General features: G+C 56.8%; 68 protein-coding genes, 1 other RNA gene and 1 pseudogene (2 of these 70 running past the window's edge). 45 read left to right on the forward strand and 25 right to left on the reverse strand.

The annotated features are described in order from the left end of the window. The 4 genes from G7Y41_RS06915 to G7Y41_RS06930 all read right to left on the reverse strand — a co-directional run. Window positions 1-148: the 5' end (the start) of an ImmA/IrrE family metallo-endopeptidase gene (locus G7Y41_RS06915; RefSeq protein ID WP_165315985.1), read on the reverse strand. Its footprint begins 269 nt before the window's first position; only the first 148 of its 417 coding nucleotides appear in the window; it begins with the start codon at window positions 146-148; its stop codon lies off the left edge, out of view. Window positions 149-211: 63 nt separating this feature from the next. Next, window positions 212-703 (reverse strand): hypothetical protein, encoded by a 492-nt coding sequence (locus G7Y41_RS06920; protein WP_165315984.1) that lies wholly within the window; start codon window positions 701-703, stop codon window positions 212-214. Between the two features lie 34 nt (window positions 704-737). Beyond that, window positions 738-1,655, reverse strand: coding sequence for a hypothetical protein (locus tag G7Y41_RS06925; protein ID WP_165315983.1), 918 nt, complete (start codon window positions 1,653-1,655; stop codon window positions 738-740). Window positions 1,656-1,658: 3 nt separating this feature from the next. Beyond that, complete coding sequence (locus G7Y41_RS06930) at window positions 1,659-2,714, reverse strand: helix-turn-helix domain-containing protein (protein WP_165315982.1); 1,056 nt, start codon at window positions 2,712-2,714, stop codon at window positions 1,659-1,661. 169 nt (window positions 2,715-2,883) lie between these two features. Between G7Y41_RS06930 and G7Y41_RS06935 the strand changes: the two genes are divergently transcribed. From G7Y41_RS06935 to G7Y41_RS07030, 20 genes are all read left to right on the forward strand, one after another. Next, complete coding sequence (locus G7Y41_RS06935) at window positions 2,884-3,120, forward strand: helix-turn-helix domain-containing protein (protein WP_165315981.1); 237 nt, start codon at window positions 2,884-2,886, stop codon at window positions 3,118-3,120. Window positions 3,121-3,186: 66 nt separating this feature from the next. Beyond that, the gene (locus tag G7Y41_RS06940) at window positions 3,187-3,981 is read left to right on the forward strand and encodes a phage antirepressor (RefSeq protein WP_196819481.1); all 795 of its coding nucleotides are present in this window, start codon (window positions 3,187-3,189) and stop codon (window positions 3,979-3,981) included. Next, a complete protein-coding gene (locus G7Y41_RS06945) occupies window positions 3,971-4,246 on the forward strand; it encodes a hypothetical protein (protein WP_196819482.1) in 276 nt (91 codons plus the stop codon). Before G7Y41_RS06940 ends, G7Y41_RS06945 begins: the two co-directional genes overlap by 11 nt. Before the next feature lie 82 nt (window positions 4,247-4,328). Further along, complete coding sequence (locus G7Y41_RS10260) at window positions 4,329-4,541, forward strand: helix-turn-helix domain-containing protein (protein WP_165316456.1); 213 nt, start codon at window positions 4,329-4,331, stop codon at window positions 4,539-4,541. A 205-nt stretch (window positions 4,542-4,746) separates the two neighbouring features. Further along, a complete protein-coding gene (locus tag G7Y41_RS06955) occupies window positions 4,747-4,968 on the forward strand; it encodes a hypothetical protein (RefSeq protein WP_165316460.1) in 222 nt (73 codons plus the stop codon). A gap of 469 nt (window positions 4,969-5,437) precedes the next feature. Beyond that, complete coding sequence (locus G7Y41_RS06960) at window positions 5,438-6,154, forward strand: pentapeptide repeat-containing protein (RefSeq protein ID WP_165316457.1); 717 nt, start codon at window positions 5,438-5,440, stop codon at window positions 6,152-6,154. Next, complete coding sequence (locus G7Y41_RS06965) at window positions 6,151-6,312, forward strand: hypothetical protein (protein ID WP_165316458.1); 162 nt, start codon at window positions 6,151-6,153, stop codon at window positions 6,310-6,312. Before G7Y41_RS06960 ends, G7Y41_RS06965 begins: the two co-directional genes overlap by 4 nt. After that, window positions 6,309-6,581, forward strand: coding sequence for a hypothetical protein (locus tag G7Y41_RS06970; protein WP_196819483.1), 273 nt, complete (start codon window positions 6,309-6,311; stop codon window positions 6,579-6,581). The genes G7Y41_RS06965 and G7Y41_RS06970 overlap by 4 nt, the downstream gene beginning before the upstream one ends. Further along, window positions 6,578-6,778, forward strand: coding sequence for a hypothetical protein (locus G7Y41_RS06975; protein ID WP_196819484.1), 201 nt, complete (start codon window positions 6,578-6,580; stop codon window positions 6,776-6,778). The genes G7Y41_RS06970 and G7Y41_RS06975 overlap by 4 nt, the downstream gene beginning before the upstream one ends. 93 nt (window positions 6,779-6,871) lie before the next feature. After that, window positions 6,872-7,207 carry a WhiB family transcriptional regulator gene (locus G7Y41_RS10265; protein WP_165316463.1) on the forward strand — a complete coding sequence of 112 codons (336 nt, stop codon included), beginning with the start codon at window positions 6,872-6,874 and terminating at the stop codon, window positions 7,205-7,207. Beyond that, window positions 7,200-7,724 carry a hypothetical protein gene (locus G7Y41_RS06985; RefSeq protein ID WP_165316462.1) on the forward strand — a complete coding sequence of 175 codons (525 nt, stop codon included), beginning with the start codon at window positions 7,200-7,202 and terminating at the stop codon, window positions 7,722-7,724. The genes G7Y41_RS10265 and G7Y41_RS06985 overlap by 8 nt, the downstream gene beginning before the upstream one ends. Then, entirely contained in the window at window positions 7,721-8,608 is an 888-nt protein-coding gene (locus tag G7Y41_RS06990; RefSeq protein ID WP_196819486.1) for a hypothetical protein, read from the forward strand. The genes G7Y41_RS06985 and G7Y41_RS06990 overlap by 4 nt, the downstream gene beginning before the upstream one ends. Next, window positions 8,605-9,078 (forward strand): RusA family crossover junction endodeoxyribonuclease, encoded by a 474-nt coding sequence (locus G7Y41_RS06995; RefSeq protein WP_165316446.1) that lies wholly within the window; start codon window positions 8,605-8,607, stop codon window positions 9,076-9,078. Before G7Y41_RS06990 ends, G7Y41_RS06995 begins: the two co-directional genes overlap by 4 nt. A gap of 153 nt (window positions 9,079-9,231) precedes the next feature. Beyond that, window positions 9,232-10,065, forward strand: coding sequence for a hypothetical protein (locus G7Y41_RS07000; RefSeq protein WP_165316447.1), 834 nt, complete (start codon window positions 9,232-9,234; stop codon window positions 10,063-10,065). After that, entirely contained in the window at window positions 10,062-10,532 is a 471-nt protein-coding gene (locus G7Y41_RS07005) for a hypothetical protein (protein ID WP_165316448.1), read from the forward strand. The genes G7Y41_RS07000 and G7Y41_RS07005 overlap by 4 nt, the downstream gene beginning before the upstream one ends. A gap of 130 nt (window positions 10,533-10,662) precedes the next feature. Then, window positions 10,663-11,151: a single-stranded DNA-binding protein gene (locus G7Y41_RS07010; protein WP_165316449.1), complete on the forward strand. Its 489-nt coding sequence runs from the start codon at window positions 10,663-10,665 to the stop codon at window positions 11,149-11,151. 60 nt (window positions 11,152-11,211) lie between these two features. Further along, a complete protein-coding gene (locus G7Y41_RS10270; protein WP_165316450.1) occupies window positions 11,212-11,589 on the forward strand; it encodes a DUF4326 domain-containing protein in 378 nt (125 codons plus the stop codon). Beyond that, on the forward strand, window positions 11,586-11,747 hold the full coding sequence (locus tag G7Y41_RS07020) for a hypothetical protein (RefSeq protein WP_165316451.1): 162 nt from the start codon (window positions 11,586-11,588) through the stop codon (window positions 11,745-11,747). The genes G7Y41_RS10270 and G7Y41_RS07020 overlap by 4 nt, the downstream gene beginning before the upstream one ends. Continuing rightward, window positions 11,744-11,944 (forward strand): hypothetical protein, encoded by a 201-nt coding sequence (locus G7Y41_RS07025; protein ID WP_165316452.1) that lies wholly within the window; start codon window positions 11,744-11,746, stop codon window positions 11,942-11,944. The genes G7Y41_RS07020 and G7Y41_RS07025 overlap by 4 nt, the downstream gene beginning before the upstream one ends. Beyond that, a complete protein-coding gene (locus G7Y41_RS07030) occupies window positions 11,934-12,116 on the forward strand; it encodes a hypothetical protein (protein ID WP_165316453.1) in 183 nt (60 codons plus the stop codon). The genes G7Y41_RS07025 and G7Y41_RS07030 overlap by 11 nt, the downstream gene beginning before the upstream one ends. A 285-nt stretch (window positions 12,117-12,401) precedes the next feature. Here G7Y41_RS07030 and G7Y41_RS07035 read toward each other — a convergent pair. Further along, a pseudogene (locus G7Y41_RS07035) lies at window positions 12,402-13,698 on the reverse strand (IS3 family transposase). 208 nt (window positions 13,699-13,906) lie between these two features. Between G7Y41_RS07035 and G7Y41_RS07040 the strand changes: the two are divergent. From G7Y41_RS07040 to G7Y41_RS07155, 24 genes are all read left to right on the forward strand, one after another. Further along, window positions 13,907-14,305, forward strand: coding sequence for a hypothetical protein (locus G7Y41_RS07040; RefSeq protein WP_165315831.1), 399 nt, complete (start codon window positions 13,907-13,909; stop codon window positions 14,303-14,305). A 115-nt stretch (window positions 14,306-14,420) separates the two neighbouring features. Beyond that, on the forward strand, window positions 14,421-14,747 hold the full coding sequence (locus tag G7Y41_RS10275) for an HNH endonuclease (protein WP_165315832.1): 327 nt from the start codon (window positions 14,421-14,423) through the stop codon (window positions 14,745-14,747). Window positions 14,748-14,890: 143 nt separating this feature from the next. Continuing rightward, window positions 14,891-15,145, forward strand: coding sequence for a hypothetical protein (locus tag G7Y41_RS07050; protein WP_165315833.1), 255 nt, complete (start codon window positions 14,891-14,893; stop codon window positions 15,143-15,145). Window positions 15,146-15,281: 136 nt separating this feature from the next. Further along, window positions 15,282-16,592 carry a terminase gene (locus G7Y41_RS07055; protein WP_231367266.1) on the forward strand — a complete coding sequence of 437 codons (1,311 nt, stop codon included), beginning with the start codon at window positions 15,282-15,284 and terminating at the stop codon, window positions 16,590-16,592. After that, window positions 16,589-18,202 carry a phage portal protein gene (locus G7Y41_RS07060; protein ID WP_165315834.1) on the forward strand — a complete coding sequence of 538 codons (1,614 nt, stop codon included), beginning with the start codon at window positions 16,589-16,591 and terminating at the stop codon, window positions 18,200-18,202. The genes G7Y41_RS07055 and G7Y41_RS07060 overlap by 4 nt, the downstream gene beginning before the upstream one ends. A 4-nt stretch (window positions 18,203-18,206) precedes the next feature. Next, a complete protein-coding gene (locus tag G7Y41_RS07065) occupies window positions 18,207-19,424 on the forward strand; it encodes a VG15 protein (protein WP_165315835.1) in 1,218 nt (405 codons plus the stop codon). Between the two features lie 4 nt (window positions 19,425-19,428). Next, window positions 19,429-19,686, forward strand: coding sequence for a hypothetical protein (locus tag G7Y41_RS07070; RefSeq protein WP_165315836.1), 258 nt, complete (start codon window positions 19,429-19,431; stop codon window positions 19,684-19,686). A 125-nt stretch (window positions 19,687-19,811) separates the two neighbouring features. Continuing rightward, the gene (locus G7Y41_RS07075) at window positions 19,812-20,288 is read left to right on the forward strand and encodes a hypothetical protein (protein WP_165315837.1); all 477 of its coding nucleotides are present in this window, start codon (window positions 19,812-19,814) and stop codon (window positions 20,286-20,288) included. Between the two features lie 28 nt (window positions 20,289-20,316). Next, window positions 20,317-21,234 (forward strand): phage major capsid protein, encoded by a 918-nt coding sequence (locus G7Y41_RS07080; RefSeq protein ID WP_165315838.1) that lies wholly within the window; start codon window positions 20,317-20,319, stop codon window positions 21,232-21,234. 266 nt (window positions 21,235-21,500) lie between these two features. Then, window positions 21,501-21,938 carry a Gp19/Gp15/Gp42 family protein gene (locus tag G7Y41_RS07085; protein ID WP_165315839.1) on the forward strand — a complete coding sequence of 146 codons (438 nt, stop codon included), beginning with the start codon at window positions 21,501-21,503 and terminating at the stop codon, window positions 21,936-21,938. Beyond that, complete coding sequence (locus G7Y41_RS07090; protein WP_165315840.1) at window positions 21,935-22,273, forward strand: hypothetical protein; 339 nt, start codon at window positions 21,935-21,937, stop codon at window positions 22,271-22,273. The genes G7Y41_RS07085 and G7Y41_RS07090 overlap by 4 nt, the downstream gene beginning before the upstream one ends. An 11-nt stretch (window positions 22,274-22,284) precedes the next feature. Then, entirely contained in the window at window positions 22,285-22,509 is a 225-nt protein-coding gene (locus G7Y41_RS07095; RefSeq protein WP_165315841.1) for a hypothetical protein, read from the forward strand. Continuing rightward, window positions 22,506-22,859, forward strand: a complete 354-nt coding sequence (gene gp17 / locus G7Y41_RS07100) for a tail completion protein gp17 (protein ID WP_165315842.1) — start codon at window positions 22,506-22,508, stop codon at window positions 22,857-22,859. Before G7Y41_RS07095 ends, gp17 begins: the two co-directional genes overlap by 4 nt. Before the next feature lie 105 nt (window positions 22,860-22,964). Next, entirely contained in the window at window positions 22,965-23,543 is a 579-nt protein-coding gene (locus tag G7Y41_RS07105) for a phage tail tube protein (protein WP_165315843.1), read from the forward strand. Between the two features lie 127 nt (window positions 23,544-23,670). Continuing rightward, on the forward strand, window positions 23,671-23,940 hold the full coding sequence (locus G7Y41_RS07110; RefSeq protein WP_165315844.1) for a hypothetical protein: 270 nt from the start codon (window positions 23,671-23,673) through the stop codon (window positions 23,938-23,940). Continuing rightward, window positions 23,940-24,335 (forward strand): DUF5361 domain-containing protein, encoded by a 396-nt coding sequence (locus tag G7Y41_RS07115; protein ID WP_165315845.1) that lies wholly within the window; start codon window positions 23,940-23,942, stop codon window positions 24,333-24,335. Before G7Y41_RS07110 ends, G7Y41_RS07115 begins: the two co-directional genes overlap by 1 nt. A 57-nt stretch (window positions 24,336-24,392) precedes the next feature. Beyond that, entirely contained in the window at window positions 24,393-27,611 is a 3,219-nt protein-coding gene (locus G7Y41_RS07120; RefSeq protein ID WP_165315846.1) for a tape measure protein, read from the forward strand. A 398-nt stretch (window positions 27,612-28,009) separates the two neighbouring features. After that, window positions 28,010-28,417, forward strand: coding sequence for a phage distal tail protein (locus tag G7Y41_RS07125; protein ID WP_196819487.1), 408 nt, complete (start codon window positions 28,010-28,012; stop codon window positions 28,415-28,417). A 15-nt stretch (window positions 28,418-28,432) separates the two neighbouring features. Next, on the forward strand, window positions 28,433-30,388 hold the full coding sequence (locus tag G7Y41_RS07130) for a phage tail spike protein (protein WP_165315848.1): 1,956 nt from the start codon (window positions 28,433-28,435) through the stop codon (window positions 30,386-30,388). A gap of 17 nt (window positions 30,389-30,405) precedes the next feature. Beyond that, window positions 30,406-30,639, forward strand: a complete 234-nt coding sequence (locus G7Y41_RS07135) for a hypothetical protein (protein ID WP_165315849.1) — start codon at window positions 30,406-30,408, stop codon at window positions 30,637-30,639. Between the two features lie 4 nt (window positions 30,640-30,643). Then, entirely contained in the window at window positions 30,644-32,011 is a 1,368-nt protein-coding gene (locus G7Y41_RS07140) for a hypothetical protein (RefSeq protein ID WP_165315850.1), read from the forward strand. A gap of 81 nt (window positions 32,012-32,092) precedes the next feature. Continuing rightward, window positions 32,093-33,040 (forward strand): N-acetylmuramoyl-L-alanine amidase, encoded by a 948-nt coding sequence (locus G7Y41_RS07145; RefSeq protein ID WP_165315851.1) that lies wholly within the window; start codon window positions 32,093-32,095, stop codon window positions 33,038-33,040. Window positions 33,041-33,050: 10 nt separating this feature from the next. After that, a complete protein-coding gene (locus G7Y41_RS07150) occupies window positions 33,051-33,386 on the forward strand; it encodes a hypothetical protein (RefSeq protein WP_165315852.1) in 336 nt (111 codons plus the stop codon). Continuing rightward, the gene (locus tag G7Y41_RS07155; RefSeq protein WP_165315853.1) at window positions 33,383-33,868 is read left to right on the forward strand and encodes a hypothetical protein; all 486 of its coding nucleotides are present in this window, start codon (window positions 33,383-33,385) and stop codon (window positions 33,866-33,868) included. The genes G7Y41_RS07150 and G7Y41_RS07155 overlap by 4 nt, the downstream gene beginning before the upstream one ends. Window positions 33,869-33,939: 71 nt before the next feature. On the opposite strand, the gene G7Y41_RS07160 is transcribed toward G7Y41_RS07155, so the two are convergent. The 17 genes from G7Y41_RS07160 to G7Y41_RS07240 form a co-directional block, all read right to left on the reverse strand. Further along, complete coding sequence (locus tag G7Y41_RS07160; protein ID WP_165315854.1) at window positions 33,940-34,350, reverse strand: hypothetical protein; 411 nt, start codon at window positions 34,348-34,350, stop codon at window positions 33,940-33,942. A gap of 106 nt (window positions 34,351-34,456) precedes the next feature. Beyond that, window positions 34,457-34,621 (reverse strand): hypothetical protein, encoded by a 165-nt coding sequence (locus G7Y41_RS07165; RefSeq protein ID WP_165315855.1) that lies wholly within the window; start codon window positions 34,619-34,621, stop codon window positions 34,457-34,459. 11 nt (window positions 34,622-34,632) lie between these two features. Continuing rightward, on the reverse strand, window positions 34,633-35,802 hold the full coding sequence (locus G7Y41_RS07170) for a tyrosine-type recombinase/integrase (protein WP_165315856.1): 1,170 nt from the start codon (window positions 35,800-35,802) through the stop codon (window positions 34,633-34,635). 174 nt (window positions 35,803-35,976) lie between these two features. Beyond that, window positions 35,977-36,354: a transfer-messenger RNA gene (gene ssrA / locus G7Y41_RS07175) on the reverse strand. Window positions 36,355-36,481: 127 nt separating this feature from the next. After that, complete coding sequence (gene smpB, locus G7Y41_RS07180; protein ID WP_165216105.1) at window positions 36,482-37,009, reverse strand: SsrA-binding protein SmpB; 528 nt, start codon at window positions 37,007-37,009, stop codon at window positions 36,482-36,484. Between the two features lie 233 nt (window positions 37,010-37,242). Next, window positions 37,243-38,544 (reverse strand): M23 family metallopeptidase, encoded by a 1,302-nt coding sequence (locus G7Y41_RS07185; RefSeq protein ID WP_231367267.1) that lies wholly within the window; start codon window positions 38,542-38,544, stop codon window positions 37,243-37,245. A gap of 14 nt (window positions 38,545-38,558) precedes the next feature. After that, complete coding sequence (gene ftsX / locus G7Y41_RS07190; RefSeq protein ID WP_165216108.1) at window positions 38,559-39,473, reverse strand: permease-like cell division protein FtsX; 915 nt, start codon at window positions 39,471-39,473, stop codon at window positions 38,559-38,561. 4 nt (window positions 39,474-39,477) lie between these two features. Beyond that, complete coding sequence (gene ftsE, locus G7Y41_RS07195) at window positions 39,478-40,167, reverse strand: cell division ATP-binding protein FtsE (protein ID WP_165216111.1); 690 nt, start codon at window positions 40,165-40,167, stop codon at window positions 39,478-39,480. A 220-nt stretch (window positions 40,168-40,387) separates the two neighbouring features. Beyond that, entirely contained in the window at window positions 40,388-41,509 is a 1,122-nt protein-coding gene (gene prfB / locus G7Y41_RS07200) for a peptide chain release factor 2 (protein ID WP_165216114.1), read from the reverse strand. 110 nt (window positions 41,510-41,619) lie between these two features. Further along, entirely contained in the window at window positions 41,620-42,981 is a 1,362-nt protein-coding gene (gene gdhA / locus G7Y41_RS07205; protein WP_165315857.1) for an NADP-specific glutamate dehydrogenase, read from the reverse strand. Between the two features lie 317 nt (window positions 42,982-43,298). After that, window positions 43,299-43,901, reverse strand: a complete 603-nt coding sequence (locus tag G7Y41_RS07210) for a hypothetical protein (protein ID WP_165315858.1) — start codon at window positions 43,899-43,901, stop codon at window positions 43,299-43,301. Beyond that, complete coding sequence (locus tag G7Y41_RS07215) at window positions 43,894-44,376, reverse strand: hypothetical protein (RefSeq protein ID WP_165315859.1); 483 nt, start codon at window positions 44,374-44,376, stop codon at window positions 43,894-43,896. The genes G7Y41_RS07210 and G7Y41_RS07215 overlap by 8 nt, the downstream gene beginning before the upstream one ends. Window positions 44,377-44,503: 127 nt before the next feature. Then, on the reverse strand, window positions 44,504-44,950 hold the full coding sequence (locus G7Y41_RS07220; RefSeq protein WP_165315860.1) for a TadE family protein: 447 nt from the start codon (window positions 44,948-44,950) through the stop codon (window positions 44,504-44,506). A 1-nt stretch (window position 44,951) separates the two neighbouring features. Then, a complete protein-coding gene (locus G7Y41_RS07225) occupies window positions 44,952-45,140 on the reverse strand; it encodes a hypothetical protein (RefSeq protein ID WP_165315913.1) in 189 nt (62 codons plus the stop codon). 116 nt (window positions 45,141-45,256) lie between these two features. After that, the gene (locus G7Y41_RS07230) at window positions 45,257-46,231 is read right to left on the reverse strand and encodes a type II secretion system F family protein (protein WP_165315861.1); all 975 of its coding nucleotides are present in this window, start codon (window positions 46,229-46,231) and stop codon (window positions 45,257-45,259) included. Continuing rightward, the gene (locus tag G7Y41_RS07235) at window positions 46,228-47,088 is read right to left on the reverse strand and encodes a type II secretion system F family protein (RefSeq protein ID WP_165315862.1); all 861 of its coding nucleotides are present in this window, start codon (window positions 47,086-47,088) and stop codon (window positions 46,228-46,230) included. The genes G7Y41_RS07230 and G7Y41_RS07235 overlap by 4 nt, the downstream gene beginning before the upstream one ends. A 34-nt stretch (window positions 47,089-47,122) precedes the next feature. Beyond that, window positions 47,123-48,388, reverse strand: a complete 1,266-nt coding sequence (locus G7Y41_RS07240; RefSeq protein ID WP_165315863.1) for a TadA family conjugal transfer-associated ATPase — start codon at window positions 48,386-48,388, stop codon at window positions 47,123-47,125. 143 nt (window positions 48,389-48,531) lie between these two features. Between G7Y41_RS07240 and G7Y41_RS07245 the strand changes: the two genes are divergently transcribed. After that, window positions 48,532-49,644 carry a phosphotransferase gene (locus G7Y41_RS07245; protein WP_165315864.1) on the forward strand — a complete coding sequence of 371 codons (1,113 nt, stop codon included), beginning with the start codon at window positions 48,532-48,534 and terminating at the stop codon, window positions 49,642-49,644. Here G7Y41_RS07245 and G7Y41_RS07250 read toward each other — a convergent pair. The 3 genes in view from G7Y41_RS07250 to G7Y41_RS07260 are tightly spaced (at most 9 nt apart) and all read right to left on the reverse strand, a layout consistent with a single transcriptional unit that may run on beyond the window. Beyond that, the gene (locus G7Y41_RS07250) at window positions 49,641-49,811 is read right to left on the reverse strand and encodes a hypothetical protein (protein ID WP_165315865.1); all 171 of its coding nucleotides are present in this window, start codon (window positions 49,809-49,811) and stop codon (window positions 49,641-49,643) included. The genes G7Y41_RS07245 and G7Y41_RS07250 overlap by 4 nt on opposite strands. Next, window positions 49,798-53,283, reverse strand: a complete 3,486-nt coding sequence (locus G7Y41_RS07255) for an ATP-dependent helicase (RefSeq protein WP_165315866.1) — start codon at window positions 53,281-53,283, stop codon at window positions 49,798-49,800. The genes G7Y41_RS07250 and G7Y41_RS07255 overlap by 14 nt, the downstream gene beginning before the upstream one ends. Window positions 53,284-53,292: 9 nt before the next feature. Next, a protein-coding gene (locus G7Y41_RS07260; RefSeq protein ID WP_165315867.1) for a PD-(D/E)XK nuclease family protein crosses the window boundary here: on the reverse strand, window positions 53,293-54,511 show its end. It continues 1,979 nt past the right edge of the window; only the last 1,219 of its 3,198 coding nucleotides appear in the window; its start codon lies beyond the right edge, outside the window; it ends in the stop codon at window positions 53,293-53,295.

The following is a 54,511-nucleotide window of genomic DNA, read 5'->3' on the forward strand; positions in this document are numbered from 1 at the left end:
GCGTGCACCGACGCTCAGCTTGAAGCTGGCGTGGGGTCATGTAGATGCGCTGACCATCGGTGACCCCAAGCACCCCCATAGGGAGATTGTTCGTCCACACGAGAGCAAGGTCTGTGCGCTCGCGGAGCGCCCGCCACGGATGCCACATGCAGTAAAGGGTATAGGGGGCCATAGGCAACTGCGGCAGCGATTTATACGAGTACCGCACCACCTATCCGATTGCCATCTCTCTATAGGCAGCTTGCAAGGTTCGCAAGACAACAACCAGAACGAGAACGTAATGGCACGATACACCTACACACAAGCCAACGAATAAACGAGACATCACCGTTCCAGAGCTGCCTGGAACGAGCACACCTAAGACAACACTCAGGATCCCAATAAGGACGGAATAGAGAACGTTCTTATACAAACGATCAATGAGAGTGAGCACGTAGGACTCGCGTTTGAATTTCTGCTCAGCCGTAATGCGCAGCTCGAAAACGAAAACCGCAAGAGCGAATGACAGGCCAGCAAGGATCGAGATCACCGTAAGGAGCTCACCCGGAACCGACGTCAACCAGATGCCACTCGCAACGGCACTTAGGAGCGGTATCCCATAGAGGCAAGCGGCGTTGCCGATTGAGGTTTTACCCTCATTCGTTTGTAATGTAGCGGCCACATGGTCTTTGACGATGCCTCTGACATCGAATTTCGAGCTCAAACTAGTCACCCCCTATAGGAACACCAGTTCGATTCTATCGGTCACCATCCTGGCTAAGGAAGTCCTTCAGCCAACCTCTTGCACGCCGGACAAACTCCTCGTCGGAGATTGGCGGGTCACCTGCCTTTGACAGTACTTCACGTATCGTTGGCGTTCTTTCCTCACCGACTGTCATGGTCTTCTCGCGACCATCACGATAGAAGGTGGCTTGGAGTTGATCTTCTTGACCATCTGGAGGGTCTTTGAGTTCGAGCATTTCTCGGACTTTTTTCTTGGAAAGATTATCGCGGGTCTTGTGGGCGAAAAACTTGATTTTACGACCTTTAGGTTGCAAGGTGTGGCGTTGCTCGTATTCTATTCCGCGCCCCTCTGAGAATTCTTCTAGGTCTCGCGCCGGAGAGGTTCTGATGATAGTGGCTTTGGTGAGCTCTGCACCTCGGAACCAGTCATCCGAGAAAAGTACATATGGAGCTTCGAAAGTCAGCTTCGAGGGGAGACACTTCAAGGCTTTCCGTATCAACATTTTGAGGTCAATGAAGAGGTGTCCTTGATGAGAAGACTCGATGAAGAAGTATGTGGTCGTGGGTGACCCTTCATTTTGAGCGACGACGATTCGTAGCCGCCCGCGCTTGATGTAGTTACCGTCTTCATCATCGACAGATTCCCCAGTTGCTTCATTATGGAGATCTCCCGGTTCACCGCGGTAGCCGATGTGCGCTTTGAGGATGAGAATATTACCGTCAATCCACTGCGGGTCACAGAGCTCCCACGACCGGTCCTGCGTGGCGGGTTTAAGTTCTTCAGCTTGGGCGGTCCTCCATGCTGATTCGATGAGGTTGATGAACCTTAATCCGTCATTGAGTTGATTAACGTTGATCCATGTTCTTTCAGCTTCCCTTTGCCCGCGTGGATGGAGTCGACCACGTGCTATGAGCATGGTGTGTTGTGGCATGGTCTACACCTCCAGATTTTCGATGTCTTGGTTTTCTTCGCCCACTGTGTCGTGGGCGTGTGTTTGGTCGTACTGCGGGCGGTTGGTGACGCGGCGGGCGGCGAGCTTGGTGAAGTCCGGCAACGACTCCTCCTCAACGGCATCACCGGGGATGAGGTCGAAGGCTTGATTCGCTAGACGTCTTCCAAGCCGTCTGATTGCATCACCAGCATCAGCCGCTCCCCTGCTAAGTTCAGAATCTATTTCTGCACGCGTAAAACCCGATGGTGTTGGTTCAGTCGCATACCGCGGATCCTCCATTTGCATGCGGTCAACCTCATTTTTGAAGCTGGTTTCAAGTGTGCGGAGGATCGATTGATACTGGCGCCCGTTCAACAGGTCAAAGTCATTCACTTGGCTCCCAAGCAACCAAGCAATCGCGAACATCTTAGATCGCACGTCTAATGATTGGATTGGCTCGAAGGAGAAGCTGGAAGCAGCGGACATCGCTTGAGCAACTTTTCTGGCTGCTGCTACTGTCTCAGCAACCCCTGCGGTAATAGGACATCCCGCTTCGCTAGCGATATCTCCTGGGAACTTTCGGGGTTCGTATCCTAAGAGGAGTCTTGGGAATGCATCTGGCTCCCACTGCAAAGCAAGCTCAACCGCATGCTGATCACTAACGTTTTTAGGAAGTAATCCTGACAGTATTTGATCCACTACCGATTCAGGGACACCCGCAGCTTCTGCGAGTTTTGCTGCGTCTGAAATTCCCAGTTCCAGCATGCGCTGACGCACTACGCGAGTGACATGCTTAGGGCCGCCAGGACTCGTAGCTTCTTTGGGTTTGTCACCTTTAGATAGGATGCCTTCAGAGGATCCTGTTTCCCAGCCGAGCGCATCATCAAGCGCGGCGAGCGTTGCTGATGCATACGCTGTTCTGCTCGCGTTCTCAATGTTCTGGATCGTCTTGGGCGTAACCCCTATAGCGGCTGCGAGTGCTTTTTGAGTGTGGAACCCACATTTTGTCCTCGCATCGCGCACGTATGCGGCTAGTTGCTCTGCGTTCGACATCTGCATGGTTCGGACTGTACGACAAGACACGCCGTAATCGCAAGGGAAAACGGAAACATTTTGATCCTATTTTCCGGCATCTTTCAGCAGAATTGCAACGATGTAATTAAGCTATCCGTTTCCGTTCCCCTCAAACAGTGTGCATATCGGAAAACTTTCCGCTACAGTCGTTCCCATGAACGGAAACGAAGCGGAACGTGAGCGCATTGGAGTAACACTCCGAACCATCCGCGAACTACGCGGATTCACCGTCGAAGAACTAGCCCACGAACTCGGGATTAGTCGACCTTACCTCTCAAACATCGAGGCTGGACGTAAGAACCTCACCCCCAAGCTGACCACTAAGGCATGCTCAGTTCTTTTGATCCAGCAGAAGGCACTGATCCGTGAGGGTTATCTACCAACTCGATAGGAACATCAGCAGAAAACAGCAGTCCCAGCTGATCGCCTCAGCTGGGACTAGAAGAAAGGAACACCCATGAACGAGTTGATGCCCTTCAACTACAAGGGTAGCAGCGTCCGAGTTCTCACGGGAGCTGATGGACAACCGTGGTTCGTCGCAGCCGATGTGGCACGCATCCTGGAAATCGGGAACCCGTCGCAGGCTATGACTCGTCTGGACGATGACGAGCGTACCCTCATTTCAAATGAGGGTCACGACCTCAACGTTGTCTCTGAGGCCGGTCTTTACTCCCTCATCCTGGGAAGCCGCAAGCCTGAGGCTAAGGCATTCAAGCGTTGGGTAACGCACGAGGTTCTCCCCACGATTCGTAAAACCGGCTCCTACGGCAACCCCCTCGTCGAACTCACCGGACCTGAACTCATGGCCCGAGCACTCATCGAAGCCCAAGCCACACTTGCCGCCGCACAGCAACGCGCCATCACAGCAGAAACCAAGGTCGTGGAGCTTGCGCCCAAAGCCCGCCAGTTCGACAACTTCCTCAACGCTGAGGGCGACTACTCAGTTACTCAGGCCGCGCAAGCGTTAAACCGTGCTGGGGCCAAGACCGGGAGAAACCGCCTGCACGCCACCCTCGAAGCGTTGAAATGGATTTACAAGCCCAAAGGCCACCGCCACTGGCGGGTTTACCAAACCGCTTCAGACCGAGGACTCCTGCGTTTGCGCCCCACGACTTGGCGTGACCAGCACACCGGCGTTGAGCACGCCGCACACACAATCCGAGTCACCCCTAAGGGCCTTGATGCCTTAGCCCGTCATTTCGGCGTGACTATCACCCCAGCAGACATTGAAGGAGACACTGATGCTGCCTGACCTCACTACCCACGTTGCTTTCCCGCATGACCCCGCGTATCTCGTTGCTCCTGACGGCAGGGTGTATTCCCACAAGAAGGGTGGGTATCTGTCTGAGGAGAAAGGTCATGACCTTGTGTGGCGCAGGGTCCGGATCGGTCGTTACGACTATCGGGTTCGTGATTTGACGTTGATTCTCCACGGTTCGACTCGGCTTCTTGAAGAGCGCGTCCGAGCTGATTATGAGGATGATCGCGTGTTTGACCCCGAAGATTTTTTGGCGTGATGCGGCGTGATTATCGACGACGGCTACGACTGGCCGGTCGAGACGAGGAAAGCAACCGAAGAAGAACTAGGGAGGCTGCGAGATGGTCATCGAACAACGTTACGTCTCGATTGATGAGGCAGCCGTGATTCTCGGGAAAAGCGCAAGAACCATTCGTAGGTACATCTCGAGCGGCACGATCCGGGGAGCTAGGAAAGCCGGATTGTCCCAGACCTCACCGATTTTGATTCCACTGACTTCGCTTGAGCCTCAAAGGCTCGGAAAGGCGTTGACGAACATCGACGCTCACAAATAAAAACCGACCCCTACCAGGGGGCATCCGGGTAGGGGTCAGACAACCCAAAGGAGGGTTACCAATGCAAAACCAAGATTACCAGCCGAAGCATCGGGGCGAAAGGCGACGGGATGATCATGCGATCTATGTGCTTTTCGATGGGCGCGGTAGGCATCGTGGGGAAAGTGGGGATGGGTGATGTGTGTTGTCGGTAGTATTTGGGGTGATGTTTGTGGACGAGCAGGAGAAACGCCGACTACTCGCGGAGGTCAAGAGGACCAGCGAGGAGAGTCGAGCTGCGTCCGAAGCGGCAGAACGAGCTGCGGCAGAACGAGCTGCGGCAGTCCAAGCTGCGATGGATTCTGGGGTTCCTCGGCAAGAGATCGCAGATGCTGCTGGGATGCATCGGAACAACATTTATCGACTGATTGGGAAAACTTCCCGCTAACACAGTCAGGTGGGTTGCAAAGCTGCCCGCATGATGCTAATTTCCCTCATGTAGTCACCATGACTACAGATGAGTTAGAAGAAAACCCGGACTGCCGTCTTTTCTTAGCGGAACAGCGGCAGCCCGGGCCTCGGTCCCCCTTAGGAGGAGACATGCCCAAGCATACCTACACACGCCGAAACACGCGCCCTCACTGCCCCACATGCGGCAAATTCACCACAGAAACACTCACATGCCCCTCGTGCAGCAAACCCCAAACCCAACCACAGGGCATCACGATCCCCCCGGTTGGAACCAGCGCACGAATCGACCTCGAATGGTCAGTTATCAGCCGAATCCGGAAACACCTACGAGGCACATTCACGACAGCTGAACGCGTTGCACCAAACGATGTTGCACTCATCGCGTCGCTGGCAATTGAAGTGGTGGAACAACTTCCACTATCGCCCGTCAAGGCGGTGGGTGACCGATGAGCACCGTAGGAAAAGAGGTGACGACGGTGAATCGGGAGGATGTTTTTCAGATCGTTAATCTGGCTCGCAAAAATGGTGGGCAACCAGACTTGCAAAACGCGGACCTTCGCTATGTGGATCTGCGATACATGGACCTGAGTAATGCGGACCTTCGCTATGCGGATCTGCGAGGCGCGAACCTGAGCGGTGCGGACCTTCGCTATGCGGATATGTCTTATACAGACCTGGCCAACGCAAATCTACAAGGCGTGAAGCTACAAAATACATACCTATTCAAAGCAAATCTGCTAGGCGCGAGGCTACAAAAGGCTGACCTGAGCTATGCGGATCTGCGAGGTGCGAATCTGAGCGGTGCGAACCTGAGCGATGCGAACTTGGAAGACGCGAATTTAGCTTACGCGCACCTAACGGGGACGAACTGGTACTGCCTTTGTGTCAACTCCACCCCATCCGTGGACGTATTTTTCTACCCCACTAGAGGGGGTTGGAGGGTAAAAATCGGCTGCTGGTTGGGAACGTTGGAGGACCTTGAAAAGATCATTTCTTCCGATGAAGACTGGCCCAGTGCCTTTGATGAAGAAGTTGAGCGTCGTCGCCTGGTTCTTAAAGCCTTTATTGAGCTTGCGCGTGCTCACGAAAACTATCACTCGGGGGCGGTTGATCGGCTGATCCGAACCTTCGTGGAGCCTGAACGAGGGGGCGATGTTTCATGAGCGCCCGGGCTGTTGGTGCATATGTTTTTGTTCTCGCCGGTTGGCTTGTTGCGTCAGCTGAGGCGGTCCCGCTCGGTTTTGCGGTTGTCATCGCGTGTCTCCTTTATGCCCAGGGTGTGCGGATGATTTGGGTCGAAGCGAAGGAGAACCAGCGATGAACGAACTCACCGACGCAGAAGTCGCCCGCATCGAGACCTGTATAAGAAACGCTATGGGTTTCGTTAACAACACGATTTCTCTCTTTGACGAGGTACGGGAAGAACTTGGCGATGCCCACAATTCAATACCCCGGGGGAATCTTCTCTCTGATCGTCTCTCCCAGATGCGACGGCGGGTCATCGAGATACAAGACAAAACCAAGTACCTGCGGGCGGAGCTTAGGAACACCGATGTTCGTGACGAATTGGAAACGGAGTCGGACTGGTGATTGTTGATTATTGGAGCGAAAACGTCATCAACATCCACAGCGACCTGGAGGATCAGGTGTGCATCAAAATCCACACCCCTAAGGGCGTGTTCCCTTTGACGCTTGCCTGCGAGGAGGCGTTGGTGATGGCGGATGAGTTGACGATTGCCGCGCGTGAAAACCAGGCCCAATACCAAAGCGGGGGTGGTCGGAAATGAACGGCCTGTATCGGGAGGGCTTCTATTACGAGGAGCCCGACCCTGTGGACATTCTCGACGAGGATGGGCCTGTGGAAAACCCTGACTGGTTGTATGAGTTTTACGCAGACAAATAAGAAGGAATGGAAGGGGCGAGGGGTGAATTTCACGAAGCTCCCACCGGCATCGGTCACAGACCGTGCGTTGTGCGCAACGTATGTCGACTCGGATAGGTGGTTTCCAACCCTAGCGGAAAAACATCAAGCCCTAGAGGCCATCGCGATTTGCCTTCAATGCCCGGTGCGTATCCAGTGTCGTCAGTGGGCGATTGACAGCGACGAACCGTTTGGGATTTGGGGTGGGTTAACACCGCGGGCGAGAGGTTTTAATAGCCTCGGGAGACACGTATCGAAAAACAATCCACAAGAAAAAGGACCTGAAAATGAATGATAAAAAGCTACCGCGTTTATCGCGGGCGAACACAACAATGGCTCTGCGGACGCTGGCCGTAGCGAAGCTCATTAAAGACCGCATACGGGAAGCAGAGTCTCAGGCGAGAACTTATTTGGCAGAAACAGCCATGACCCCAGGTGAACGGTTGATCGCAACCACTGATGATGGGGACGCGGTTGCGACCGTGAGCTTGTCAAAGCCGTCGTTTGTTGGGGGGCTTGTGGTGTCTGACCCGGTAGCTTTCGCCAGGTGGTGTGAGGCTCATGGTATTGACCATCACGGGAGGCCGTCGGTTGAGTTCCCTGAGTGGTTCACGGGCAAGGATAATCTACGGGCGATTGTTGAGGATGCTGGCGGGGAAATGCCCGACGGTTTAGAAGACACGCTGGTTGAGCGTAAGCCCTCGCTTCGGGTGTCCCAAACGCAAGACCAATCAACCCGCCTACTCGCAGAGTTCATCACATCCGCCGCTTTGTTGGAAGCTGCGACCTTGGTTGATGGTGATGCACAATGACATCCAACGAGATTGTATTGTCAATGGCCCCGGACGCGATTAAAGCGAGGATGAATTACGCGCAGGTTCTTGCTGGGTCTGGGTTGATTCCTTCGCATTTTCAACGTCAACCCGCAAATGTGTTGGTCGCGATTGAAACCGGTGCGGCGTTGGGGATTCCACCTATTCAAGCCTTGCAGGGTATCGCGGTGATTAACGGTAAGGCAACGATGTCGGCTGATCTCATGGCTGCTGTGGTGCGTAGGGCTGGGCACACGCTTAGGGTCCGTGAAGAAGGTGACCGGGTGACTGCGATCCTGATTCGTCGTGATGATCCTGATTTTATGTTCACGGTTACGTGGACTCCACAAAAAGCCACCGAAGCGGGGTTGTGGGGACGTAAAGGCCCGTGGACGCAGTACCCCATGCAGATGCTGAGGTCTCGGGCGATCACGGAGGTGTGTCGCCAGGGAGCCTCCGACGCGTTATTTGGGTTGATTTACGCGCCTGAGGAGCTGGGGGCTGATGTGGATGAGGATGGGAATGTTGTGAGTGTGGACCGGTCACAACCACCCCATAACACGGACCACCCTCAGGTGGAGCACACTCCCGTCTCCACCCCGCAGGCCCCAGCTCAAGACGGTGATGACCAGGACCGTCAACGCCTGGTCGAGTCCATTTACAAGGTCGTGGAGTACCTCCAACTCAAACCCGATGCCGTCAAAGCGTTGGTGCGTCGCGTGACGGGGAAAACCGCGTTTGTTCGTGACTTGCCGAGCGAGGATTTAGAAAAGGTTTTGGCTGAGCTTAAGGCGATTGTTAATAGTTTCCCAGACCCGTTACGACCTGTTGAAAATGACGGGGATGTTGTGGACGCGGAAATCGTTGAAGACGAGCAACCATGAGCGGGCAAATACAATTCTTTGTTCCAGGAGTTCCAGTACCTGAAGGGTCCACGAAGTATGTAGGGAAAACACGGTCTGGGAAACCACGGATCACGCACGACAATCCCCGGCTAAACGGGTGGAGGCATAAAATATGCGACATCGCTGTTCTCGCCGCTGGGAAAGAAGGATGGTCGTTCCCATTAGATGAGCCGGTGATCGTTATTGCCGACTTTTATCTTCCACGCCCAAAAAACCCGAAATTCAAGGACCAAGCAGCAACAAAACCAGACCTGGATAAACTCCAGCGCGCCGTTGGTGACGCGCTGGCATGCAAGGGTGGGGTCCTGGCTGAGGATTCTCGGATTATCGGCTGGTATTCGTCGAAACGTTGGGCAAAGACGACACCAAGCAAGCCCCCAAACCCTTTTGGAGAGCCGTCGGGACCGGGTGTGCGCGTCACGGTGATACGCCAGGGGGTGGTGTTTTGATGAGGAAGCCGCCGTATCCGCGTATACGCGGTCATGTGTGTCCCTGGTGTGGTGCATGGTCCCCTATCCCGTGGGAAAACCGCGTGCCGCACAGGTGCCTGTCAGCGAAAAACCCACAAGAAAACAACCAGTCGGTCAGGAGGGATCGTCGGCATGAGAATCAGGACAATTAAACCCGAATTCTGGACCTCACCAGACATTTCAAGCCTTCCTATCGAAGACCGCCTGCTATTCATCGGCCTGTGGTCCTACGTCGACGACAACGGTGTGGGACGCGGCGAGGAACAACTGATTCAGGCGAGCCTGTTCCCACTCGACGAATTTACAGAATCTTTCAGAAGAATTCATGAGGGCCTCATGAGACTCTCTGAAAGGAAATTAGTGACCTTATACAGCGTCGAAAATCGCCCATATCTGTTCATCAACGCGTGGGAAAAGCATCAGAAAATCGGACACCCGACGAAGCCGCGTTTTCCGCGTCCTGACAACGAAAAAGCCGTCCCTCATGAGGATTACATGAGCCCTCATGAAAATTACACCTTAGGAACAGGGGAACAGGGGAACAGGGGAACAGAGTTATTACCCCCTGTAGGTCCCCCTACCGAAACCGACGACGAACACACCACCAACGCACCATCGGCGTCGCGCAAGCGCTCCGCAAAGACGACCGGAACCAGACTTCCCGAAAACTGGACCCCAAGCCCAGACCTCGAAGCCTGGACCGCGAACAACTGCCCACTCGTCCCCAGAGCAGAACTTGACAAGTTCCGCGACTACTGGACCAGCGTCGCCGGAGCACGAGGTCGCAAAGCCGACTGGGATGCCACCTGGCGCAACTGGGCCCGACGAACGCAAGAAGACCTGGAACGCAAAACAGCACCCAACCAAACCCAGGTGCTCACCGAAATGCGTAACCGCGCCCACGCCGCCACCATCCAGCAGCAAGGCAACGCCCTGCGTCTCATCGAAACCGGAGAAACCCCATGACGATCACACCAGCAAACGCCGGCGACATGGTTGCCTACCTGGTCAACGCCGGATGCCTTAACGCACGCCCCGACCAAGGCACCGTATGGGCCGACTTCATCAACGACGACTGCCCTAACGCCACGCCAACGGACATGCTGCCAGCAGCAAGGCTCGCAATCCGCAAGTGGAAAGCCGCCAACCGTGGCTACCAGGTCGATGTGACCTACGCGGTTGAAGCAATCCGCGAAGTCCGCGCCAACAGGCATGACTCGTCTGCGTCCCAAAACGTGCCAACACCCGACGGCCTAGCAGACGACCCTCAGGCATGGCTCAAATGGCGACGCGAAGTCGCACGCCTCATGGGCGACGGCGTACCCAAAGGAAAAGCCAATCAGCTTGCCTTAGAGCACGTCGGCTACACACCGCCACCAGAGTTACCGACCACCAAAGGCACCATCCCTCAACTTTTCAGAAGGAAGCCCTGACGCTCACACCCCCGAATCCGGCCCCACAGCCATGCTAGGACGCACAAACAGACCCCAAAGGTACCCACACACCATCCCACCTCTAAAAGTCCCTCAGAAACGCATACAGACAACCTGGAAGGAAACCACCATGAGCGCAACAACCACCACCACCGGAAACCTCGGACAAGACCCCGAACTCAAATACACCCAAAACGGCAAACCCTACGCAACCCTCAACATCGGCGCTACGCCGCGCCGCTTCAACGAAAACACCCAACAATGGGAAAACCAAGGAGCCGACCTATGGATCCGCGCCGTCATCTGGGGACCCCAAGCCGAAACCCTCACCAACACCCTACGAAAAGGCGACAAAGTCACCGTCACAGGCACCCTCAAACGCGAAGAATACACCCGCCAAGACGGCACACCAGGCGTCGCCCTCGAACTCATCGCAACCCGGTTCCTCGGGAAAATCCCACGCGAAAACCAACCAACCGGTAACACCGGGTATGTGCAACACCAACCCCCAGCAGGCGGCACCCAAGACGACCCCTGGCGACACGACCCACAGCCAGCCCAACAGCCCGCCCAACAGCCCCAACAAAACGCATTCAACTACAACAACCCACCCTTCTAAAGGAACAACACCATAACCCCCCTCAAAGACCGATAACCCGAACACTAAGAAAAGGCGAACATGCCACAACGCATCCAACGCAAACGCAGCAAAGGCTGGCGGATGCCCGACTGCACATGCGGGCAAGGCAACCCACACAAAGCCGTGTACGTGGGGCGTGGAACCAAGTGGGGTAACCCGCATGTCGTTGAACGGGAGCATATCGGCGCCTGGTGTGTACAAGGCCCATGCAACGAATGGCTTCTCTCATGGGAAGGATTCTTCGCCACAAAAACTCAGGCACTAAAACACGCAGCCTTCCTATACGACACAGGCTGCCACACGTGCGCATGGCACGACATGGACCTCACACCACTACAAGGACACGACCTCGCCTGCTGGTGCCCACCAAACCAACCATGCCACGCAGACACACTCCTTAGAGAGGCCAACACATGACCAATCCAAACATGACGATCGACGAATGGCTAGCCAGCCGAAACGACGCGGTCCGTATCAACGACAACACTGTTTTCCTCGCGATGCAACTGGCTGATGATCGTGACGGCACGTGGGTGCCTGATGGGCCCGTGTGGACAGAGGAGGACATTAAATGACCACCATCGATCTTATTAGGCACCTACACGCCACAGCATCCAGCATCACCGCCACGACTGCCTACGACCGTTTCGAAGCAGAACAACAACTCAAAGACAACGCCTACGGCTTTATTGATGTGCTGCTTGAAGAAATCGACAGGCTCACCGCCATTTCACAACAGCAACAAACCCCCAGACAACCTCATGAAAATTAAGCTCCAACTCACCCTCGGATTCACCATCACCCCCAACACCACCGAACCCGAAATCCAACCACAGCCCACAGGCTCAGAAGCCCTCGTCGAACACGCCAACCACGACTCCACCCCACGAATACTTGGCTTCACCGCCAACCCAGAGCCCTCGCCCACGTGGGACGACGAATAACACCCACACCCCGGTAAAATAGAACACACGTTCGACCAAAAAGGGAGACCTTGAGTGACAACCCCAAAAACCGCGGCCCGGATGCTCCATGACCTGAAAACCTGGATGCCCATGCTCACCGACGTCACCTCCACGCTCCTTGCCCCGCGCGGGGCCATCACCAGCGCGGGGGCACACGTTACGCGAGACCTCGCAGACCTCCTGACCCCCACCCTCGACACTCCAGAAGACGGCCCCGACGGTGTGCGCACTGAACTAGCCCCCGAAAGTTGGACTGGTTTTATTCTAGGGGGTTGGGGCTTTAAGGGTCTGATTCCGGTATTGCATCGGGGTCAGACCCTTAAATCGTTGTTGGAGTCGGTCGTTGTTGTACCACAAGATGTAGTCATCAACGGCCTGGCAAAATTCGTCGACACTGGCGAAGTGCTCGCCGTGATACATCTCGGTCTTCAGATGCCCGAAGAAATTTTCTATGGTCGCATTGTCATAACAATTGCCCTTGCGCGACATCGACTGTGTGCCATCGATAGAGTGAATCAGTTGACGCCAGCTTGAATGCTGGTACTGGAAGCCCTGATCGGTATGTACCATCAATCCTTCACCAGGTTGGTGCCAAGCAATCGCATTCTTCAACGATGTTGAGGTGAACTTAGTGGACGGCGAGGTAGACAACTCGTGCGCCAGGATACTGCGGTCGTATAAGTCCATGACCGGTGAGAGATAGACCTTGGTGCCACAGACACGAAACTCGGTGACATCGCTGGCCCAGACAGTGTTGGGTTTATCGGGCATGAAGTTACGGTTCAAGAGATTCTCGGCGATGTGGCTGGTCTGGCCTTTGAAGGAGTTGTACTTCTTGCGTGGGCGAACCTTGGATTTCAGTCCCATCTGATCCATGAGTTTGTAGACCAGCTTGTGATTGACCTTCCACCCTTGGTTACGCAGTTCGCTCAGCACCCGACGGTAGCCATAACGGCGCTTCATCTTCTCAAAGATCAACATAATGGTCTTCTTAAGCTTGGCATGTGGATCGGGCCGGTCAAGTCGTGCCTGATGGTAAAAGTACGTCGACCGGGCAAGGCCCGCAGCTTGTAGAAGATCGTTGAGCGAGTGGTCTGACTTGAGGATGGCAACAACTTGCGTCTTCAGCCGCGCCTTTGGTTCCTCAAGTCCCGCAATTTTTTTAGATACGCATTTTCAGCCCGTAGCCGTTCCACTTCACGGTGAAGCTTGTCTTCTGTAGTGACTACCTTCGGCCTGGCAGATCCTTTCGGACGGCCTTTCGGCTTGGGGCGAAGCGCATCGTCACCACCTTCACGCCAGGCGCGAACCCACCTCTGGATGATTTGAGCAGATGACAGTCCGAACTCACGCGCGAGATTCATTTTCGTCTCACCAGCTAGAAAACGCTCAACAACTTCCTTCTTCACCTCGAAGGAATACTGTTGCCTGGTTGGTTTCTCCACAAGACATAGCCTGCCATGAAGCTTAAACCTACGCTCAAGCTTCCTAACCGGATACAAACCAACTCCCAACCAATGAGCTGCTGCGGTGTAACCCACACCCTGCTCAAACAACTCAACAAGCTGTTCACGCTGCAACCGACCCAGAGAACTTCGTGCTCTCAAAAAACTACCCCCCACTAGCCAAAACTGATTTCTCAGTCCAACCAATGGGGAGCAGTTCACACCTACCAGGGTTTCCAAGCCTGGGCACGTGACTGGGCCATAAGCGCAGACCTACCGCCGCACCCAGACCCCGCCGGGCAACTCATCGCCCACGCGGACATCTTGCATGACACTTGGGATGATTGGGATGCCTTCACCGAAGACCTCACCAGATTGCATGACCGGATCGCGCGCCTGACAGGGAATACCCCACGCGTCATCGGCCCATGCCCCACACGTGGCTGCCTGGAAACAGTCACCCAACAACAAACCCGACGCGGCGCTGAAGGCCCCCTCGAATGCCCCAGAGGCCACACCTGGACCACCCTCAACCACTACCGCAAAGACGCAGCTAGGATCATCACCAAACCCGGCGTCATCTTGACAGCAACAGAAATCCACGACATCTACCCCAACATTACAGCTGGCCTCCTCCGCCTATGGGTACACCGAGGAAAAATCACCCGCGACACACGCGGCTACGACCTCGCCGAAATCAACGCCCTGGTGGCGAAAATGTGATACTGTAACGCTTTGTAGGGACGAAGTGTCTCCACATTACGACCGGTTCCGCTACCCACCCGCGTGGGAGCCCAGGGCCGGTCCTTTTCATGCCCCCACACCAGGGGAGACCAACATGGCAACCAGCCGCACAGGCACCACCAAATGGCTACACATAGCCAAACAAGCCCGACACCAAGCACAAACCAACGGCCAAACCCACTGCCCAATCTGCCACACACCACTCGACTACACACACGGACGCACACCAAACAGCGCCGAAGTCGACCACATCACCCCAGCATCCCTCGGAGGAACAGACACACTCGACAACGTCCGCATCATATGCAGACTCTGCAACCAACGACGCGGCAACGGCAAGAAACACAAGCCACCAAAACACGGCAACACCAAAACAAGAGCACCACACGTCACACGAACAACCTCAACAGACACATGGTGACACAAAGCTAAGCAACCCAGACTCAACTATGGGGGGCGGACCCCCTCCCCCCGGCCCAGCCCGTACCCCCCGCGGCATAGCGGAATCTCTCCCCACGTTTTTTCCGACGTTCTGATTGGGCCCACCTTCGAGGAGATGCTTAAATGAACATTGAACCTTCTGGCCCGTCTGTTGTCGAGGCAGTAACCACTGGTACAAGCAAGGATGTGCTCGTTGCGATGCGCGCCCGCTTGGCTTACTCGTTTGATGATCCGAACACTCCTGCACGGGATCTCGCGGCGATCACAAGGCGCATGACTGACCTTGATGACCGTATTCGATCGATTGAATTGGCAGAGCAGGAAGAAACCGATGAGGCGGACGAGGACATCACGGACGAAGAATGGGAGGGGGTCTGACCCTCACCTGTCTCAGATCGCGAAGCATCTGATCCTCCCTGAAGGGATCACTTCCACGGGGTGGCCTCAGGTCAAAGCGAGGGCTGCTCGGTTTGGCTGTACGTTCGACACGTGGCAGGAGGACTTGGGTAAGGTCTTGCTCGCTAAACGCGCGTCCGGCTTGTATGCCTGTGGCGTGGATGGTTTCCAGGCTTCCGTGGCGCGTCAGGTCGGTAAGACGTACACGCTGGGTGTGTCAATCATGGCGTTAGCGACCTTGCAAGCAAACCTGTTCGTGTTGTGGACGGCACACAGGACACGCACGGCAGATGAGACGTTTGAGTTCATGCGGGGCCTGTGTTTGAAACCGGGTGTTGCTCCATACGTGAAAGCGGTGCGCGCTGCCAATGGGCAGCAGGCTATTACGTTCAATAACGGCTCCCGTATTCTGTTTGGTGCTCGTGAAGGTGGTTTTGGTCGAGGTTTTGCTGGTGTTGACGTGGAAGTGTTCGACGAAGCACAGATCCTTGGACAACGCGCGTTGGATGACATGGTGCCCGCTGCTAATACGAGTTCGAATCCGTTGATTATTCGTATTGGTACTCCTCCTCGTCCGACGGATCCGTCGGAGCCGTTCACGAGCTTCCGTAAGGCCGCGCTTGCGGGTGAGCTTGCAGATGGCGCGTATGTGGAAATCGGTGCTGATGATGACGCGGATGTGGATGATCGTAGGCAGTGGGCGCGGGCTAATCCGTCGTATCCGAGGCGTACTCCAGAGTCAGCGATTCTGCGGTTGAAGAGGCAGCTTGGTGCGGAGTCTTTTCGGCGTGAGGGTTTGGGTATTTGGGATCCTGAGGTGTCGAGTCGGGCGATCGGCGCTGATGTTTGGGGCGCGTTGTTGGGTGAGCCTCAAGCTGGGTCGCGTTGGTGCGCAGCGGTGAGGTTTAGCGTGGATGGAGCAACAGTGGCTCTTGCCCGGGCGGGTTGGCACGCGAAGACGCGTAGCGCCCATGTGGAGCTCGCGTCCGAGCAGGGTGTGCGTCGCATGGGTGAGGGCGTGGGTTGGATTGTTGACTGGCTGATGGCGAATCAGCACAGGCTCGCCGCGATTGTCGTTGATGGCCGGTCTGGTGCCGGTGATCTTGTTGAGCGGCTTCACGCTGCTGGTATTCCTAAGCTCATGATTATCACGCCGAATACGGGTGAGGTGATTACTGCACACGCGATGTTTGACGCGGCGATCCGCGAAGGGAGCGTCACGCATCTTGATGACCCGGAGCTGGCTGCCGAAGCTGACACCGTTGCGCGTCGAAAGATTGGCTCGGGGGGCGGTTTTGGCTGGCAGGCACCAGAGGACATGACCTGTGCGGGACTGGACGCGGTAACACTCGCCCACTGGGCAGCAAAAACCACGAAGCGCAGGGCTAGGGCGCAAAAATCTAACGGAAAAGGGGTGATGGTCCTATGATCGACGCCACCAAGACAAACCTACTGGCTACGACGCTCACCGCACCGACTCACGTGCGCGGCATGGATGCCGAGACAGCACGCCTACTTGGTAAAGCTTGGGAAGTGTGGCTGAGGGTTCTTCCAAAGAATCGTCTCCTCAACGTCTACTACGACGGTCACCGCGCGTTCCGTGACCTCGGTATTTCCGTCCCACCGCAGATGCAGCGAACCCGCGCCGCCTTGGGGTGGCCTGCGAAGGCTGTACAAGCTCTTGCGCGAAAACACGTGTTCGAGGGCTTTTCCAGTGGTGGACAGACCGACCCTTTCGAGGTTGTGGAGCTGCTCGCCGCGAATGACTTCACCACCCAACTGTCCCAAGCGATTACAAGCGCGTATAAGCACGCGTGCGCGTTCCTGACTATCACGGCAGGAGACCGGGCGGCTGGTGATCCGCCGGTGGTCATTCAAGCCCGCGACGCGCTCATGAGCGCCGCACTGTGGGATCAGCGACGACGCGCAATGAAAGCCTTCCTGACTATCGATTCCACGGATGACCTTGGGGAACCTGACGGAGCTGTGTTCTACACACACGAAGAGACCTGGCAGCTCACACGCAAGGTGGGCGCATGGTCCGCCGTCCCGCTGGGTAACGCAACCGGCCAATTGCTCGTCGAACCCATCATTTACGACCCGCAACTGGGCAGGCCGTTTGGGAGGTCTCGGATTACCCGTGAAGTCAGGTATTTAACGGACGCGGCGATCCGCACTCTGGTACGCACAGAGACCAGCGCGGAGTTCTTTGCGACCCCACAGCGCTACGTGCTGGGTGTGGATGATGGGACCTTCGATGGGAGGGACCGTTGGTCAGCGGTGATTGGCAGACTGCTGGCGCTCACCCCTAACGAGAATGGGGATGTGCCAACGGTGGGGCAGTTTCCGCAAATGAGCATGTCCCCACATCTGGAAATGTATAGGCAGCTTGCTCAAAACTTTTGCGCGGCGACGAATCTTCCGACGTCGTCAGTGGGGATTTTCGCTGATAACCCTACGTCTGCTGAGGCGATGCAAGCAGCTGAGGCTGCGTTGGCTGATGAAGCTGAAGCACAGTGGAGGATTTTCGCCGGTCCTTTGCGTCGTCTACTCGGACAGGTGGTCATGCTGCGCGATAATCTCACTGAGATTCCCGCGCAAGTGTGGCGAACCGATGTGCGGTGGACTCCGGCGCGGTACGCGTCTCCTGCCGCGTCTGCTGATTTTGCTGTGAAGATGGTTCAGGCGTTCCCAACGTTGTCGGAGTCGCCTACTCTGATGCGTCGGGCGGGTTTGACTGAGGCGGATTTGGCGGCGATTCAGACGGAAACCGCATCGGCCCGTTCATCTGCGTTGTTAGACAGGCTTGCGACGGCAGGAGATTCCCAAGAACCGGAAACTGTCGAGGCCCCGCCCTCCGATGTTCAGGGGGTTGATATGAAAGCGAAGTTTGATGCGCTTGGTGTGGCTGTGCGTGCTGGTGTAGCCCCTGAAAGCGCGTTGAAGTATTTGGGTCTTGAAGGTGTGAAGATGAGCGGGGCTGTCCCAGTGTCGCTTCGTCTTCCTGAGAAAGACACGGTTGCTTTAGAGGAGGCGTAGCCTAGTGGTTGACCGCGGCGACGTGAACGACTTGACGAAGGCGCAGCGAACCGCGGCGGCTGCGGCACGCAGAGATCTAGAGGCGTTCTTTAAACAGGTCTCGGACTGGCCACCGGAAGAAGTACGCGATGCACTGTTAGAACTCATGCCGGTGATCGCATCAGAGTACGGTGACCTGGCGGCGTCGGTTTCGGCGCAATGGTATGACAAGGTCCGTCCCGATTCTGCACGTCCTTATTCTCCGACTATTCCTCCTCCGACATCACCTAAAGATGTGGAGCGTAGTGTGCGCACGGCGGCTCATTACTTGTTCGAGGGCGATTATGCGACATCGAAGCTTATTCTCGCTGGCATGCTTGAACGTCACATCAGCGGGCGTGGCCGCGAAACTATCGCTCGTAACACGTTGGCTGACCCGGACGCGAAACGTTTCGCCCGTGTCCCCAAGGGCAAGACGTGCGCGTTTTGTTCGATGCTGGCGTCACGTGGGTTCGTGTATGCGACGGAGGAGTCGGCGGGCAAGTTCAAGAAGTTCCACAGCGACTGTGATTGTCAGATTGTCCCGGCGTTCGGAAACAATATCCCCCACATTGAGGGGTACGATCCTGAGGCTTTGTATAAGGAATACTTGGCGGCCCGTGAAGTAGCTGAACCCGGCCCTAAAGGATACCCCGACGAGGCTACTATTTTGGCAGCCATGCGCACGCAGGGCGGTGACAAGTACACCGACAGCAAAGGTGTCAAACGCAACTCAACAAAACCCCGCAAGCTGAAACCTGCACTTAAAGATGGAAAATACCTAGCCACCCCACGCGGTGGAACGTCCCGGAGAAAGCGCCTCGACTTTGGCCCTGAAGATGTCAAACTGCCTGAAAAGGTTGTTGACCACATTCTCTACGGAAACGTGGGAAAGCGCGGCAAACGCAATGGCGGGCACCTGTTTGTTACTGTCATGCAAGAGATGCGCGAATCGCAGATCGCTTTCCCCAAGGAATGGGATAGCACACGAATTGCCAACGTCGTGCAATCGATTATCAACCGACCTGAGAAGGTGATCCAGATGGGACCAGGTGTAGCCCGTCTGTTGGCAACAATAGAGGGCGTTGAAGTTGTTGTTCAGTTGATTGTGAAGAAGAATCGCGTTCTTGTTTCTACTGCACATCCCATGCGGGGGCAGGGCGTGATGAGGGTTCACAACGGGCACCTAATACCCGTAGAATAGAGCTATGAATATCATCGATAAGGTGTTTGCTTTTGGAGATCAACACCTGACTCCTAGGCCGTCGGACGATGAAGTCCTGCGTTTTCAGGTCGAGATTTACGAAGATGCGGCGGCTATCATCAGCATCCTTAGCTTGCTTCAAGAACAGGGTGTGTATCCTGATGCTGAAACGCTTCGTGAAATCGCAGCCGAATACGAGGGCTTCGATGATCTCACCGAATACGTTGATGAGCTTCTTGAGGAGTCTATGACGGTCGCCTGAATTCGCTCATCTTTTTATCTGACCAACCCCGTTTAGCCCGTCGTGGCTGATCGGGGTTGTTTCATGCCCGCCTCCGCACGGTGGCGGGTTTTCGTATACCCGTTCCGCACGGAAAGGAACCCCTCATGTCCGACACCACCGCTGATACCACGGCGCAGACCACCACCGATGAAGCGCCTGCGAACGAAGCAACCCAAGAGGATCAGGCCGCACGACCTACAACCGACTGGGAGAAAGAGGCCAAGAAGTGGGAGGCGCGTTCTAAAGCGAACTTCGCTGCCGTCAAAGAGCGCGACGCTTTGGCTGAAGCTGTTAAAGCTAAGGACGCGGACCTAGCGTCCCTGCAAGCAAAGGTTGAAGCTTTTGAACACGAACGCAAACTCGACTCGTGGAAAACCAAGGTCGCCTCTGAGGTTGGCGTGCCTGCGAACCTCCTGCGCGGCACGACACTCGACGAAATCGAGGAGCACGGCAAGGCTCTTGCACAGGCGTTCAAGAATCTACCCCGCGGCCCCGTAGTGCCTCCTACCGGCGCGGAGTCGGATACGAAAACTCATGATCTTGCCGGATTTGTCGGTGAATTATTCGGCAGCAAAGACTAACCACTCAACTGTTTGAAAGGAGCCACCAATGGCTATTTTCTCTTCTTCTGACGCTAAGGTTCTTCTCCCCCGCCAGGTTGGTGAAGGCCTGATCAAGGAGACCCTCGCGTCTTCCACTCTCGCTCGCCTCTCAGGCGCACGCCCCATGCTGTATGGCAACGTCGACTACTTCACTTTTAATGCTCCACCGCGTGCGGAATTTGTTGAAGAGGGCGCAGACAAGTCCTCGACTACGGGGAAGTTCGGCTCTGTCACAGCCGCCCCGCATAAAGCTCAGGTCACGATGCGGTTCAACGAGGAGGTTCTTTTCGCTGACGAGGACTATCAGCTTAGTGTCCTTTCCACGCTGGCGGATGCTGGTGCGACCGCGCTTTCTCGCGCACTCGACCTGGGTGCTTATCATCGTATTAACCCGCTGACGGGTGCGGCGATTGAGAATTGGACGGAGTACATCACCGCCACAACGAACACTGTCACCCTTACTGACGGGGTGGACCCAGATGACGCTCTGGACGCGGCGATCGACACTCTGGTTGACGGACGCGATTCGTTCCCTGTCACTGGTGCTGCGTTTGATCCAAGGTTTGCTCGCTCTCTTGCAACGTTGAAGATCAAGGCTGGTGACCAGCCAACTTCTCAGCGTCGCTACCCTGAGCTTGGGTTCGGTAACAATATCGAGTCTTTCGGCGGTCTCACTGTTGCTCAAGGCTCTACGGTATCTGCTACCCCTGAGGCTGCTGATACGAAGGTCCGCGCGATCGTCGGTGACTTCACTGACGGAGTGCGTTGGGGCATCCAGCGTGACATGCCTATCGAGCTGATCCGCTTTGGTGACCCGGACGGTCAGGGTGATCTTAAGCGTAAGAACCAGGTGGCTTTGCGTCTTGAGGTTGTCTACGGCTGGTGGGTCGACAAGGCGAAGTTCGCCATCGTGAAGGCAGCGTAATCATGGCGCGTCTGATTCACCCGGCTACGGGGATTGTGGTGGAGGTCAGCAGCGAGCGGGCACGCGTGCTCGCATGGCCGTGCGTCGATGGGCCTGACCTTGAGGGTGAGGACACGTCAGAGCCTGACCTTGACAACCAGGCGGAGACGGCAAAACCCAGTCCAGCTCGCGCCAGGTCAAAACCGAAACGCACCGCGAAAACGCCAACGAAAACCAAAGCGACCACCAGCGATCCCGTCTGGTAACAACCACGAAGGGGCCCCACAATGAGCGAAGAAAACCCGCCGGAAACCCTCGTTGCTCCCAAAGAATACGAAGCCGCCTACGGTGAAGGATCCGCCGACACCAACACGCTGACAGCCTTGCTCGCCAAAGCAACCCGGATTGTCCGCGACGAACTCGCAGCCGACGGGTATGACCTATGGGACCTGCTCAACAAAGGCAAGATCCGCACGGATACAGCCAAAGATGTTGTCATCGACATGGTTGCCTACGCGCTGCGCTCCTCAAACGGGGCATTCGACGCTCCTTTTGGTGCAGCACAAGCCTCCATGACAGGCGGCCCGTATTCACAGTCGGCAACGTTCACCGCGCCCGTGGGGTCCCTTTCGTTCACCAAGGTTCACCGCCGACGATTAGGACTCCCCAGGCTCTCACGAGCCTTTGAGGTTGACCTCCTCACGGATCGCGAGGACCAGTCATGATCCGTGGGGAAACCATCACAGTTCTTGTTTGCCGCACGGTGGGTGAGGATGTTTTTGGGGAGCCTGTTGTTGAGTGGGTGGTGGAGGCGGATGTGGAAAACGTTCTCGTCTCTCCTGCGTCGACTAGGGATCTTGATGGGTCGATTAGGCCTGATGGTGATTCGTTGGATGTTCAGTTGCATTTCCCCAAGACTTACACGGCACCCCTTCGGGGCAAGCGTGTGAGGGTCGGCGGTGAGGTCTACGAGGTGGTGGGTAATCCGATTGCCTACCAGTCTCAGAACACGCCTACGCCGTGGGACAGGCCGGTCACCGCGCGGCTTGTTGAAGGCTAAGAGGAGGGCGCATGGCTTGGGCTCATGTGAATCTGAACTTTCAGGCGCTGGCGGAGATGACGAGTGATCTCGTGGAGGAGAAGACTCAGGAGGTTGCTTCGCGAGCGGGTGAGGGTTTCATCGGTGATGTGGTGTGGACGGATCGGCCGCACGGCGCGGTCCGAGCATCCACTAAGGACGCTGCGCAGCGTAATGCAAGGGAGAATACTTTGTTGAAGGCGGTGCAGTCGGGATGAACACTGAGGCATTGTTCCTGCGTTTCCTCAAAGACCGTTACCCAAAGGCACCAGCGTTTGTTGATGTGCCTGCGAAGCGGCCTCAGCGTTTCATCACAGTGGAGCGTACTGGGGGTCGCCGTGACAGCTTGTCTGACAAGGTGACGTTGGCGGTGCAGGCGTGGGCTGAAACTCGCGCTCAGGCTGCGCTTCTTGCAGACGAGGTCACCCAACTCCTCTTGGATGCTCCACTGACGTTGCCGACGCTCGCAAGCGTGGATGTGCTGTCGGTGTATAACTTTCCAGATCCTGACTCGGAGAATCCCCGCTATCAGATGACCGTGGTAGCCACGGTGTTTCCTGGCGCGTAAGAGAGATTTGAATGAGTCACAACTATCCGGAAATTCCAGATAGTTGATCTACTACCTACTACTCCATAAGGGGCATGGCAGCTTTCTTTGTTAGGAGAAATTACAATGGCAAAACCAAATAGCGCGCTGGTCACAGCCGCGAAGCCGGTGGCGGCGGGCGCGATTTCCGCAGCCAGTATCGATGCTAAGGTTCCCACGGACGCGTCTACGGAGCTTGACGCGGCGTTTAAGCGTTTGGGTTACGTGTCTGAGGACGGCTTGACCAACGGTATCGAGATGGATACTGAAGACGTTAAGGACTGGGGTGGGGACACTGTCTTGGTGATCCGCACGTCGCGTACGGAGACGTTCACGTGGAAGTTCATTCAGACTCTTGATCCGGATGTCTTGGCTGAGGTTTATGGCGCCGACAACGTTAAGGGAACCCTTGAGACGGGCCTGACGGTCATTCACAACTCTTCTGAGCTTCCCAGGCGAGCGTACGTGTTCGAGATGCTCATGACTGGTGGCGTGATTAAGCGGATCGTGGTGCCGAATTCGCAGATCACTGAGATCGGTGAGGTCGTGTACACCAAGGGCGAGCCGGTGGGCTACGAGGTCACTCTCATGTGTTACCCAGATGAGGCTGGGAACACGGTGTATGAGTATCTGGCTAAGCCTAAGCCCCAGAGCAGTGAGGGCTAAGAGGCCTGATCGCTTTAAGACGCGCGGGGCGGGGGATTTTTGTTGTGCCATGCCCGCCCCCGCCCCGCGTCAACACACCATAAGGAGGGGCGTGGCACAACAGAAAAACGAAGTTTGGAGCATGGCAATGACCACTACACCGTCGAAGATCCAGATCACTGTGCGCGGGGTTGACCTGAAAATCAACGCCAACGTGTGGGACGACTACGAAATCATCGAGCTTCTGGGAGGCGCGGAGAAGAACATCACCGCGCTCGCGGATGTCCTTGAGAAGGTCTATGGGGCGGCCCAGTTGAAGAAGATTAAGGCGAAGATCAAAGAGGACATGGGGTATGTGTCTTCGAGTGAGATCTCGAAGTTTTTGGGCGAGACAATGCAGGCGGCAGCCCCAAACTGATGATGCTCCTGGGCGCGGCAAGGCACGCGCCCGCGGAGCTTTCAGCGGATTTCAAGCGCTTCTACGGGGTTGACGATTGGCGCACCCTCAAGCCCACTAGGGCTGCTGATTGGTGTGCGGCAATGATCAGTCAAACCGAGTCGTGGACGCATCGGGCGATTAACCCTGATTGGCAGTGGAGCCTGCTGCATAACCAGTGGGGTGTTTTAGCGTCCGATGCGTTGCGGTGGTTGCAGTGGGCGAAAACAAAAGACGGCCAACGCAATATGAACAGGCCTAAGCCGTTCCCCAGGCCCCGCGTGGCGAAGAAGTCTGATTACGTGTCGGTCCCCATTGATGAGTTGGAGCGTAGGCTCGCGGCTCCTCGGGAAAACTATGTAGAAAAAAGCACCTAACCAACCCGAGTGGCATGGTGTTTGTGTGAATTCAAGTAAGGAAAGGGCGGGGCGCATATGGCTGGTGTTGACATTGGGGAAGCATGGATCAATATCGTCCCGTCGTTTAAAGGATTCACAAGCAAAATAGGTGAAGAGGTTGGTAAGAACTTCCCACCAGTCACTATTCCCGCACCCAAAGTCCCTAAAACCTGGGGGAATAAACTTTTCGAGTCGGTCACGCAGTCGGCTAAAAAGTTCGTATCTGGGTTTAGTGACATTCGGGTGGCTGAGTCGGCTATCTCAGGGGTTGCCGGGGCGCTTGGGGGTCTGACCCGTGCTGCCCTTAACCCTGCGATTCAGTCTTTGGGGAGCTTCTATGCGGGGTTAACCAGCGCGCAAGCAGCGGCTTCGGCTCTGTCTGGGCGGATGGGTACTCTCGGCGGGCAAGTTCGCACCGCCGCGCTGCGCGCCGCAGCCTCTGTGAGCTTGGCTTTTGAAGGAATCCATTTGGATGCAGCTCGCGCGTTCTCAAAGATCAGGTCGACAACTAGCCAAGCGTTTTCGAATCTTACGGGAATAGCCCGCAAGGCTGCCGGTCCGCTTGTTGAGGCTTTTGGTCCGGTTGCCTCGCGTATCGGTAAAAAGTTTGCGCCCGTAGCTTCTTCAGTGGGCGAGTATCTGCGTTCGATCGGGCAGGCGTTTACTCCGGTTGGATCAAAACTGGTCAACGCCGCAAAAAACGCTGCATCTAACGTGTGTAGCGCCCTTGCTTCTGGCTTGAAAGGTTTGCCTGGGATCGCAAAAAACGCCGGGACCAGAGCAGCTCAGGCGCTAGGTAGTGCCCTGAAAAGTGCTGCCACCGCCACGGTAGGTGCAGCTGCCGCGGGGATCGGCTACTCCCTGACAGCTGGGTTTAAGCGCCTCAACACCATTGATACTGCTCAAGCGAAACTTCGTGGTTTGGGTAATGACACCAAGGCTGTTGCGTCGATCATGAAGAACGCAAACGCTGCTGTTAAGGGCACTGCGTTTGGTCTTGGCGATGCCGCCACGGTTGCAGCGTCTGCTGTTGCTGCTGGCATTAAGCCCGGGGGCCAGCTTGAAGGGGTCTTGAAAACCGTCGCTAACACTGCTGCTGCTGCGGGTATTGGCATGGATGAAATGGGGTCGATCTTCAACAAGGTCGCCACCTCTGGTGTTGCTTACACTGATGATCTCAATCAGATGGCTGACCGGGGGATCCCCATCTACCAAGCGCTCGCGGATCGTTTGGGAGTGTCCACCTCACAAGTCAAGAAAATGGCGTCTGAGGGCAAGATCAGTTTCGCTGATTTTGAAGCCGCTGCTTCAGGTGCTGCCGGTCATGTGGCCGCTGAAATGGGCACCACTCTTCCAGGAGCGTTCGCGAACCTGAAAGCCTCCTTGGGGCGCATCGGAGCGAACCTCGAAAAAGGCTTGTTCCCCAAGATCGCGCCACTCATTCAGGCGGTCACGTCAGCGCTTGGGCCCTTAGAGGACAAGGCCACAGCGATTGGTGAGGCCATTGGTAACCGTTTGGGGCCGTGGATTGACAAGGCCACCTCGTGGTTTACTCAACTAGGTCAAAGCGCCGGCGGCATTCCTGGGGTGTTGGAACGCTTGGGTGGGGTTTTTACGAATCTCAGCGGAATCATCGGTCCTCTCACAGGCGCGTTCGGCGCATTGGGGATCGGTGGGATTGGCAAGCTCGCATCCTCTATCCCAGGGCTCAGCGGCTTGCTTGGTCCCTTGGGGGGAGCACTAAGATTCTTAGGTGGACCCGTTGGGCTACTCGTTGGCGCGTTCGCGGGTCTTGTCGCAGCATCACCGCCACTACAAACCGCCCTGAGTGGCCTCGCCCAAGGCGTGTTCACCACGTTAGGTACTGTGATTAGCCAACTCGCACCGATCATTGAGCAACTCATGCCGGTCTTAGCGCAGGTAGCAGAAACTATCGGTGGAGCACTAGCTCAGGCGGTGACAGCTTTGACACCGGTGATCACCCAGATCGTGACGATCCTAGGTGGCGTGGTCGCTCAACTCCTACCCATGCTGATCCCCGTGATCACGCAGATCGCCGATGTGATCGCCCAAATCATGCCGGTCCTGGTGCAGGTGATCACCCAGATCCTGCCCCCCATCATGACTGTGGTCCAGGCACTCATCCCGGTGCTCATGCAGGTGGTTAGCGCAGTGATGCAAATCATTGGGGCTCTTGCTCCTCTTTTGCCACCGATCGCCCAGCTCATCGGAGCACTCCTACCACCACTGGTGTCCTTGTTCTCTGCGGTACTCACCCCAGTTATCCAACTGGCCGGGACGATCATCAGCAATCTCATGCCAGTGATCACCTCGCTAATCAGCGTCCTCAGTGGCCTCATCCAGTTCGTGACCGGTGTTTTCACGGGCAACTGGTCGGGCGCATGGAATGGCATCAAGCAGGTGTTCTCCGGAATTTGGAACACAATCAAATCACTGCTATCGGCAGCAATGTCGATCATCTCCTCCCTGATTTCCTCGGCGCTCTCAATCATCTCGGGCGTGTGGAACAGCGTATGGGGGGCCATCAGTGGGTTCTTTTCCAATATTTGGAACGGCCTCAAATCCGCAGCATCAGCTGGGATCAGCAACGTTGTTTCAACAGTCACGGGCATTAAAGACAAGATCTTCGGATTTTTCGCAGGTGCCGGATCCTGGCTCCTTGACTCGGGAAAGAAAATCATCCAAGGCCTCATCGACGGCATCGGCAACATGATCAGCGGCGTAACCAACGCAGTTAGCAACGTCATGCAAGCCGCCCGAAACCTCCTGCCCTTCTCCCCAGCAAAAGAAGGACCATTTTCTGGCAAGGGCTGGACCCTGTACTCGGGCCGGTCAATCGTCGAGGCTCTCGCCCAAGGCGTATCCCAACGCGAAAACGCCCTCACCGGGGCTATCGGCAACACCATGTCAGCAGCCCACGACGCGCTCGCGGACTCAAACCTGTCCGCAGGGTTCGAGGAAGCGATTGACGCCGGGTGGAATGATGCGCAAGCAAAACTCACTAGTGTCAACGGCTTGTCGGCTGGAGTGGCGATGGACATGACCGTAAAGAACGCGCGTGACCCGCAGGCCGAGCGTGATGAGCGGATCCTGCGAATGCTTGCTGCGCTTGAATCCATGTTCGGACAAGGAGTGGATCTGGCGCTCAACGACCGTGGTGCGCGGGTCATGGCTGGCCGTTTGTCTCCTGCGATGAGCGGGGAGTTTTCACGCATGGCCGTGATGGGGCGTTAACCCAAAAGAAAGTGGGGTTAGTTGTTATGAGTTGGGAGCAGAGATTCAAACCCGCCGGGCTTGAGGGGTTGATGATCAACGATCGGCCTATTGAAGAGCTGGGAGTCGGTGTGGAGTCGGCGGGGGTTTCTACTGGGAGGGCGGACCCCCGCCTTCAGTATCAGACGGTTCCGGGCGTTGATTCAACGGTTGATCAAACACTCGTCGGCTCTACAGGATTAGCGTTCGTGGACCGCCGGGAAATCACGATCAACATTTACACGGTGGGCTCTGCGCATGACATTGTGGCTGTGAAAACCCTTATCGGGGGCCTCCACGGAGGCGTGGTTTCAATCTCGTGGAGGAACCTACCTGGCACTTATGAGGGCCGCTTGAGTGTTGGAGAGTGGATAGACCTGGTGACCCGGCGGGGGGAAACCGCCTCCCGTGCGACATTGACGGTTAACGCAGGCCCACTGTGCGTAGGCAAAGAAGAACGGATCAGGCTCAGCACCGGAGAGAACGCGGTTAGGGTTGGCGGGAATCGGCCCGTGTGGCCCAGGTTTGAACTCAGCCTCACCGGCTACTCCAAGGCGGTCAGAGTCCTTGACTACGCAGGCAGGTTCGTGGAATTTACCTCATCGTCAACGATGACCGGTAGTGCAGTATTCGATTTGGATCCCATGAAACGGGTAACGAGGATCAATTCGAACCACCGGGCAATGACGCTTGCGTCTACACCTTTTGCTTTGAATCCGGGAATGAATCAGCTCATGGTTTCCGGAGCCTCAGGGACACTCTCATACAGGCCAGCCTATTACCTCTAGAAAGGGTGGGGGCATATGCGTTTTGCTGTAAACGATAGGTGGGGGAACACCCTTCGAGATCTCTCCACGGTGATGTCAGCTGTGAGAACACGCGGCGTGGATGCGACAGACACGTTGGATGTGACCTGCGCGGAAGCCATCGAAAAAGGCCAGCGACTCCTCATTGTTGACTCAATGGACCGGGTTGGTGAATACATTGTCCAATCAACTAAAACCACTCGGGGTGAGGCTCTGCCATTCACTATCGCGTACTGCGCGTCTTCAGTGTCAGAGCTGGCGTTGACGTTCATCGACGAGAAAAGGAACCGACAGGCAACCGCGACAGCGTGCCTGACGAAAGCCCTGGAGGGCACAAGGTGGAGGGTTGGGACGGTTGAATCACCCACCACGACACAGGCGGCTAATATTTCGTTCTACCACGTGTCCGCGTTGGAAGCGGTCAACAAGGTCGCCGAAACCTTCGGCCTTGAAATCGAAACCTCCTACGCCCTCGCTGAGGATGGAATCACCGTTGCGACACGGCGAATTAACTTGCGTCGCCGTAGGGGCACTGCGACGGTTTCACGCCGCTTCGAATACGGCCGTGACCTTCTTGAGATTGAACGCACGATCGACCCCGAAGATGTCGTCACTCGCCTATACCCGTTTGGCAGAGGCGTTGAGGAAACTGATTCTGAAGGGAACGCGACCGGAGGATATTCACGCAAGATCGACATCTCAAGTGTCAACTCCGGACGTAAATACATTGAGGACACCGAAGCGACGAGGCTGTGGGGGGTCACCGGCCCCGACGGTCGCACTCTCCCAGCCGACGGCATCGTGGAATTTTCTGAATGCGAGGAACCCGCAGAACTCCTCTCCCTTGCACGCAAGCACCTCACCCAGGTGTCTAAACCTAAAGTGTCATACACGGCAACTGTTGCCGCGTTGGCAGCCGCGGGCATGAACGCTGACGGCGTGGACATCGGCGACGAAGTCCACATCGTTGACACCACGTTCGATGAGCCGCTGCGCTTGCAAGGCCGGGTCCTTGAAATCGAAGAGGATCTTGTTGCAGGACTAGGAGAAGCGAAGATTACGCTGGGGAACATTCGGCAGTCCTACACGCAGATGATGGCAGCCCGGGCGCAGGCTCTCGATGGTCTCGTTTCTCGCGCTGGAACGTGGGATGCTGCCGCCGCGGGGTCTTCAGCCTACATTGACCGAATCATTGAGCGGATCAACGAGATCATGAACGCCACCGGCGGCTACACCTACCTTGTTCCCGGTGAAGGAATCTACGTGTACGACCGTCCCAAAGAACAACGCCCCACCAAATGCATTCACATCGGCGGCGGGTTCTGGCGTATCGCGAACTCTAAAAAATCCAACGGCGAATGGAACTGGCGCAACATGGCATCCGGGGATGGGATTTTCGCTGACACGATCCACGCGGGCACCATCCGCGGCGGAGCGTCAGCGTGGAACCTCGAAACCGGTGAAATCACCTTTAACAAGGGGATGATCAAAGGCGGGTCCAGCTCATGGAATCTCAACACTGGGAAACTCATCACCGTAGGCATGCAAGCCTCCAGCATCACCGCTCAGGGAGTATTCGAGTGTGGATCAACCAACGCCTACGGGATCCGGCTCAACACCACCGGGCAGATGGCCGGGTATTGGAAAGGCGAGAAAGTCGGCTATATCGACTACTCCACAGAGGTTTACGACATCACCAACCCGTCAACCAAGTGGCACGGAATGCAGCTGCAATCCAAGGAGATCATCAGGATCTCTACCCCGAAGATCTCAGTCGCAGCCACAAGCGACACATCCGAGGTCTCGACTGCAACCTTCACGGGGACGATCACGCAACCGGTGGTTACCTCAATCACCTACGGCGCTAACGGTCACCAGACTCACCACTACGGCAATCTCAGGCTGACGTTCATTAACGGTCTACTCACCTCCTACTCCACGATCGACAAATAGGAAGGAAAACCCCCCTTATGAAAGCTAACCCTGTGGTCGTGTACTGGCTGCACGACGTTTTGTCCCGCAGTGAAGAAATGATCACCTCCTACAACATCGCCGACCTGCGTGAGGCCACAGCAAGGATCGGGAGGCTGGTGGTCGCTGAAAGAGCTGACGGTACACGCGAGATCATCACCGACCTAAACACCGTGTCCGACCCAGCGATCGCTAACACGCACGCAGCCAGCCGACCTGTCATTGAGGAGTAAGAACATGGCTTTGGATGTATTCCGCACAATCGATGTTGAGATTTCAACCGCCAACGATTACGTTCCACCGATCCGACTTTCAGGTGGGGACCACAATGGCCGCTACCTGAGAGTCAAGCTCTGGAACGGGTCCTCGCCAGCCCAATCCACTGGTCTGACAGCCCGCCTGCTGTTCAACCCCTGTGACGGATCATCTGGTGGTTATGTGACAATGACAGCCGTGTCCGGGCAAGAAACCGCATGTTGGCAAGCCCCCATCCCCACCGAAGCTCTCACTGGAACATCCGCTCGCCTCGCCGTCCAAATCGTCCAAGGCCAAGACCTCTTATGTACGCGGGTCATTGAAGCGTCAATTGATTCACCCATTATCCGCACAGACGCCCAGCCAGCCAGAAACGCGCTCAGTGAATTCTTCGACGCAGTTGACCGCGTCGGAAACGTCACTGAAAACGCACAAACAGCTGAAGCCGCCAGAGCCAAGGCTGAGGCTAAGCGGGTGGAGGAAGAAAACCGGCGGGCATCAGCGGAGTCCGGGCGCGTCAACGCGGAAAATCAACGTATATCGGCTGAAAACAATCGCGGGTTCAACGAGACAAGCAGGACCAACGCGGAAACCCAACGCGCCTTGGCGGAAACCGCACGTGAATCTGCGGAAGCCCAACGCCGTGAGGCTGAGTCCGAGCGGGAAAAAAAGGAAAAATCCCGTGCCAGCACTGAAGCCGCGCGCGCGACAGCTGAGCGGCTGCGCGATGAACAGCAAGCGCGCAATAACGCCGACCAGGTCAAAAACAACCGCGATGCCAAAGACATCCAAGCCAAAATCATCCAAGAATGCAAAAATCACTTCGCACCCTTGTCCCACCAGCACTCCGCTGGGGACATCACCTCCGGGACCCTCCCGGTATCGCGTGGTGGTCTCGGCATCGAATCACCGATGGAAGCACGGGCAGCACGGCAATCCATTGGAGCGGCTTCACAGGAGGAGCTAGAAGACCTACGGAACTCACTCGGGTCGGGAGAGTCTACCCCTTGGGAAACCCTGCCGCTGGGAGATGGTTGGGCACCCATTAATGGTCAGACACCGCGTATCCGTAAAGTAAACGGCCTGGTGTGTATCGACGGTGTTGTTATGCAAGCAGGCGGCGGGGTTGTTGCTTATGTTGCGACAATCCCACCCGCATATCTTCCCTCTTCTGGGGAGCAGGTGATCGGGGTAACTCTCACGAGGGCCACATTCGATAGTTCCCTCTCCAAAAACATGAACATAGTCATCTCCGCTGAATCAGGAAACCTCTTCCTCGACGAACCAACCAGCACGGAATTCGGCATTGGGTGGGCTATCCCCCTGACTGCGACCTACGCGCCGAGGTAACCCGACAGCAGCACGTTTCACCCCCAACCCCCACAGTGTTGGGGGATTTTTTATACCCCACACGATCAAAGGAGAAAACACATGTACGCATACGAGACGGGCATGAACTCGCCCGCCTACACGCACGGCCGCCCAGGCGTGGGCAAGCCACAGTTCATCGTCTTGCACCATTGGGGAGCACTGGGACAACTGTTCGCCAACGTCCTGGCGTTCCTTTGCAGGCCAGGGGCTGACACGTCCGCACACTACGTCGTCGAGAAAGGCAAGGTCGCCTGCATTGTCGATCCTGACGACACGGCCTGGCACGCTGGAAACTGGGACGCGAACCTTCGAGGCATCGGCATCGAGTGCCGCCCAGAGATGGACAAGGCTGATTTCGAGACTGTCGCCGAACTCATCGCAGAGCTTCGCCACGCCTACGGGCCACTCCCCCTGCGCATCCACAAGGAATTCTTCGCCACCGCATGCCCAGGACGATGGGAAGCGCAACGCTCCGCGCTCGATGCCCGCGCGAACGCTCTCATGAAAGGCGCAAAGACTGCCGCAGCGGCCTCGGTGTCTAAGCCCGCTGCGAGTAAAGGCCCGAACTATGAGGCTCTTGCCGATGCGGTGATCCGCGGGGAATACGGGTCCGGTGAAGAACGCATGCGACGCTTGGGCAACGCCTACGCCAGGGTCCAAGCAATCGTCAATGCCAGGCTTCTTGGTGGCCAGCCCACGCCAACACCCCTGCCTGCGAAGCCAGCAGGCGCAAACATCGACGCCCTCGCCAAAGCGGTCATCCGCGGCGAATACGGCACAGGCGATGCGCGCCGCCAAAAACTCGGCAACCTCTACGACCAGGTCCAAGCCCGCGTCAACCAAATCCTCGGCGCGGGAGCAACCGCACACCGTGCAGGCGCAAACATCGATGCTCTCGCCGATGCGGTCATTCGCGGCGAATACGGCAACGGGGACGAACGCCGAGTCCGACTCGGCGCGAACTTCGCGGCCGTCCAAGCCCGCGTCAACCAGAAACTTGCGGCGTGAAGGAGGGACCATGCTCGGTATCGATTTTGACCCGCTCATCACATCCGGTGCTGTGGGGGTGCTTGCGACAGTATTGCAGGCGGTGTTTGATCAGCCCAGGTTCACGGCGACGCATCGGCGTCTCATCGCCCTAGGGCTTGGACTGGTCTTATCTGTGGTTATTTGGTGGGCGGGAGCCTACCCCGCGTCCTGGCAGCTCATCGCAACCCAAGCGTCCGTGGTTATTGCGTCCGCTGCGGCGGCTTTCACCATCCTCAAGCAGGTTGGGGTGATCGACTGGATCGGACACGTCACCCCAGGCGGTGAGGCCTACACGCCCAAGCATCGAGAAGGTGACGCGGATTGATAACGGCCCTAAATCCGGTATTCGATTTCTTCACCGACCCAAGGCTTGCCACCGAGCTGGTCTCCCTCGGTGTAGTCATCATCGGTGTGGTCAAGCTGTTTTTTGTTGGGCTTGAAAAGCGGATGACTTCTCGTCTGTCAGCGATCCACAAAACCGCAGGAGACGGAGCCAGGGCCGCTGAAACCGCGAAAGAACAGACCACCAACAGTCACGGGACAAACTTGCGTGATGACCTAGACGAGGTGAAGAAAATCGCCCAAAATGCCCTCAACAACACCGCTCAGATCATGGAGCGTCAAGAATCAGACGCAGACCTGGACGAGCACCGATTCCGCAGGCTCGAATCCCAAGTCGATGGCGTACGCGACGATCAGAGGAGCCTGACTGAATCGGCGGCGCGAGAACACCAGATCATCCACGCAAGAATCGACGACGTGAAAGGAGTCTGCCCCGCCTTTCAACACGGCAACACATCATGCTGACAAACACCCCGCCCCACCCAGGCAACTAACAGCTTGGGTGGGGCGGGTTTCGTGTATTCGAAGAGCGGATCCTACACAGCAACGGCTTCTTTCATCGTTGCGATCGTTGGACGATGTTGGGGCCCGGCAAGTCTGAGCAGCGTACCTTCTGGATGCTGGCGCAGGTAGTCGAGAAACATATCTACCGTGGAATCAGCATCACACGGCATCGACAGTTCAGTCTCACTGCCACATGCGAACGTTCCCTCTTGGCGAGCAAACGGTAAGAGCACGGCTTTACCATGTGTAAGAATGAACACATTAGCGTATCCACCTGCAACCTTCACACGATCGAAGAGATCCTTCATTGGTTCATCTCCAAGGGCTGTCACGACGAACTGTCGACCAATGTCGTTGACAACAGGAAGATTCTCGGGGTGGCTCGCCAAGGACTTGAGGATTGTTTTCGTGAATTCCTTGCGCTGGTCATCAACGGTCATCATCGTTCCCCTTCCTCTCTTCTGATCAGACTATCAGCGTAGCGACTAAGGGTGGGGACCTTGACTCCGATGCGCTTGGCCAGATCCGTGCGAGACAGGTAACGCCGAGTCATGACAGCTTCCGATTCTCAATAATTCGGGCTGCGGCGGTCAATCCAAGCGCTGTGAGGGTGAGTAGGGCACATACGACAGTTGCCGTGTGGTGACCGCGGGAGGCCGTGAATACGGTAGCTCCAGCTGAGGCAATGATGAACCACGTGGTGTCGATTTTCATGGTGAGGCTCCTTACACAACAACCGGCATTTTCGCTGCCAGCTCCCGGTCACGCTCAGCCGCCGCACGCTGATACCGCATCGCCACAGACACATCCTTATGCCCACCCCGCGCCATAATCTCCGCAACCGTCGCACCCTGCTGAGCGAAAATCGTCAGACCCGAGGCCCGCAGATCATGGAACCGGAACGCCCGTGGCATCCCCACGTTCTTCTTCGCCCGATTCCAATAGCGGTTATGCGCGGACTGAGACACCGGTTTACCCTCCTGGAGCGGGGACGGGAAAACAAACGCGTCCTCCCCCTCTCCCACAAACTCATCCAGGTGAGCCTTGATGAGAGGGACCAACGCCTCAGGGATCGACAAGGTGCGCGTGTCTTTCGCCTTCGTCGGTGTAAGGCGTGGGGGCTGCTCCTTTTGATTCCACTGCCGCACGATACGCACCGTTGCCCGCCCAGGCTTGTCTAGGTCCACAAAATCACCGCGCTGCAACCCCAACACCTCACCCTGACGAGCCTCCACCCACATGCCCAGGTAAACGGTGAGCTGCAAAAGAGGCGGCATGGCCTCAGCCAACGACTTGACCTGCTCGGGTGTCGCGAGTTGGGCACGCCGCGTCGCAGACGTTTCCGGCGCTGTTTCTTTATACCGCACGGGCGACGTGATGAGTCCTCCCTTGTTTTGTTCAACGGCGACATTGAACATGCGGCGGATGACGATTAGCGTTTTCGCTTCTTTGGCGGACGAGGTTTCACGCGCTCGGCGCATGATCGCTTTGATATCGTCCTCGGTTACGTCAACGAGCAGCTTGTCTCCAATGTACGGAATGACACTGTTGTTGATCTGGCCTTTGTATTCACGCAGTGTCCCTCGGCTCTTGAGGCCCTGTTCGACCTCACGTTCCACTTGGGCGAGCCATTCTTGTGCCCATGCTTTAACCGTAAGGTTCTTTTCCTGTTCAAGTTTCTCGGCATCTTCGCGGGCCCGCTTTTCAGCGCGGCGTTGCTCTGCGGTGACGAATTGGCCGGTGATTTTCTGGGCACGCGCGATATCTAACGCAGCTTTCGCGTCTTTCAAGACCGGGTAGTCACCAACCAGGTGACGCTTCCCGTCGATGCTGATCCTCACTCGATACATTCCACGGTACTCAACGATCCCTCGGGGAAGTTTTGCCGCAACCACCTTGGTACCTCACTGTCGCCGGGGCTGTTTTCTGGTACCGCTATGGTACCGTTTTTGCGGTACCAAAACGTCATAAAGCGTCAAAAGTTGTCATAAGCAAAGCGGCGGAGACTCCGACTTTTCCCAATGATTCCAACAGAAAACCCCGGAACCATGCGGTTCCGGGGTTACCTACAGTGGAGATGGGGGGAATCGAACCCCCGTCCGACGGCCGGCCCCGAGGTCTTCTCCGGGCGCAGTCTGCGTAAGTATTTCTCGGCCCCCGGCATCATGCAGACCTGCTACCGGATAGGCTCAGTCAGCTAAATGTCGAAGCAAGCCCACCGACGTGACTTGCAACCAGTGGCTCCCTGAATGACGCCAGACACCAGGCTGGGAGCACCACCTGGGCTGACGGACTAAAGGTTCACGCGGCGATATCAGGCGGCGAGAACGTAGTCGGTGCGGTTCTGTTCAGCACCTATTGGTTTACACGCATCGTTTGCGAGTAGAGCGCGCATCCTCGGCCCGCTTCCCCTCGATCGACGACCGTCGTCGAAACCGATCATCCCCTATTGAGTTTATCCACTCACCGGCCAGGAATTTACTGGCCAGATGCACCAGCATATCTCAGCCTCACGGCTCTGACAATAGGCACACGGAAGCAGCCTCGTCCTCGTCCCCTGAAAAACAGGGAAACCTAGTGCCTGGCTTGGCGGACGTAGCGACGCATTGCACGCTCGGCATCGCGCTGATCCTGAGCTTCGCGCAACGCCTGACGTTTATCCCATTCCTGTTTGCCCTTGGCCAGGGCAATCTCCACTTTGGCTCGTCCCTCGATGAAGTACAGTTCAAGCGGCACAATCGTGTACCCCTTCGCCTGAACCTTCGACGCCAGCATCTGAATCTGCTCCTTGTGAAGCAGCAATTTGCGTTTACGGGTTGGCGCATGGTTATTCCACGATCCTTGCGAATACAGCGGAATGTTTGCCCCGTAAAGCCATGCCTCGCCGTCTTTGACTTCAACCCAGGAGTCCACAAGGGATGCGCGCCCCATCCGCAGCGCTTTCACTTCGGTGCCCGACAACACGAGCCCGGCCTCCCACGAATCCTCAATGAGGAAGTCATGGCGCGCTTTCTTGTTGCGCGCGATTGTTTTCTTCGCGTCGGATGCGTTCTTGCGCCGCTGCGCCTCAGTGGGCTTCGGCTTCTTCCATTCCTTCGGCATCGTGCACCTCCTCCTCGTTGTCATTGACGAGGACGACTCCTCGCGTTCACCCGTTCCCAGCCATTTTCCTCACCGCTCCACGTCAGAGCAACGCGGCTGTCAACTGGCTGAGGCCTCTGAATGAGGCGTGACAGCCCATTCTAGCGTCCAAGGCGCACGCCCGTGAGACCAGCAGCGTTCCTTGGGTATTAGACCAGCTGGCATTCCTTGGGCAAGGACGGCATCTTCTGCGATCAGAAGAAGTTCATTGGGTCGACGTAGGTGCCATTCTGAATCACACTCAGGTGCAGGTGGCATCCTGTGGAGTATCCGGTGGTCCCGACCTCGCCAAGAACCGTTTCGGGTGTCACGTGCTGGCCCGGAGACACGTAGATTCGCTGCAGGTGCATGTACTCCGTGATGATCGAGGATCCGCGCACAAGCCCGTGATTGACATGCACGTAATTTCCTTTGCCGATTCCGGAGGTCGCTGCCACAACCTCACCTTCGGCAACGGGGTAGATCGGCGTTCCGCACGCCGCAGCCATATCCGTTCCTTCATGAAGCATGCCGTAGCCGAGGACGGGGTGAATCCTCCATCCGAAAGGAGACGTGATGACAACGCTTGTCAGGGGATAACGCCATCCGGTCGACGATGCCCGCGTCACATAGTTCTTCCGACGATTCTCGGCATCAATTTTCTCCAGAGCGGCAAGCTTTTCTTTTAGTTCAGCTTGGGCTTCATCCAGCTGCTTCTTCGCCGTATCTTTCTTGGAGTCCCATTCCTTCTGCTTAGCTTCCGCCTGCGCCTTGAGCGTCGTCAACGACTCAACCTGCTTCGCTGCCTCATTCTTCGCGGCTTCGGCATCATCGGCCGCTTTCTTCGCTGTCTGTTCGAGCGAGGATATGCGCTTCGTGATCGCTTCCTGTCGCGACACTTGCGAACGGTGAGTGGCTTCCACGCCAAGAGCTGCGCTCAACGCCTGCGATTGAGAGCGGCTCATCGCATTTGCTGCCGCCGCGCGATCGTCGATCGACGCCGTTCCCTCGGCTGTCAATGCCACTGCAATCGCCGAAGGCGACCCATCTTTATACATCTGTCGGGCGAGCGAAGCGATCGCCTGCGACGCCTGTGTTTGCTGGTCCTCAGCTTTTTTTATCTCGCGCGTCAGCGAATCTTTCTCCGCCTGAGCGGACTCTAACTGCCCGAGCGCGACCTCGTGTTCGCGGGTGGCTGCGTCGAATCGCGAATGTGCTTCGTCGAGTGCGGCCTGAGCCGTTGGGATCTGAGATTTCAACGAATCAAGTTCGATGTAGATCTGCGCGAGGTTGGAGTCAATGCCCTCAAGCTGGGACTCTAGGGTCGACACGGATGCCGCTGCTTTGTCTTTTTCGCGGACAGCTGCATCTCGATCGTCCTCGGCCATCGCAGGAATTGATGCGAGGAATGCGAGGGCCACAGTACACGTCGCAGCAATACCGGCGCGGGCGATTCCTCGTCCCCATGAACGAGGACGAGCTGCCTCCTGAGCGTCACTGAAATCAACGGAACCCATGTCGAGACTCCTTTTTATGCCTTCGTGTACTTCGCCAAGGACACAGCTGACGCGATGAGCGCAAGAAGCACAGCCGCAAGAATGAGTACCGGCGCCATGAACCACACCTGAGGGATGCCAATGAAACTGGTCCACTGGAACGCCGGAGCAAGCCACTGTTGGACAAGGAAATGGACGCCTGCGAAAAGCGTGCCAATGGCCATGAACGCACCGACGATCGCGGCGAGGGCGCCTTCGATCATGAACGGAGCCTGAATGAAGAGGTTCGACGCTCCGACGTATCGCATGATCTGCGTTTCTTGCTCACGGCTCATCGCGGAGAGACGAATCGTGGTTGTGATGAGAAGAATCGCCGCAACGATCATTACCGCACCCAAACCAAGGGCAAGGATTCGAGCCGAGTCGATGACGTTAAACAACGGTTCAACGATCTCGCGTTGATCGCGAACGTCCGAGACTCCCGACACCCCGGAGAACTCTTCTTTAATAATCGAATACTGCTCCGGGTTGACCAGTTTGATGCGGAATGACACCTGCATCATGTCGGCGCTGGTCCACTGCCCGAAAGCTGAGTCGCCGTAGAGTTCCTGGAAGTTCTTGTATGCCTCTTCCTTCGATTCCTCATACACCGTCTGGATGTACTGCGACATTTCCTTCGAGTTGAGTTTGTCTCGAACCGCAGCGATCTGCTTGTCCGTGGCTTCCTCACCATTACATGACGGGGTCGCATCATCGATGGCACACATGTAGATCGATACTTCGATCTTGTCGTACCATTCCGTCTTCATGCGGGAGACCTGCATTTGTGCCAGACCTGCAACCCCAACGAAAAGTAGCGACACAAATGTCACGATGATCACCGCAACCGACATTGCGCGGTTACGGGCCAGACCTTTTCCGACTTCAGAAAAAATAAAACGTAATTTCATTTCGCTACCTCGCCGCCCCATATACGCCGCGCGACTGGTCGCGTACGACATCGCCGTCTTGTAGTTCGATCACGCGCTTGCGCATCTGGTTGACGATGTCCGCGTCGTGCGTCGCCATAACGACCGTGGTTCCTGTGCGGTTAATCCGGTCAAGGAGGCGCATAATTCCCAAGGATGTGTCCGGATCAAGGTTGCCTGTCGGTTCGTCGGCAAGCAGCAGCTCTGGCCGGTTGACCATTGCTCGGGCGATCGCTACGCGCTGTTCCTCACCGCCAGAAAGCTCGTGAGGCAGTCGTTTTTCTTTCCCGGAGAGGCCAACGAGGTCGAGGGCGTCTGGAACTGCGGTTTCGATGGCGTGCTTCGGTTTACCGATGACCTGCATCGCTAAAGCCACGTTTTCGAACACCGTTTTCGACGGCAGCAAGCGGAAATCTTGAAACACCGTTCCGATTTGGCGGCGAAGTTTCGGCACCGCCCATGTTGACAGTTTCGACACGTCCTGACCCAGGACCCACACTTTGCCCGACGTTGCCTTAATTTCTCGCATGACAAGTTGAAGGAACGTGGATTTACCGGACCCTGATTTGCCCACGAGGAACACGAATTCCTCGCGTTCCACTTCAAGCGAAACGTGGTCAAGCGCGGGTCTGGCACCAGGGGTGTACACCATAGTGACATCGTCAAAACGAATCATGAAGCCATCCAGATCGGGAATGTAGTCTCGATCAGACTAGGCATTCTTTTCAGGCCCTGGCACGAACGACACGCCACGAGAGGAATCAGCTCAGTGTGACCTCAGCCGTCTCAGCTTCTCCTACCAACGAGATCTCACCGTGTGAAACGACCTTAGGGGACGAGGCCGACGTGCCGTCACCTCCAGCTTGTGCAGCTCAGCGCTGTTTTGCTCGTGAATTTTACTCCGCGGCGCTATTTTGTTCGTTCTTGCGCCACCGAATACCGGCGTTGATAAAACCGTCAATGTCACCGTCGAAAACGTTCTGCGGGTTACCGGACTCAAACTCGGTACGGAGATCCTTGACCATCTGATACGGCTGAAGAACATACGACCGCATCTGATCGCCCCACGAGGCTTTGACGTCGCCTGCAAGTTCCTTCTTCTTGGCTTGTTCTTCCTCGTGACGCAGCACAAGCAGGCGTGACTGGAGTACCCGCAGGGCGGCCGCACGGTTCTGAATCTGTGATTTCTCGTCCTGCATTGACACAACAATCCCCGTGGGAATGTGTGTCATGCGGACCGCGGAATCCGTTGTGTTCACCGACTGTCCACCGGGACCGGATGAACGGAACACATCAACCTTCAGCTCCGACTCGGGAATTTCAATGTGGTCGGTGGATTCAATGAGCGGAATGACCTCAACCGCAGCGAAGGATGTTTGACGTCGCCCCTGGTTATCGAATGGGCTGATGCGGACTAGCCGGTGAGTCCCGGCCTCAACTGACAGAGTGCCATAGGCGTAGGGTGCCTGAACCTCAAAAGTCGCCGACTTAAGGCCAGCTTCCTCGGCGTATGACGTGTCCATGACCTTCGTCGGATAGCCGTGGCGTTCCGCCCACCTCAGGTACATCCGCAGAAGAATCTCAGCGAAGTCTGCCGCATCAACACCTCCTGCTCCGGAACGAATCGTGATAACCGCGTTTCGTTCGTCATATTCGCCGTCGAGAAGGGTGCGGATCTCAAGGTCGGACATATCGGACTTGAGTTTTTCCAGGTCAGCGTCGGCCTCGGAAAGGATCTCCGCGGATTCCTCGGGGTCCTCCCCCGCCATCTCAATCATGGCCTCAAGGTCGTCAATCCGCTCCACCATGTGTTCCACACGATCAAGCTCACTTTGACGATGGCTAAGTGCCGATGTCACTTCCTGAGCATGAGCAGGATCATCCCACAGATCCGGCGCTGTCGCTTCATCCGATAGCTTGCTAATCTGCGCGCGCAATTTATCTGGCTGCACGACAGCCAGGACGTTCTCCATCGTTTGACGGAGCTGTTCAATCTCTTCAGCGAATTCTGTGGCCACACGCCTAGAGTAGTCGATTCTTCAGAACCAATCTCCCACGCAAGACTCTTTCACCCCCGCAGTCGTGACTGCGGGGGTGAAAGATGTATGAGATCGCCGATGAGATCAGGTTAGATCAGGCCTTGAGCAACCATCGCGTCGGCAACCTTGAGGAATCCTGCGAGGTTGGCTCCGGCAACGTAGTCGCCGGGCACACCGTATTCATCTGCTGCCGCAACTGTCTGCGTGTGGATGTCGACCATGATCTGATGAAGTTTCTGATCGGTCTCCTCGAATGACCACTGCGTGCGCCCGGAGTTCTGCTGCATCTCCAGCGCGGAGGTGGCAACACCGCCGGCGTTAGATGCTTTTCCGGGAGCGTAGGCCACGCCCGCCGACTGTAGAGCTTCGATTGCCTCGGGAGTGGTCGGCATGTTCGCGCCCTCGGCAACCAGCTGGACGCCGTTGCGGATGAGGGTTTCAGCGGCTTCAACGGGCAGCTCATTCTGGGTGGCACACGGAAGAGCAACGTCGCAAGGCAGATCCCAGATCGAACCCTTCGTGACAAACTCAGCGCCTTCACGTTCGCTGGCGTAATCGGACACTCGCAGGCGACGAACTTCCTTCACGTCCTTGAGCAGCTCAATATCGATACCGTTCTGATCGACGACGTAGCCGGAGGAGTCGGAGACAGCGATGACGGTTCCGCCGAGCTGCTGGACCTTTTGTGCTGCGTAGATGGCGACGTTACCGGAACCGGAAACAACGACCTTCTTCCCGTCGAACGAGGTGCCGCGAGCCTTGAGCATCTCATCTGCGTAGTAGACGAGGCCGTAGCCTGTGGCCTCGGTACGCGCGTAGGAGCCACCCCAGGTCAGTCCCTTGCCGGTGAGCACTCCCGCATCGAATCGGTTGCGGATTCGCTTGTATTGACCAAAGAGGTAGCCAATTTCGCGACCACCCACGCCGATATCGCCAGCAGGCACGTCTGTGTCGGGACCGATGTGACGCTGAAGTTCTGTCATGAAGGACTGGCAGAAGCGCATGATCTCTGCATCGGACTTGCCCTTCGGATCAAAGTTTGCGCCTCCCTTGCCGCCACCGATCGGCAGGCCTGTGAGGGAGTTCTTGAAGATCTGCTCGAAACCAAGGAACTTAATGATCGAGAGATTCACCGTGGGATGGAAGCGCAGACCGCCCTTGTATGGGCCAAGCGCTGAGTTGAATTCGACGCGGAATCCACGGTTAACGTGGATCTTCCCCGAATCGTCGGTCCAGGGAACGCGGAACATAATCTGGCGTTCCGGTTCAACGATTCGCTCATAGAGCGCAAGGTCAGAGTATTCTGGTCGACGATCAACGATCGGTCCGATAGTCAAGAGGACCTCGAAAACCGCTTGATGGAACTCAGCCTGTCCGGGGTTTGCGTCGAGAACGGACTGATAAACGGACTGCAAGCGCGGTGATAAGCGCGAAGAATCTAAGTTGCTCATGTCGAAAATTTTGCCATCTTTTACCTGGGTTTGAGAGTAAGTTTTACATTCTGATCCTTGAGACATATCACGTTATCTGCGAATCTCCAGCACCCCACCCAACCGAGTGTTACGTGTATTTGCGCAGGATATGGCACATATTTTTTCGCAGACCACGTCTGTCCGACGGCGTGGAAACGGAACCTCCAACACGCTCTCACTGTCTATGTGACGAACATCCCACTTCATTTTGCGATAGATTTCCGCGTCCACACCCCTCCCCGGCTTGCACATTCCAGCCCGTTCTCAGGAGATAAGTTCCCTCCCCTGCACGTCACTTACTCTTCCCTGCTTCTATACTCCAACGTGGCCGCCGATTCCCTTTCGAGAATAGGGAGTATCGCACCTGCGATCGGCCCTGGAAGAAACTCAACTGTTGCCTGTGCTGACAACGTAACCGAGACGGTGTTCTCGTGAACCCCCACTCGTTGAAGAATCACCCCTGCCCCCACGTCACAGGTGCTCCCCCGAAGACGCTCCAGCGCCGCAGCCGCACGTACGCGCGCTCCGGTGACCGACACTCGCGCGCCACCCGATTCTTTCTGGGAGTAGTAGTCCTCCTCGTCAACTGCTCCCGCTGCATACGCAACAACACGATCCGCACACGAAACAAGCCGCATATTTTGTACGGCAACACAGGTTGTTGCCGCAGACATGAAGACACCAACGAGGACGAGCGCAGCCCCGGCAAGAATCAGCATCCCCACGCGGCCATCATCTTCTCGCGTCCACCGCTGACACAGCGTTCTGGCATTGCACGCAAGACGCGCCGTAACTTTCCCTCGTTTTTCCAGCTGCACACTCGCCCCCTCGACGTTGACCACGACCTTCCTTGCTCCCCTGAGCATGCCCTCGTAAAACTCACTGCGGTGTTCAATCACCGCCGGACGACCCTCGCAGCGACGTCCCCTCACGGGAGACAAGTGCAACAGACTCAACCGGCGCACCCGCGTGGGAGCGCACCGTAATTGACGCCCGATCGCCGGCAATCCACGACACAAGGGGAACATTCACTCGCGAAACGATTGTGACGTCAACAAAGCCATCGATCTGCGAAGAGCCATCACCCGTCACGCGAGCATCGGCGCTGCCCAGGCCTCCAACTCTCATCCCCGATTCTGTGCCACCCTCTGGTTGGAGCGACGAACTGTCACCCCAATTCATCGCGACATCATTGGGAGGATCACGGCCGAAGTCACTAAAGATTGCCGACACCTGACGCATCGCTCGTTCCTTCGCAGTGGGATCCGTCGACAAAATTCGCACCGCCTCACGCGCGGCAGAATCACCGGCGAAAATCACCCCCTGAACATCTGAAAGAACAAGGATTCCCCAGAGCACGGGAAGAACACCCACCAGGAAAATTCCAATGAATTCAACAGCCGCGCTCCCCTCTTCCCCTCGTTCCTTTCCCCGCGTCCAATGACGAATTCTCCGCGGTGATTTTCGAGGCCGAGGAAGCGGACCACACCCACACACCCAACTACGGGGTCTCCACATGCCCCACATGGAGGTCCTCCTCAATCATTGCGCTGCCGGTTGCCGACAGGCTTCGCGGTCCCCACGGTCCGATAATCGGGAGTGTTGTTGTCACCGTGATCCGGAGTATGCGAACACCGTTATCCCGGGTGATCTGTGCTGAGATCACATGGTCTCTTCCACGGCCAATCAGTGAATCAACAACTTCACCTGCTGCCTGGCGAGCAGCTGACACGTCCTCGTCCTCGACACCCCCATGAATTGCTCCGCGCCTGGCTCCCTCTGCCGCCGCGTAGGAGGCAAGGTTCCTCACATGAAGTGCGTATCCAATCTGAAGGACCGCGCACACGAGAGCAAGAACAAGGAATTGCACGAGGACGAATTCGACAACCTGCGAGCCGCGCTCACCCGTATGCTCCGTTTGCCGACACGGCGCCCCTGCCCCGGTCACACTAGATTCCGGCAATGGAATCAAGCGCCTGGTTAAAGAGCGCGACGAGGCGGTCAGAGGCAATACCCCAGATCAACATGACGAGGGCTGCCGTCATTAAGGTGATGAGCACCCAGCCGGGAACATCACCGCGCTCCCGCTCACCGCAGGGCAGATGACAACAGCTTCGGCTCACACAACGACAACGCATCGTGGCTAGCTGCCGGAACACATGGATCATGGATTTCATGAAGACTCCTTTGTCTGGATATGTCTGGATATGAATGAATATGCAAGGAAAGAAGAAGACTCTGACAAGTCACCGTTTTACGGAACAACCTCCAGGGCGAAGAGTCCCGGGTAGAGGGCGAAACATACCGTCACCGGAAGGATGAGAAAGACCACCGGAAACAGCATCAGGATCTCTTTCTTCCCACCGCTCTCCATGAGGCGTTCACGTGACGCCGTCCGTAAATCAAGCGCCTGAGCATGAAGAATGTGCGCTAACGGGGCTCCGCGTTCCAACGCAGACACCAACGTCAGACACAGGCGCTCAAGGGCAGGTGAATCATTGCGTTGAACTGCGTACTCCAATGCCCGAGCATTCCCTGATCCCGACCGAATATCAACAACGATCCGATGGAATTCATCCGAAAGCGCCGATCGTGAAATTCTGGCAACCCGCTCAATCGCAGCAGGAATTGACTCTCCCGCTCCGACAGCCAGAGCCAGCAGCTCCGAAGCATCGGGAACCTCTTCATCGATGAGTCGTTGCCGCCGCTTCGCCCGCCACGTCAGCTGTTGGTCCCAGGCAACCGCTCCACACACGCTCCCAAGAAACGCCACAACCGCAAGCCCCGCAATACCGATCGTTCCTCGATGGATGCACGCCGGAGCACACACCGCGATCCCCACGATCAGACCACCAACGGCTAAGAGAAGCTGATGGAATCGGAATGCTCCGACATCTGCGTCGCGCCCAAGCAATCTGAAACGTCGCACCACGGATGACTGCGTCGACCCAACAATCTCCCACACGGGAGCACACAGGGTGAGGAGGTTCGCAGCCGTCCTCGTCCTCGCAAATGATGCCAACCCCCGCGATGTTGCCTCGCGAAAAGAGCCAACGGGAACGCCACGTGCACAAACACCACCATCGCTTGGTTGGCCCTGGGACACGCGCAAAGCCAAGAGTCGTGATCGACGGGTGAGCACACGCCAGAGGAGGAACACTCCCCAGGCGCAGGCAACAGCATCAACGACGCAGCACACTTCAGCAGAAATAATCGGGATGTTCGTCATCGCATTGTCCGTCGCTCTGCATCCATGCGACCAACGAAACGCATCAGCCAGAAAGCGATGACGCAGGCAATCAGTCCTCCCAGAAGCACGCCAGCTCCGCGAGAAGAATTCCACGCTGCGCCCGCCCCCGGATACCTGGCCGTCAATAAAAGAATCACCCACGGAGCGGCAACACCTAGACGCGCTGAGTTCACCGTCCATGACTGACGTGCCCGAAGTTCCCCTCGGATTCGCGCATCCTCCCTGAGTAACACCGATTGGGCGCGCAACAGCGACACAAGATCTGCGCCGCCGAGCTGACAGGCGATCCGAAGCGTTTCGACAATCCGATCGGCAACCGGATGAGCCAGGCACCCCTTGAGGACATCCATCGCATCGTGAAGACGGCCATGCACCGCATATTCCGAACGAAAATGAGCGAATGCTGGACGGAATTCTTCGGGACCAGAATCAGCAATATCCCCGAGAATATCCGCAATGGGAATTCCCGCTCGCACCCCGGCGATAATTCCATCGACAACGTCAGGCCACAGGCGATAAGCATTGAGTTGGATGCGTCGTGCCCGCGATGACACAGCAACAAAGGGAAGCGGCAACACTGCCACCGTCAGAATGCCTCCGATCGTCCACGATGATGACCACATCCACGCTGCTGCGCCAACGACCACAGCCACTGCGATGCTCGCCACCACAAATGCTCGTAACGACCACCGTTTCCACCCCGCAATGACGAGTCGATCACGCCACTGGTCAACCCAGCGCCAAGATCCCCATGACACGGTCGGGGTCCCCACCCACGTCGACACGATGAGGACGATCCCTACACCGCATAGTGCTCCCGTGATCACTCCGATCATCGGTTTTCTCCTTCCATGCGCTCACTTTCACGGCTCATGGCACGGGCCTTCCCATTGGGTCCGCATATGCCCGACAACGTTGTGATTCGTCATGCCCTTGCGGATCCGGGAGCACCTCATCGAGCGGGATCCCCACGGCGGCAAAACGCTCGGCACAGTCGAGGGACCCCTGTCCTCTGACAAAGTCTTCGCCGTTCCACGCCCACAGTTGCTCTGTTGCAAAGCCGTGACCAGTGTTTTTTCTTCCCACCGAGACGATCTGCGTGATTCGGCGCTCTCCGTGCGGGTCGCGGTCAACATGACAGACAAGATCGACGCTGTCGGCAACCGTTGGAACAACGAAGTCCCTCGTGACGTTCTCGCCGGCAAGTAGCGACAGCAGCGCGATCTTTTCACAGGCCTGCCGGGCGGAATTCGCGTGGATCGTTGCCAGCCCCGGAATCCCCGCATTGAGCGCAAGAAGGAGATCAAGAGCTTCAGGTCCGCGGACTTCACCGACAATCAGGCATTCGGGACGCATCCTGAGGGTTTCGCGAACGAGATCACGAAGAGAAATCTCCCCTTTGCCTTCCAGGTTTCCCGGACGGGTCTGAAGCGCAACGCAATCCCAGTTCGTCAGCCCCAGCTCGAAGACCTCTTCACAGGAAATCACCCGACGGACCCGTGGAATCTCCCCCGCGAGTGCCCGAAGCACCGTGGTTTTTCCTGCCTGAGTGGCCCCCGAGACAACGATCGACAGGCCGGCAACCACGGATGCGTGGAGGAACTCAGCCATCGGAGGCGAACACATCCCTGCTGATTGAAGGTCCTGGAGTGTGCGCGTGGCGTGCAAATGTTTGCGGATATTCACCACCCATGACGTCCCCGTGACCGGTGGAATCACCACATGAAGGCGCTCACCCGAGGCGAGCATTGCGTCAACAAAGGGCTGCGAGAGATCAACGCGTCGCCCCGAGTGGTGCAGCATCCGTTCGACAAGGAGACGAACGTTACTTTCCGACAGAATCAGGGACGTCAGCTCAGGTTTTCCCCCGCGTGCCACAAACACGCGTGTCCCTGAATTGATCCATATTTCTTCAACATCGGGGTCGTCAATGAGTCCCTGGATCGGTCCTAGTCCCGTGATCTGCGTGAGGATTGCATCGACGTGCTGCTGACGTTGAAGGCGATCAACGGGACCGGAAAACGCGTCGACGGCTTCTTCAACAATCAACCGCATCTGTTCAGTGCGCGTCACCGCTTCGATGTCGCGCGACGCCAAGGCATGACGGATCCACTCAATGTGACGTTCGTAGCCCATAGCATCTCCTTGCGTCGGCGTGATCCGTTGACTGTGAATTCGAGTACGACGCTAACAACGGAGGGTCTTGTGGGCTATCCCCAACCTGCGACCTGTGGATAAAAATCGGAGCAACCTGTGGATGCTCGTTGTACGGTGATGTAATGACCAAGTCACCTCTCGAATTGGCGGCGCTCGCGACCGCTGCCGTCCCAGGTATGCAGGTCGAGCGCCTGTGCAGCCCCCAGTATGACGACGAGGTGATGTCTGTTACCGGAATCGTTGATTCTTCAGGGAACCGTTGGGTGGTGTCGTGCCCTCATGATGCGATTGGTGGCCTCGACCTCGCCGCTCAGTCGGGGCTCCTCGAACGCCTCGCCAAGGCCTATGACGTTAAACGTATTCCTTTTGATGTTCCACGGATCCACGGGATGACAACCACTCATGCGGGCGATCGCATCATGGTTCATCAAAATCTTGGGGGCCGAGCGTTGACGGACGCAGATTTCTCAGATCCGCACATTCTTCCCGCTTCCCTGGGTAGAGCACTGGCTGCTCTGCATAATCTGCCGCCGAAGGTGTACACCGGCATCGATCTTCCGGCGTATTCGGCAATTGAGTGTCGGGACCGACTGATCGCCCTCGTTGACGAAGCTGCCGAGCAGGTGCTCATTCCCGCGAACCTGTGGAATCGGTGGGAAGCAGCTTTCGATGATGTGGCGCTGTGGCGTTTCCCCGCCGCCCCCATTCACGGTGATTTGCAGCAGACCAATCTCGAAGTTGATCATGGTTCCGTTTTGGGGATGGGCGGGTTTGGTTCCGCGCACGTTGGTGATCCCGCCGTTGACATCGCGTGGATTCTCGCCCAGGCAAGCGATGAGTTCTTAGATCGTTTCGTTGAAGCTTATTCGCGTGACCGCTCGTTCGTTGACCTGCATCTGATCACTCGCGCGCAGTTGCTGTCCGAACTCGCGATTGTTCGCTGGCTGGTTCACGGTATTCACGCCCAAGACAGGTCGATCATCGCGCAGGCGCAGGAGATGCTGTCGGATTTGTCGATGGATCTGGGAGATGACCAGTTGGTGCGCCGCCCCTCCCCCATGATGTCACCATCTGCCCAGGACTCCTCGGCCTCGTCCCCGGAGGAACAGGGGCAGGACCCGTCGGAACTGGACAGATTCGATGACACGCCGAATCCGCAGGCTCAGGATGGAGCCGATGAGGAAATTCCCACCGAGCCCCTTTCACTCGACATGCGCAGCGATCTTCATGATTAATTAACGAGGACGAGCGCGCAGCTCTTGCGGCCAAGGGTTTCCCTTGCGCACGCCTGCGCGACGCGTAACTGGACTCGCGCACGAAATACACACGGAATAGACACGGGCGTCCCGGCAACAATATGTGCTGTTGGCGGCACGGCTGCCTCGACCTCAGGGAGATTCATGAGTGTTCCTGCCCTCAAATGCAGCCGTGACAAGCTGAGAAAGATCCTCGTCGGGGCTGATTCCCGCTCGCTTTTCCACGTCACTCAAGGAAAAACAGCTCTTTGACGAGAGGAAAACCACCTCGGCCTCGACAGTTGATTCCTCAATGCCCATCCGGTCGGCCCAGGCCTTGCGGTACAGGCGTAACTGCGTCACGTAGTAGCGCAGGACGGAAGCTGATGAGTGCTCCCCGATGGGTCGCCCGGATTTCCAGTCAACAACTCGGAAACGACCGTCTTTCTCGCGGAACACGGCGTCAATTCGACCGCGCACCGAAATCCCGCCGATGTTCACGCTGAAAGGTTCTTCGATCCCCACGCAGTCACGCTGAGTGAACGCTAGTTCGCGGAAATGGTCCTTGAGTATGTCGAGGCGGCAACGCTGATCGTCGTCGAGGCTGTCTTCCGATTCGATGGGTTCCTCACTCGGCTCCCCTGCTCCCCTGTGCAGTTGACGTTCAATCCACGCGTGGAGAATTGTTCCCAACTCCGAATACTCCGATGGTTTCGTTGGAATTGGACGGCGAATCTCACGTGCGAAAGCCTCCGGGTCTTCCAAGAGAGACGACACCGAGGTTGCTGGCAGCGCATCCTGTTCGATCACGAGGACGCGGCGTTCCTGACGAAGCCTCTCCTCTTCAAGCAGCGCTGTGACGTCACGAACAGCCGGGTCATCTCCCATGTCACGCAGCAGAGTGAAAACATCGGCATCCGTGCGCATCTCGCGGATTTCTGCCCCAACTCGCTCAGCCGTCTCAACGATGCGTTGCCTCGACGGTCCCGGATTCACCGGGAAATTCTCCGATGCTTCTCGCACACGCAGATCCGCAACCGTCTCAGGATCAGGCTCAGAAGCAATTGCCTCGTTGAGGGTGCAACGGTCTTCCGTGAGCCTGTCACGCGTTGTCGGCGCAACCACGAGCACCGCTCGAAGAGTGTCCGTCAGGAGAGCTTCCGCTTCCTCTGCTGCCCCCTCAATGGAGTGTTCTTCGATATTCTCGCCTTTCGCGTTCGCTGCGCGAGCGTGCGTCAGGGCAACGGTTGCGTGGTCGACCACCTGAGCAAGAGGGGATACAGCAAGTTCACCGTCACCAGCATCCAATGCCGTGTCGATCGTCGAGGCAAGAGAATTGCGCGCGTTCATCAAATAGCGAGAGGGGCCGCAAACGCGGGCTCCCGTTCCCACCCACGAACCAACAAGAAGTTCGGCGTGCTTGGCTCGCGTCAGGGCGACGTAAGCGAGACGCCGTTCTTCACGCTCATGATGCTGCGCCAGCCTGAGGCCATAGTCGGCGTCAAGCCAGTTCTTGAACTCGGTCGACGGTTTCTTCTCACCGGAATACACGGGGAAGAAATCCGGCAGGTCGTCGTAGTCGCGCCGGATCGGATGAGGGAGCTCGCCAGGAAGACCTGTGACCCAACCGGGTCGAGAGGACAGCTCCTCATTCCAGGAAACGACCTTCGTTCGATAATTCGGGAACGTGGATTCGCTGAGCATCGCAACGACAACGGCATCCCATTCAAGTCCTTTCGACGCGTGAATCGTCATGATCTGCACTGCGTGGGGATCGGGTTCTTCAATGGGGAAATCCAAACCGCGTTCTTCCTGCTCTGCCATGTCCAACCATGTGAGGAAAGCCGAAAGCGTTGCCTGCGGCATCGTTGCGTGGAATTGGACGGCAACATCGACGAAGGCATCCAACGCGGCACTTCCACCGGTAGACAGTGGGTCGGCAATTGCGTCATCGCGGATCCCCATGATCGACATGGCCCGTTCCACCTGGTCCACCAGTGAACGCCCCACACCGTGACGCACCGAACGAAGACGTGAACCAAGGAGTCGGATTCGTTCGCGTCCTTCGGCACTGAGACGAAGCTGTGAATGCCGTGATGTCCATTCCGGATGGGGAGGCTCATCCACCGCGTCGATGAGGATGCTGTCGTGCCGATCGCGTCCCTGCGATTGAGCGAGTTCTCGAGACCACGCTCCCAGCGCGGCGTAGTCCGCGACCCCTAGGTCAAGGTTAGCCAGAAGCCGAGCGAGCCACGGTGAGTCCGTGGGGTCGTTTGCCAGGATCAGCGCGGCACGCAAATCAGAAACAACAGGCTGCTGAAGGAGCCCACCAAGCCCAACCACCTGAGTGGGGATTCCCTTGTCCCGCAGCGCTCTGTCGATCGGGGCAAAATCTTGACGCCGCCGACACAGGACCGCCACGGAAGGATATTTCCCTCCAACCGGTCTGCGCTGAGCATGAACGAAATCGACAATACGGTCCAGTTGCTCATCCATTGTCACCGGATAGGCAATGTCCACAGTTCCCGGGGAGGCACTAGAACGCGCCACAAGGACGGGTGAATCCGCAACGCTCCCTTCAGATCTCAGAGGTGAAGCAACAGCGTTGGCGGCCACAAGAATTTTCCTGTCGTTACGCCATGCTTTTGACAGCGGCAATACATGCGCGCCGGTGTCGGCGCCGTCAGATCGAAAACAGCTGAGGAACTTTTCCAACGACGATGCCGACGCTCCGCGCCACCCGTAGATCGCTTGGTTCGGATCACCGACGGCTGTGACCGGATGATCCCGGAACACCGTGGAGAGCAGTTCCATCTGAATAACAGAGGTGTCTTGAAATTCGTCGAGGAGAACGACGCGGTGTTCTCGCCGCAACTGTTCACACACGCTCGCAGATTCGCTGACGATGCGATGTGCAAGCGTCAGTTGATCTGAAAAGTCAAGGACCCCCATATCTCGCTTACGCTCATGAAACACGCGGATCGGATCGAGCAGAGCCAGCCGGACCGCATTGGTTTCCTGTGCCCCGCGCGCAGCAGCGTTACCTGTGCCCGCCTGGGAGAGCTCCTGGGAGAGCTCGTCAAGCATCAGATGCGTCTCGTCGAGATTGAGCCCGTGGTCAGCCATCTGCCCTGCAAGACTCAACGCCGCATCAACTGCCGACCCAATCGACAAAGATTCGCTCAGCGGCTCAGGCCAGTTCTCCATAATGTCCGTCATGATCTGAACGGACTCAGCCTGTGATAACAGCCGGAAATCCGGATCAACACCAATAGCGAGGCCGTGTTCGGCAACGATCCGCTGAGCAAAAGAGTTGTAGGTGAGGGACACGGGTTCGTCCTCGTCCCCTACATCCGTCCCGAACTCGTCGGCGAGCACTCGTAGGCGCCCTCGTAACCGATCCCCTAACTCCCCCGCGGCTTTGCGCGTGAATGTAAGTCCGAGGACCGAGGACGGAGTGATGTCGTGGTGATTAGCCACCACCCACAGAACACGCATCGACATTGTTTCAGTTTTCCCTGAACCCGCACCTGCGACCACAAGCAGTGGCTCAAGTGGAGCCTCGATGATCTTCACCTGTTCGGGAGTAGGAACAACCCTGGGATCAACAATTTTCTGTATCTGTGCCGCACTAATCATGTAGACCCCTCACTCAACTGTCCGTCGGCCCTGGTCTTTTGCCGGGCACAGGTATGTGAATGCACAGAACCGGCATGCCGCATCCGATGGCGTCGCGGCAAAGCGTGTTTTCTTTGCTTCGCTCGCAAAAGAGGCAAGCCGATCGCGCCACTGTTGACGGGTGTCATCGTCAAGAGGTTTCTGTGTCCGGATCTCTGGTTTCTCATTCCCAAGGAACACCAGTTGTGCTGCGACAACAGTGATCCCCTGCTCCTCCAGAGCAAGCTGATACGCCGCAAGCTGCGCATGCTCTTGAGCGGCTTTCTTGGTAATTGGCTTTCCGGTTTTGAGATCGGTGAGTCGAACGCCGCCGTCAACGTGTTCAATCCGGTCGATCCGACCCGAAATCATCACATCTGCCACATCAGCTCGGATCTGTTTTTCAACCTCCACGTCCACAGACGCGGGGACACCGCCGATGTAGTGCGCGAGAGCATCGGCAACTCCGCGGGCATGCTGGATATCCACTGCCCCAGCCCACGTCGTCTCGTCGTAGCCCAATTCCTCAAGATGGGCATCAAGTTCCGCGCGAATCTCTTCCTCATCTCCATGCGGATGTTTCTCGGCGATCGCATGGATCACGCTCCCCAGTGTCTGCGCGTCTCCCGCTGAAGGTGACGCATTCACTGAGGTAAGGAACCATTTGAGGGGACATTCGAGTGCGGATTCGAGTTGCGACGGTGACAGGACGATCCGCGCACCGATGGGCTGATCCGACGAAAGCGTTCCCGACGATCCCATCCACCGCCGCGGTTGGGCAGCGGCAATCCCCTCACGTGCAAGCAAGGCAAGAAGCCTGATCGCCGTTTCTTTCTCTGGAGATTCTCCATCGGCAGCGGCAACGCGCCTGAGCGCTGCAATTTGACCGGGAAGATCCAACGGCGGTGGCACTTCTTCCAACGGAACCGATGCATCGACGCGTTGAACATTCGTATACCTGGCGATGGTGTCGAAGAATGTTGACGGCGCTTGCTCGGTGGCGCGCACGCTTCCGACGTGGAGAACACGGGTCGACCGAGACACAGCTGCCACGAGGAGCCGTCTCTCATCATCAAGCACCGCGCGGCGAGCCGCATGTGGGTCATCAACGAGGACGGGTTGGCCTTGAGCGGAAACTCCGACGCGTCCGGAATTGAGATCTGAGATGAGGTCGGCGCGCAGGATCCTATCCCTGAGTCTGAGGTTCGGC

Source organism: Schaalia sp. ZJ405 (assembly GCF_011038885.2).
In the GTDB taxonomy this organism is placed as follows: Bacteria; Actinomycetota; Actinomycetes; order Actinomycetales; family Actinomycetaceae; genus Pauljensenia.

Excerpts from the sequence above, each read along its gene's own strand:
- G7Y41_RS07160 (WP_165315854.1), bottom strand. The coding sequence starts at position 34,350 with ATGATGACCGTTGATGACCAGCGCAAGGAATTCACGAAAACAATCCTC.
- G7Y41_RS07025 (WP_165316452.1), top strand. The coding sequence starts at position 11,744 with ATGACCACCATCGATCTTATTAGGCACCTACACGCCACAGCATCCAGC.
- G7Y41_RS07095 (WP_165315841.1), top strand. The coding sequence starts at position 22,285 with ATGGCTTGGGCTCATGTGAATCTGAACTTTCAGGCGCTGGCGGAGATG.
- G7Y41_RS07225 (WP_165315913.1), bottom strand. The coding sequence starts at position 45,140 with ATGCGTTGTCGTTGTGTGAGCCGAAGCTGTTGTCATCTGCCCTGCGGT.
- G7Y41_RS06945 (WP_196819482.1), top strand. The coding sequence starts at position 3,971 with ATGCTGCCTGACCTCACTACCCACGTTGCTTTCCCGCATGACCCCGCG.
- G7Y41_RS06970 (WP_196819483.1), top strand. The coding sequence starts at position 6,309 with ATGAACGAACTCACCGACGCAGAAGTCGCCCGCATCGAGACCTGTATA.
- G7Y41_RS06995 (WP_165316446.1), top strand. The coding sequence starts at position 8,605 with ATGAGCGGGCAAATACAATTCTTTGTTCCAGGAGTTCCAGTACCTGAA.
- G7Y41_RS07010 (WP_165316449.1), top strand. The coding sequence starts at position 10,663 with ATGAGCGCAACAACCACCACCACCGGAAACCTCGGACAAGACCCCGAA.
- G7Y41_RS07165 (WP_165315855.1), bottom strand. The coding sequence starts at position 34,621 with ATGAAAATCGACACCACGTGGTTCATCATTGCCTCAGCTGGAGCTACC.
- G7Y41_RS07140 (WP_165315850.1), top strand. The coding sequence starts at position 30,644 with ATGGCTTTGGATGTATTCCGCACAATCGATGTTGAGATTTCAACCGCC.
- G7Y41_RS07030 (WP_165316453.1), top strand. The coding sequence starts at position 11,934 with ATGAAAATTAAGCTCCAACTCACCCTCGGATTCACCATCACCCCCAAC.
- G7Y41_RS10260 (WP_165316456.1), top strand. The coding sequence starts at position 4,329 with ATGGTCATCGAACAACGTTACGTCTCGATTGATGAGGCAGCCGTGATT.
- G7Y41_RS10270 (WP_165316450.1), top strand. The coding sequence starts at position 11,212 with ATGCCACAACGCATCCAACGCAAACGCAGCAAAGGCTGGCGGATGCCC.
- G7Y41_RS10265 (WP_165316463.1), top strand. The coding sequence starts at position 6,872 with ATGAGTTTTACGCAGACAAATAAGAAGGAATGGAAGGGGCGAGGGGTG.
- G7Y41_RS06985 (WP_165316462.1), top strand. The coding sequence starts at position 7,200 with ATGAATGATAAAAAGCTACCGCGTTTATCGCGGGCGAACACAACAATG.
- G7Y41_RS07230 (WP_165315861.1), bottom strand. The coding sequence starts at position 46,231 with ATGACGAACATCCCGATTATTTCTGCTGAAGTGTGCTGCGTCGTTGAT.
- ftsE (WP_165216111.1), bottom strand. The coding sequence starts at position 40,167 with ATGATTCGTTTTGACGATGTCACTATGGTGTACACCCCTGGTGCCAGA.
- G7Y41_RS07110 (WP_165315844.1), top strand. The coding sequence starts at position 23,671 with ATGACCACTACACCGTCGAAGATCCAGATCACTGTGCGCGGGGTTGAC.
- G7Y41_RS07135 (WP_165315849.1), top strand. The coding sequence starts at position 30,406 with ATGAAAGCTAACCCTGTGGTCGTGTACTGGCTGCACGACGTTTTGTCC.
- G7Y41_RS07255 (WP_165315866.1), bottom strand. The coding sequence starts at position 53,283 with ATGATTAGTGCGGCACAGATACAGAAAATTGTTGATCCCAGGGTTGTT.
- G7Y41_RS06955 (WP_165316460.1), top strand. The coding sequence starts at position 4,747 with ATGTTTGTGGACGAGCAGGAGAAACGCCGACTACTCGCGGAGGTCAAG.
- G7Y41_RS07245 (WP_165315864.1), top strand. The coding sequence starts at position 48,532 with ATGACCAAGTCACCTCTCGAATTGGCGGCGCTCGCGACCGCTGCCGTC.
- gp17 (WP_165315842.1), top strand. The coding sequence starts at position 22,506 with ATGAACACTGAGGCATTGTTCCTGCGTTTCCTCAAAGACCGTTACCCA.
- G7Y41_RS06990 (WP_196819486.1), top strand. The coding sequence starts at position 7,721 with ATGACATCCAACGAGATTGTATTGTCAATGGCCCCGGACGCGATTAAA.
- G7Y41_RS07090 (WP_165315840.1), top strand. The coding sequence starts at position 21,935 with ATGATCCGTGGGGAAACCATCACAGTTCTTGTTTGCCGCACGGTGGGT.
- G7Y41_RS07150 (WP_165315852.1), top strand. The coding sequence starts at position 33,051 with ATGCTCGGTATCGATTTTGACCCGCTCATCACATCCGGTGCTGTGGGG.
- G7Y41_RS07070 (WP_165315836.1), top strand. The coding sequence starts at position 19,429 with ATGAATATCATCGATAAGGTGTTTGCTTTTGGAGATCAACACCTGACT.
- G7Y41_RS07235 (WP_165315862.1), bottom strand. The coding sequence starts at position 47,088 with ATGATCGGAGTGATCACGGGAGCACTATGCGGTGTAGGGATCGTCCTC.
- G7Y41_RS06930 (WP_165315982.1), bottom strand. The coding sequence starts at position 2,714 with ATGCAGATGTCGAACGCAGAGCAACTAGCCGCATACGTGCGCGATGCG.
- G7Y41_RS06960 (WP_165316457.1), top strand. The coding sequence starts at position 5,438 with ATGAGCACCGTAGGAAAAGAGGTGACGACGGTGAATCGGGAGGATGTT.
- G7Y41_RS07145 (WP_165315851.1), top strand. The coding sequence starts at position 32,093 with ATGTACGCATACGAGACGGGCATGAACTCGCCCGCCTACACGCACGGC.
- smpB (WP_165216105.1), bottom strand. The coding sequence starts at position 37,009 with ATGCCGAAGGAATGGAAGAAGCCGAAGCCCACTGAGGCGCAGCGGCGC.
- G7Y41_RS07005 (WP_165316448.1), top strand. The coding sequence starts at position 10,062 with ATGACGATCACACCAGCAAACGCCGGCGACATGGTTGCCTACCTGGTC.
- G7Y41_RS07120 (WP_165315846.1), top strand. The coding sequence starts at position 24,393 with ATGGCTGGTGTTGACATTGGGGAAGCATGGATCAATATCGTCCCGTCG.
- G7Y41_RS07050 (WP_165315833.1), top strand. The coding sequence starts at position 14,891 with ATGAACATTGAACCTTCTGGCCCGTCTGTTGTCGAGGCAGTAACCACT.
- G7Y41_RS06925 (WP_165315983.1), bottom strand. The coding sequence starts at position 1,655 with ATGCCACAACACACCATGCTCATAGCACGTGGTCGACTCCATCCACGC.
- G7Y41_RS07130 (WP_165315848.1), top strand. The coding sequence starts at position 28,433 with ATGCGTTTTGCTGTAAACGATAGGTGGGGGAACACCCTTCGAGATCTC.
- G7Y41_RS06935 (WP_165315981.1), top strand. The coding sequence starts at position 2,884 with ATGAACGGAAACGAAGCGGAACGTGAGCGCATTGGAGTAACACTCCGA.
- G7Y41_RS07185 (WP_231367267.1), bottom strand. The coding sequence starts at position 38,544 with ATGGGTTCCGTTGATTTCAGTGACGCTCAGGAGGCAGCTCGTCCTCGT.
- G7Y41_RS07060 (WP_165315834.1), top strand. The coding sequence starts at position 16,589 with ATGATCGACGCCACCAAGACAAACCTACTGGCTACGACGCTCACCGCA.
- G7Y41_RS10275 (WP_165315832.1), top strand. The coding sequence starts at position 14,421 with ATGGCAACCAGCCGCACAGGCACCACCAAATGGCTACACATAGCCAAA.
- G7Y41_RS06940 (WP_196819481.1), top strand. The coding sequence starts at position 3,187 with ATGAACGAGTTGATGCCCTTCAACTACAAGGGTAGCAGCGTCCGAGTT.
- G7Y41_RS07250 (WP_165315865.1), bottom strand. The coding sequence starts at position 49,811 with ATGAATCTCCCTGAGGTCGAGGCAGCCGTGCCGCCAACAGCACATATT.
- gdhA (WP_165315857.1), bottom strand. The coding sequence starts at position 42,981 with ATGAGCAACTTAGATTCTTCGCGCTTATCACCGCGCTTGCAGTCCGTT.
- ftsX (WP_165216108.1), bottom strand. The coding sequence starts at position 39,473 with ATGAAATTACGTTTTATTTTTTCTGAAGTCGGAAAAGGTCTGGCCCGT.
- G7Y41_RS06965 (WP_165316458.1), top strand. The coding sequence starts at position 6,151 with ATGAGCGCCCGGGCTGTTGGTGCATATGTTTTTGTTCTCGCCGGTTGG.
- G7Y41_RS07020 (WP_165316451.1), top strand. The coding sequence starts at position 11,586 with ATGACCAATCCAAACATGACGATCGACGAATGGCTAGCCAGCCGAAAC.
- G7Y41_RS07240 (WP_165315863.1), bottom strand. The coding sequence starts at position 48,388 with ATGGGCTACGAACGTCACATTGAGTGGATCCGTCATGCCTTGGCGTCG.
- G7Y41_RS07080 (WP_165315838.1), top strand. The coding sequence starts at position 20,317 with ATGGCTATTTTCTCTTCTTCTGACGCTAAGGTTCTTCTCCCCCGCCAG.
- G7Y41_RS07075 (WP_165315837.1), top strand. The coding sequence starts at position 19,812 with ATGTCCGACACCACCGCTGATACCACGGCGCAGACCACCACCGATGAA.
- G7Y41_RS07115 (WP_165315845.1), top strand. The coding sequence starts at position 23,940 with ATGATGCTCCTGGGCGCGGCAAGGCACGCGCCCGCGGAGCTTTCAGCG.
- G7Y41_RS07105 (WP_165315843.1), top strand. The coding sequence starts at position 22,965 with ATGGCAAAACCAAATAGCGCGCTGGTCACAGCCGCGAAGCCGGTGGCG.
- G7Y41_RS07085 (WP_165315839.1), top strand. The coding sequence starts at position 21,501 with ATGAGCGAAGAAAACCCGCCGGAAACCCTCGTTGCTCCCAAAGAATAC.
- G7Y41_RS07000 (WP_165316447.1), top strand. The coding sequence starts at position 9,232 with ATGAGAATCAGGACAATTAAACCCGAATTCTGGACCTCACCAGACATT.